We start from the raw sequence: 57,671 nt of genomic DNA on the forward strand, positions 1-57,671 counted from the left end.
GCAAGGTAAAGTTGCTGGCGTTAAAATGGTGAAAACACAACTCGGTGAGCCGGATGAAAATGGTCGTCGCCGTGCTGAAGAAGTAGCAGGCTCTGAGCATATTATTGAAGCAACCAAGGTGCTCATGGCATTTGGTTTTAAACCTCATAAAATGGATTGGTTAGAACCGTATGGTGTTGAAATCAATCATTGGGGCGGTATCAATGCACCAGAAAAAGGCGAGTTTACTCACCAAACAACTAATCCTAAAATCTTTGCTGGTGGCGATATTGTCCGCGGCTCAGACTTAGTGGTAACGGCTATTTTCGAAGGCCGAAATGCCGCTGAAGGGATTATGGACTATTTAGGCGTTTAATTACGAAGTTGCCGATTCATTTGTTTAAAAGCAAGCTGCCTAGCTTGCTTTTTTTTGCCTACTTTTTAGCTGTTTTGAAAATTTAATCAAGATTCAGAAAAATAATGAAAAAATAGCGCTTATTACCTACAATCTACGAATGAATTTTACTGCAGAATCGATAAAATTCATTATTTCGTATTAACTCCATATTTGCTCCACATTGTTGCGTTTTAATGTTCATTAGAGGCAGAAGCCCATCTGAATATTTGATGCTAACAACATGGATAAAAAGAAAATGTTTTGCGAACACACAAATACCGAGCAGTTAAATTTTTTTCAGCCAAGTTCAAAATCTGAAAATGATTTACTCGATGAGGTCATGAACAGTGAAGACCTGCACGATATTCTGACCATGGTTTTATTAGATGAAACCTTATCAGATGCGCTTAAAGCGATGGTGAAGCAACAATTAAAAACAATAAAAAAAATATAAAACGGAAATAAAAATGCCCCAGATATTAGTCGTCGAAGACGACTTAGATATTGCAGAGCAAGTACTGTTGTTCTTCAATGCATCTGGCTTTACCACTCACCACATCACTGATGGCAGTGCTGTGGTTTCGTGGGTTAAAGCAAATAAACCAGATGCGATAATTTTAGATGTAATGTTACCTAATTTAGATGGCGTGGAGTGCATGAAGCAGATCCGCGCTTTTTCTATGGTGCCAATTATCATGGTAACCGCAAAAGTTGAAGAGGCAGATAGATTAAAAGGGCTAGAACATGGCGCTGATGACTATGTCTGTAAACCTTTTAGCGGTGCAGAGCTGGTGATGCGCGTAAAAGCTATTTTAAGACGCTGTGCACCAGCGCCGGTTGTAAGCGATGCGATGAATTCACCTGCTGCGATTTGCTTAAACGAAGACGCCCTCGAAGTTGAAATAAAAGGTGTGTCTTTGGGTTTAACTAAAGTGGAATTTGACGTATTTAAGCTTTTGTACAAAGCCCCTAAGCGTGTTTTTTCTAGGCAGCAGATACTTGATCATATCCAACCTAATAATTTTGATATTACCGACCGCGTAATCGACAGCCATATCAAAAATATTCGCAAAAAACTGAAGAATTTACAGTTCTCTCCTAAGATAGTCGCTTCCGTTTATGGAGCAGGCTATCGCTATGATGAACGTCAAATCAATTGATTTGGCGTTCATCGCTTTTCTATTAGTTACACACTGTACGTTCACCTTTTCGAATCGAATGGGTGAACACATACACAGATAACTCTCTTGCTTGAATATCTTGCCAAATGCGTTTGCTTGGAACTGGGCATAGAGCGTAATGTAAATATTGGCTTAGTGCTTCACCTTCAAGGGCAATCGCAGAGGGTGTTTGTACGTATACTTGAATAGCATCAGTTGAGTACTTAATTTGATTTAAACGCCATTGACCTAATAAAAATTGCTTTGCAAAGAACTGAGAAATACGTTGCTTAGCAGCTTCAGAGAGGGGTGGGTACTCTATTGGTTTTTCGTAGCTTGCATAATAAAGCCCTGCACTTATCAATAAGCTGGCAAACGCCACGTAAATAGGAAGTGGGGACTTCTTGGTTGTTTTAATTTGGCTTTGGCGGTGTTTACGCTCAACAGATTTAGCCCATTGAGCATGCTTTAATGACTCTGACATGGTTCCATTCCACAGTAGTTTATAGTGCTATTTAAGCAATAAAATGTGGTGGAAAAATGGAGAGGTTTATTTTCTGCTTAAAGGGAGCAAGATTCTGATACATAACCCCCCTGACTTTCCTGGTAATGCGTTGATATTCCCAGACATCAATTCAACAAAGCTCTGACAAATTGACAGCCCTAAACCTGAGCCTCCTGATGCGCGGCTTCGAGATTCTTCGACACGATATAAACGGTCAAAGAGTTTGCCAATATGTGCTTTGCCGACACCAGGAGAGGTATCATCGACTTGAATAAACAGCTCTTGCTTGTTTGCTCTTACTTTAAGGCGAACATGGCCTGGGCTGTCTGTATAAAGGCATGCATTAGTAAAAATATTGTTGAGAATTTGGTCGAGTTTTTGTTTATCTACCGTGATTGCAACATCATCTGCAATAACAATGTCAGCAAAAAATGTGAGCTGATGACTGCAAACATAACGACGCATGTCTTGCTCGTATTCAGCAAAAATCTGCGCGGCATTATATTGTTGAAGATTCAATGTCAGGGTTTTATTTTCAGCTTGAGACAACTGGTACACATCTGAAATTAAGTTATTTAGTTGCGCTATTTTGCCATTAATCTTGCTGTAGGCGAGATCGCGGTTTTCTTGAATATCAAGCTCAAGCGCTTCTATATGCAGCTTTAAAACGCTCAGTGGGGTGCGTAATTCATGGGAAATATCAGCAAGCATCTTGTCTTTTTCAATCAAGTTGTATTGATAAAGCTTTGCTTTAAATAATGCTTTTCGATGTTTAAAGTAATAGAGCACTAAGGCAAGGGTGCTAAACAACAAAACAATACCGGCAGTTAGCAACCAAATTTGTTTTTCTAGTCGTTGGTTATTCATTTGTGCCGTAGCGAGTTTATTTTTTTGAATCTCATCATCAATGCGTTGCTGTTGCTCAATAGCTGTTAGTTGCTTTTTGTTTTTTTCGACAGCTTGATTTAAATGCTCTTCAAACAAAGATTCGGCCAGTTTATTTTCAAGCTTTAGCTGCTCTGCTGCTAGTTTGTAATCACCGATAAGTTCGGCATAAATTGCGGTATAGCCATGCTGTTTTTGATTCAATAAGCGATTATCAATACCCACTAACAACTCTTTTGTGCGGCTTAAATAAAGACCAATGAGCTCAGGGTTTTTAAGTGCTAAATGCAGTTCAATTAAATTAAAGTAAGAATAGAGTTGGCTTAACGTTGATCCTGATTTAAGTGCCGCATTGAGACCAGACTCAGCACTGCTGAGCGCCATATGCTGGTTGTCTATCTTCAAATACAATTGCATCAATGTATGTTTAGCTGTAGCCATATTTTCATAAGCCTTTACGTCGGCTAAACGAGTATAGGCATTATTTAGTAAAGGGAGCGCTTGCTCCAAATCACCACGCTTATACACCAGCTTGGCAAGTTGTAAGCTGGTATCGGCAATATTCATTTGGTTTTTGGTTTTAATATCAAACTCGAGTGCTTTTTTATAGAAGTACTCAGATTGAGAGAGGTCATCAAGTCTTTGAGCAAGATTTGCTAGGTTATAAAAATTAGTGGCAATCAGTTCATAATTATCGCTGTTTTCTAATAAACCTTGTGCTTTTACCTGATGATGCATTGATTGTTCAAGATCATTGAGTGTGTCATATAGCGAACCTAAATTGCTATGGCTTTGTGCTTGTAGGTTCTTGTCTTCAAGCTCGTTGGCAAGCGCTAAGGCTGCCATATAATGATTTTTTGCTTCTATTGTTTTTACTTGGCGACGATAATTGATCCCCAACTCTTTTTGAATATGGTATTGGTCCTTTTTACTCAGACTAGCTAGCTTCTGTAATGGCAGTAACAGTTCTATCGCCTCGTTATAATGACCTTGTTTACGCAAAAGAGGCGCTTGTGCCATGGCAACATCAGGGCCTGATGTCGTGTTATTTTTATCCTTATATTGCTCAAGAATAGTGAGAGCTTCACTGAGCTTGCCTTGATTCTCAAGATCAGTGACTTGATTTAATAGAGAGCTTGGCAGTGAGGTTGCTACACACGAAAAAGACAGAAAATACGCAGCGATAAGTAAAGAGTATTTCATTTGCAGTTAGAATAAGCTTAATGTGCGCTTATACTAACCAGCAAATGTGTGCAAATTATGGAGCTATTACCAGCAACCAGTCAGGGGACTTTTCACTCTATTCGTGTGTTGCTTAACGAGTAAATAACTTATACCAACAAGCAATGTATGGCTGACCGCTAAAGCAATCAACCAAGACGACATACTCTGTGTTAATTGATTGACTGTTACTAGGCTAATAAGCATGAAAACTAACGATGAATTTAACACTGTTTGTAGTAACTGCTTAAAACGTAAATGCTTCCAACGACTCCAAACAATCAAAAATAATGCGCTAGTAGGGAGGGCAATTAAAAAGCATTCAAATAAAGTAACGATTATTTGCGCACCTTGATAAGGTGAATCTGTTGTTGCGCCCTGTGAATGGTTTGAGAAAAGCAAAATCAAGCCAAATACTAAAGCGGTAAACATATTTTTAATATTCATTAGTAAACTCTAACCCACTTAAACTCTCAAAGTATTAATTATCAATTTATGCATGTGCGCTAATAAGCTCTTTGGCATTCGCTCGTGCCATTTTACTGATGTTGTCACCAGCAAGTAGTCGAGCAATTTCATCAATACGGCCATCTTTAGATAGTTTACTCATTTGCGTGAATGTTTCGCCGTCTGCAATTTCTTTGGCTACAAAAAATTGTTGATGCCCAGAGCTTGCAACCTGCGGTAAGTGAGTCACACAAATAACTTGGGTCGATTTACCTAATTGGCGTAATAGCTTGCCGACTGCAGAAGCAGTAGGGCCTGATATACCCACATCAACTTCATCGAAAATAAGTGTAGGCGTTGTAACCCGCTGAGCAATAATTACCTGAATAGCTAAACTAATACGCGATAATTCACCACCAGAAGCAACTTTAGAAAGCGCTTGCATTGGTTGCCCCGGGTTGGTTGAAACTAAAAATGAGACAGTATCAAAACCCATCGCACTTGGTGCTTTATCGCTAGTTTGTTGGATATCAATCGCAAACTTGCCGTTTTCCATTGATAAGTTCGCCATGCTATCGCTAATTAACTGATTGAGTGTATCTGCGTAACTATGGCGGCTTTCACTTAACTGTTTTGCTGCTTGTTTGTAGTGTTCAAGCGCATTGCTAATTTCGCTTTCAAGTGCCACAAGGCGGTCGCTGTTATAACTAATTGATGCTAATTCTTCGGCAATAGACTGATGAAATTCAACCAGTTCTTCGGGTTTTATGTGATGTTTACGGGCAAGGTCCATAGCACCTGTTAAACGAGTCTCAACTTCGTCTAATCGTGCCGGATCTAAGTCGGTCACATCAACGTAGCTGCGAATTTCACGGCTTGCTTCTTCAACTTGAACGGCAGCTTCACTTAATAACGATGCAATGCTTGAAAGGCTTTCATCATAGCTTGCCAATTCAGCAAATTGCTGAGCACTGTGTTGTAATAACGAACACGCGCTTTGCTCATCACTTTCGTATAAATGCTGTAGCTCTCGCTGACATGATTCTAAAATAGTCTGGCTGTGGCTTAATTTGTGGTGCTCAGCTTCAATCTCTTCAAATTCACCCGGTTGTAGCGCAAATTCATCAAGCTCGGCGACTTGATACTCAAGTAATTGCTTTTGAGCTGCTTGTTGCTGCTGTTGTTGTTCAAGCTGGTTAAACTCTTTAAGTAATGCTTGGTAGGCTTTATAGCGCTCTTTAACATCCGCTATTAGCTGATTGTGGCCTGCATAGGCATCGAGCAGGTGTAACTGATGTTCAGCTTTTAATAGATGCTGGTGAGCATGTTGGCCGTGAATTGAAATTAAATACTGACCTAACTCTTTCAACTGTGCAGCGGTGACGGAGCTGCCATTAATATAACTTTTGCTACGACCATTCTTGCAAATAACACGTCGCAGTAAACATTCACCTTCAGTGCTTGAAAGTAAATGTTGCTCTAAAAAGTGTTGGGCAAGAGGGAGCTGGCTAATATCGAATTGTGCACAAATTTCTGCGCGTTCAGTACCAGGGCGAACAGCACCTGCATCAGCACGTTCGCCTAAACATAATGACAGGGCATCAATAGCAATTGATTTACCCGCACCTGTTTCACCTGTAATGGCTGTCATACCATTGTGCCACTCAGTACTTAAATTACTCACAATGGCAAAGTTTTTAATTTCTAACCCGATTAACATACTGTTTATCCATCCAGCTAATTAACTGTTAATTTATACAGTGTTTTCGGGTTTTGCAAATTAAATTTTTATGCTTTGCTTAATTCTGACAGCTGATTTTCTTGGTATGAATCATTTGGCGCCGGTGTGCTCTGGGCTGGCGGCTGATCATCTTGTAAATCTGTGGGGGGCTGATATTTAATTACTTCGATCAGAGAAGGGAGGGCTTCTTGGTAAAACGCTTTATTGTATTCAATACCATTGTAAGGTAATTCAGCCATAAAATACTGAAGTCGGTCAGCAAGTTGGTCTATTTGTTCTGGGCCTTGTGCTTTACTTGCCTCCATCATGATTGTATTAATCAATAGGTCACTAATGTATTCAAGGTATGTGAGGTTTTCTTCGTTATGGGCTTGTACAACAAAGTAATTACTAGTGATCATGCTTAGGCGCGAAATATTTTTCGGGCGAATAAGCTTCCCTTCACTAAAGTCGATTAGTTTGTCTTTGAAATCGTTATTAATTTCTTTTACTCGCTGATTAAAACGCTTTTTTTCAGCTTCAATCGCTTTGCGACGGTTGCTCTCAACCATCCAGTAACAACCTAGCAAGGTAATAAGTAATAATAGAGCAAGAAAAACGATATAGCTCATTTCGGCTTAGAATCCTTAAAATAATACAGCATTAAGTTTGAATATTTTGCGCTAATCAAGGTGCCTTGGCAATCAATTGAGATAAAAAAGCCGCTTAAAATAAGCGGCTTCCCCAGTTTAATTTTTTTCTTAATACATTGTAATAAGAGTATTCCTTCGGATGAATCAAGCGCAGGCGTTTATCTGCCTTTTTTATCACCACTTCATCGCCAGGTAACACAGCTAAAACCACATGACTGTCACAACTGACTTGCAGGCTATCGGTATTTTCAAGACTGAGCTTTAAACGTACTTCGTTGTCGGCATCAACCACAAGAGGGCGGCTTGATAATGTATGTGGGAACATAGGAACTAATGAGATCGCATTGAGCTCAGGTGTCAAAATCGGCCCGCCACCAGATAATGAATAAGCAGTTGAACCTGTTGGGGTTGAGACAATTAAACCGTCTGAACGCTGTGAAAATACAAAGTCGTTGTTAATAAAGGCCTCAAACTCAATCATGTGGGCAACTTTATCAGCATGAAGTACTGCTTCATTCACTGCCAAGTTTGCACTTTTCAGTTCGGCGTGACGATATACTTCAACTTCAAGCAAGAAGCGTTTTTCTTCGAGGAATTGACCACTTAAGACTTGTTCCAAGCTGGCTTCAAAACCTTCTGGGTTTAAATCGGTTAAAAACCCTAAATTACCACGGTTTACACCAATAACTGCCACATCAAAACGTGCCAAAACTCGTGCAGCACCAAGCATGTTACCATCACCGCCCACGACAATCGCTAAATCTGCTCGTTCACCTAAATCAACGAGTTTGACTAAGTTTTCTGCAGGAACCTCATCAAGCTGGCGGCCAGTTCGTTGTTCTACTAGCACTTCAAAACCTAATGCGCGCAAAAATGTGTGTAGACGACCAAGTGTAGCAGCCGCAGCACTGTGATTAGGTTTGCCAATTAAACCTATGGTTTTAAACGGTGAATCCATGTTATTTGCACTTAAACTTTCATATCGCTAGATTACATTAAAAATTAATGCTTTGAAAATAACTTGAAATAAACTTGCTGTGCCCAAATATCCACTGGCAAGAAGCAAGATGTATAAATTATGAAATTAAATCCGCGTGACCAACAAATTTTTTCAGCTGTAATGAGCCTTTACTGTAACGGTGAAGGACAGCCTGTTGCCTCTACCCGCATTGCCAAACAAAAAGGCATGGCGGTATGTTCGGCAACAGTACGTAACGCAATGGCACGGCTTGAAAAAGAAGGCTTACTATATTCGCCGCATACTTCTGCTGGTCGCGTGCCTACCAATGCAGGGTTTGATTATTGGCTCAGCGAATTCTTTGCATTGCCAGAAATCGCAACATATTGGCAGCCACAGCAAGCACAATTGGTCGAGCTTGCCCACGGTTTGAGCCAGCGCTATAAAGTGTGCTGTTGTGTGGGATTACCGCAAGTTAGCTCTCAACTGGTTTTTCGTGTAGAGGTACTTGATTTCGATGGCAGTAATTGGCTTATATTGTTAATCGATAGAGCAGGGCAAAGCCATAATATTTGCATCAGTAAACCGGAAGATTCATCGGATGCAGTGCGTTACCAGTTTGCTACTTGGCTTAATACTGTCTTTAGCCAACAAACCTTGATGGAAGGTTTATACCGTATGCAGGCGATGGCAAACACAGCTCCGCATAACTGCCATGATTCACTAACGCAATGGACACGGCAATTAAGTCAAAAGCTTGGTTCCGATAACAGCATCGTGGTAGGTGAAAATTACCTATATCGTCAAGTTGATTGCCAAACCAGTTTGAATATAGGTGTATCGTTTTTAAATTTTGTAGAAGATAAACTCGCTTTCAAAAATGGTTTATCGGTTTTAAATACCGAGCAGTTACCATTTACTGATTGCAATGAGTTAATGGTGATCAGCGTTCCCTACTTTAATAACCATGAATATCAAAGTCGATTTTGTATAATTTGTCCAAAATCAGCGCAAATCGAAGCAATCATCCAAGAATTTGAGTTAATCGGGTCATCCGCCTCTTGAATCTTTTAATTCAATCCCCATAATTACCGCAGTTGTAAAGAATTGGAGCATGTAAGCTATGTCTGAGCAGACAAAATCACCAGAGCAAGAAGTTGAACTAAACGAAGAATTTGAACAAATGCAAGCTGAAGTAGAAGCAGCAGAAAAAGCAGCTGAGCAAGTGGAAGGCGATGAAATAAGCCCAGAAGCTGAAATCGCATTACTATACAGCGAACTAGAAGCAGCTAAACAAACGATTAACGATCAAAAAGACAGTGTTGTTCGTGCTGCTGCAGATGTTGAGAACATGCGTCGTCGTGCCGCTCAAGATGTAGAAAAAGCACATAAGTTTGCACTTGAAAAGTTTGCTAACGAATTACTTCCAGTTATTGATAACCTAGAGCGTGCAATTGAGTTTTCTGATAAAGAAAATGAGCAGCTTAAGCCTGTGCTTGAAGGTATCGAAATGACTGTGAAAAGCTTTAATGATGCAGTAGCGAAGTTTGGTGTTGAAATTGTTAACCCACAAGGTGAGCAATTTAACCCTGAATTCCATCAAGCAATGTCAATTCAACCAAGCAATGATGTAGCGCCGAATACTGTTCTTGCAGTAATGCAGAAAGGTTATACATTAAACGGTCGTTTATTACGTCCTGCAATGGTTATGGTATCAAAAGAAGCTGAATAAGCTTTAAAGTGATATAAAAAAATGCCTGTTATTCACAGGCATTTTTTTTGTCTAGTTTTCGATGCCAAAGCTGCACCAGTAAGATAAGTATCAGTGCGCTGAACATCATCGCAGAAAATGGAATGGCACTTTGCGGGTGAACAAAAGCAAGGATAGGCCCAACCAAAGCACCGCTGCCGAATCTCAAGGTACCAATCACGGCTGTAGCAGTACCTGACTTTTCCTCAAATTGCATCAGTATCAACGAGTCTGCATTACTCGCTACAATACCTAAACTCATCATCAGCGGGGCGATAGCGGCTACGATAAAATACAGCGATAAATGCATCACACTGAACAACAGTAAGGCAGCGCCAGAAACAAAACCAATAGCAAGGCCAATAAACAAAAGTTTACGAGACCCTAAACGAGGCACCAAGCGCGTATTCATAAAGTTACCAAACATCAACGCTAATACATTAAAAGCGAATAACACACCGAACAATTGCTCATCTACTTTAAAAAAATCGAGATATACATAAGGTACCGATGTTAAAAAACAGAAGAATGCAAACGAGGCAAACATCGAGCTGGCAATATCAGCAAGGGCGCTGCGACGTGAAAATACGGTTTTATAACTATTAAAAAACAGTGCTAAACCACGTTGCTGGCTATTGAAAATAGGGATATCGATTAAATGAATTTGCACTAACGCCAATATGGCAAAGCTATAGGCAGCTAATGCAATAAAAATAACCTGCCATGTTGAAATACCCATGATCAATGAGCCAAGGGTCGGTGCAATTAGCGGGGCAACCATCATAATCATCGAGACATAAGACATGCCTTTGGCGGTGTTTTCTCGATAAATGTGGCGAATAATACCCGGCACTACGACGGTTGCAGCAGCGCCAGTGAATGCTTGCACGGCCCTTAAAGACCAAAATAATTCGATGTTAGTACAGAACGCCAGTGCTAACGAACTAATCCCAAACAATGCTAAGCCCACTTTAGCGAGTAATCGCCTACCAAGCTCATCAGCAATGGGGCCAAAAAACAGCATACCAAGGGCATAACCTGCTAAATAAATGCTAAGCGAGATTTGCACATTTGGCATGGTTGTTTGCAAGTCGTTGGCAATCACCAACATCGCGGGTAAATATAAATCAATTGCCAAAGGCGTAATCGCGACAATACTTGCCAGCAAAGGCAATAAAATGCGTTTATTTAAAGTCTCAGGGGAAGGCATTGTTTACTCATTCATCAAATAGTAGGTCACTATTGTAGCAGTGTGAATCACTGTGGTGAACTTAGTTTGCCTGCTAAGTAAAAGAATTAACCAAATGATAACAACTGAGTGGGTGATTGTTCATTTTCATATAAAATTAAGCAATGCTTTGCTATATTAGCCTCAATTGCACTAAGTATTTGAAGGACTAGTATGAAAAAGTTAATGATGGCTGTGTTAGCAACCGCAGTTTTAGCGGGTTGTAAAACCTCTCCAACAGGGCGCACACAAATCGCACTCTATTCAGACTCACAAATGAGCCAAATGGGTCAAGCAAGTTTTGCTGAAATGAAAAAAACACAACCTGTTAATACTGATCCAGGTGTCAATGCTTATGTGAAGTGTATTGCTGATGATGTTATTGCCGTTTTACCTAACGAGTTTGCAAAGCAATCTTGGGAAGTCGTCGTGTTTGAAGAAGATTCAGCAAACGCATTTGCATTACCAGGTGGCTATATTGGCGTTCATACAGGTTTATTAAAAGTTGCTGTAAATCAAGACCAATTGGCAACAGTACTAGGTCATGAAGTAGCACACGTTATTGCAGAGCATTCTAATGAGCGTGTATCACAAAACGCACTTTTACAAACAGGCTTGCAAGTTGGTGGTGCAGCACTAGATATGGGGAATGTGCAATACCGCGGTGAGATCATGCAAGCTTTAGGTTTGGGGGCACAGTATGGTGTTGTCTTACCGTTTAGTCGCTCACATGAATCAGAAGCAGATATTGTTGGCTTAGATTTAATGGCAAAAGCAGGGTTTAACCCAGAGCAATCTGTATCGCTTTGGCAAAATATGAGTGCTGCGGGCAGTAGCGGTACTCCAGAATTTATGTCGACTCACCCTGCACCGGGTAACCGCATTAAAGAGCTTCAAAAGCACATGTCGGATGCATTAAAAGCCCAACAAGCCGCTAAAGCAAAAGGCAAAACCCCACAGTGTAAACTGTAATTAAATCTTCCCAGAGCTGCTTATGCAGCTCTTTTTGTTTCATTTTTCGTCGATTCCTATTATCATCAAATAACTATCTGATTTAATAATAAAAACAATTAAATGGAATTAATATGAAGTATTCTATCCCTACTTTTTTGCTATGTACTTTAGTGTCTTTAACCGCCTGTAAAAGCACCAAACAGCAGCAAGCACAAACAATTGCCTTAAAGCCTACACCTCCTATAGCGTTAAATGCAGTGCATTTTGCCCTTGGAGTTGAAGCAGACAAAGTTCAACGTGATTGTGTCATGCTTGATAAGTTAGCTAATTCGATTACTGATTCAGCAAAAAATTATTTAGTAACATTAGTTGAACAACAAGAAAAATCCAAAGCAGAGTATGTCGTTGAAGCGAAATATATTGAAATTAACTCGCATAGATGGGTTTTTCCATCGGTGAGACCAAGCTCATCAGCAACTTTACATGTGCAACTTAAAAAAGGTGATGAGATTATAGCTAAAACAACGAAGGAAATTGGTTCAGGAGTTGCTTTTGGTGCCTGCGACCGTTTAGAGAAAATAGCTGTTGCAGGTGGTCGCTATGTGTCTAAATGGACTTCTAATCAATTTAATTAAAACAAAGCCTGTATTCTAGCTGACTATACAGGCTTTAATTTTTATAACTCGTAACTCGTAACTCGTTAGAACGTCCACTCAACGTGAAGCTGTGGTACTGACTCAGTTGTGTCTGTACCTAGTTTGTTGTGCCAATATTGCCACTCAATGCCAAGTAGCAGGGTATTTTCTTTCATGCTCATTGCATGACCTAAGTCCCAAGTAACGATTGGCTGCGCTAAAATCCATGCGTTAACATCTTCGCCAAACTCATTTTCACGTTCAGCAATGTATTCAACATGGCCTGTTACGTTGAACTTTTGAGAACCAATAGTGAATGGGTAGCCCCAAGCAACATCAATCATCCAGCTGTTTGTTTCAGTAGGTGCACCACCACGTGCTACCCCTTCACTGTCATCGATGTAAGCAGTAAATAAAGTTGATAAAAAGCTAAAGCCAGGTGCTTGCCAGCTAAGTTTTACACCTGGTAAATACTTAAGAACTTTTGAATCACCCGCAGCATTAAAACCTGCAGTTACACCTACATCAGCAATTGCCCCGTATGAGAAATCACTGCCAGAGATTTTTGATAAGCTAAATGTTGAATACCACTCACCGTAAAAGTCTTTATCTTGATAGCCATCTTGACGGTCGTCATTGCTGTAATCAATAAAAAAGAAGTTGTCGCCATAGTCATAACCAGACGCATGCTGTAGTGATACAACTGTGGTATTTGACTTAGTTAATGAAAACGGATTTTTGTGTTCACCGTTATTAACGTGTAATTGCGTAGAGCTCCAATTAGCGGCATAGCTCGAAGTACTTACTGCACAAAGCGCAGCAACAGAAAGGATCTTTTTCAAGTTCATATCTCAATATTGATGGTGTAAAGGGGGATATAAAGACAGGATTATAGCAGATACGCCCATATTTGGGCGTATCGAGAGAAAAAATTATTTAACTTATGCTTTATTTCGGCGTAAGCAAATTACTGCAACGGCAGTAAAGGCAAGAATAAAGCAGTAATAAGAAGAGGTAGAAACTTCCCACGGACTAATTTTGAACGTTGCGCCCAGTAGAAGTGCTTGTGCGCCATACGGCAATGAGCCTTGCGTAACACAAGCAAAAATATCCAGTAAGCTTGCTGAACGCTTTCCTGTAATTTCACCATCATCCGCTAGTTTTTTAGCAATCGGGCCTGCAACTATAATAGACACAGTATTATTAGCGATACATAAGTTACTGGTCATAACCAGTGCTGCAATCCCTAATTGATCCGCAACTTTACGGTGCCATTTTGCAATGATTTTTGTAATTGCTTGAATTTTGTTAGCAATATAATCAAGACCACCATTAATTCGGATAAACTCTGAAAGACCGCCAATAAACATCGATAGCAAGAATATTTCCTGCATATCCGTAAAGCCTTTATAAACATCTTTTACAAAGCTTGCACCTTCATAGCTGCCAGTAAAGCCCATGAGTGCAGCAAAGATAATACCGCTAAACAGTACTACGAATACATTAAAGCCCATTACCGCGAGCACTAAGATAAATGCATAAGGTAATACTAATAAAATATCAAAGTCTTGCGTTTCAACAGCTTCTGCAGCAGGCGTTAAGAAGAATAACAAGCCGATAGTTAATGCCGCAGCGGGTAAGGCAATTTTTAAGTTCTCACGGAATTTATCTTTCATTTCACAGCCTTGCGTGCGAGTTGCCGCAATTGTTGTGTCAGAGATGATTGATAAATTATCACCAAACATGGCACCGGATACAATTGTGCCTGCCATTAGAGATGGATCAATGCCTGTTTTTTGGGCGACGGCATAAGCAATCGGGCCAATCGCACCTATAGTACCCATTGAAGTGCCCATCGCAGTCGACACAACAGCAGCAATTAAAAATAATCCAGGTAGTAACAGAGCAGGTGGAATAAGTGATAAACCGGCATTAACAACGGCATCAACACCACCGGTTGCACCAGCAACCGCAGAAAATGCACCGGCAAGCAGATAAATCAAACACATAGTGATGATGTTGCTATGGCCAGCACCTTTAATAAAGGTTTCAACACTGTGGTTGATGGTATTTTTATTTAAGATAAATGCCAACATAATGGCTGGCAAAATTGCCACAGGAGCAGGCAATTGATAGAAGGCGTAATCGACACCTTGAGACTGTAAGTATAAGCCAGCGCCTAAAAATAAGCCGACAAACACCAAAAGCGGCAGCAAAGAAAGTTTTGCTTTTGTTTTATTAAATGATGGCTGCATCATATTCCTCGTTAGATAACCAATAACACAGCCAAACACTTCTTTTAGCTGTATTTAGTCGCTGTCTTAAACAATGAAAGACAACAACAGCGCCCGCAAGCCAAAGACCAAATCGGCGCAAAGGAAGAAGTTTAAATGTATAGATGGCTAAATGCAAAGACTATCTGTTATTATTGTTGTTCTATTAATAAATCTAAAATTAGCTCTGTATTTTTTATAAGCTAACCTGACTATTACATGAGTTTTCGATAAAATCCAGCCAGCTAAGAAGAATAGATAAGGTAACTATATGAACCGCATAGGTGTATTTGGCGCAAACGGCCGCATGGGACTTGCACTTTTAGAAGCAGTCTCAAAAAAAGATGACGCAACATTAACGGGCGCGTACGTACGCGAAAACTCACCACTTTTAGATATAGCGGTTAATCAATTAAACAGCGCTGCTTCAGCAGATGTATCATTTAGCAAAGAAACAGACGTAAAAGATGCAGATGTATTGATAGATTTCACCTTACCTCAAGGCATGCGCAACCACTTAAAAACAGCGGTCGAAAAAAATATCGCGATGGTAATTGGTACTACGGGCCTTAACCAAGATGATCTTGATACCCTTAATGAAGCTGCGAAACACATTCCGATTGTTTTTGCCCGCAACTATAGCGTAGGTGTGAATTTACTGCTTAACTTAGTGCAGACTGCGGCTGTGAAGTTTGGCGATGACATGGATATCGAAATATTTGAAGCTCATCATCGTCATAAAATCGATGCGCCATCGGGAACTGCATTGGCAATTGGTGAAGCAATTGCTGAGGCAAAAGGCTGGCAGCATGATGAAGTCGCGCGTTTTGATAGAAGCAAAGACGAACACGCAAAATCGCAAAATGAAATCGGTTATTCGGTCATGAGAGGCGGAGATATTGTAGGTGAACACACCGCATATTTCGCACTTCTGGCGAAAGGCTAGAATTAACTCATAAAGCAAGTTCAAGAATGACCTTCGCGTTAGGAGCTGTAAGAGCTGCAGGCTGGTTGAAAAACAAACCAGCTGGACTTTATGACATGCAAGATGTGCTTGACTTGAAGTAGTTTAGTCTCTTTTTTGGCAGTTTCAGTGAATTTTTCGTTAATAACGCTTATTTTTACTATTTTATTAATTAAGATTAGATCTGAAAGCTAAATTACTGTAGAATAGCGCCAATTTGCCAAAAATTCATAAATGCGTGTTTCCAATCGCTTTAAACGGGCAGTAGAGCAAATGACTTTACTCCCGTTTTTTACTGTTAGGAGGTTAACTTGACTAAATCCGCTCTGTTAGTCCTAGAAGACGGCACAGTGTTTCGCGGTACTGCAATCGGCGCTGACGGCATGTCAGTCGGTGAAGTAGTATTCAATACGTCTATGACTGGTTATCAAGAAATTTTGACTGACCCTTCATACGCGGAACAAATCGTAACTTTGACGTACCCACATATCGGTAATACGGGTACTAACAGCGAAGACGAAGAAGCGGGTCAAATCTGGGCTAAAGGCCTAGTGATCCGTGATTTGCCACTGCTAGCAAGTAATTTCCGTAACGAGCAATCGTTAAGTGATTACTTAAAAGAACGCAATATCTTAGGTATTGCAGACATCGACACTCGTAAATTAACACGTATCTTACGTGATAAAGGCGCTCAAAATGGTTGTATCATTGCAGGCGACGAGTTAGATGAGAATAAAGCGCTTGAAGCTGCGCAAGCCTTCCCAGGCTTAAAAGGCATGGATTTAGCAAAAGTTGTCTCAACCAAGGAAAATTTTGAGTGGCGTGATTCAAGCTGGACATTAGGTTCAGGTTTTAAAACGCTAGAAGCAGCAGACGAGAAGTTCCACGTTGTTGCTTATGACTTCGGTGTTAAACGTAATATCTTACGTATGTTAGTTGACCGCGGTTGTAAATTAACCGTTGTTCCTGCACAAACATCTGCAGAAGACGTATTGGCATTAAACCCAGACGGTATCTTCTTATCAAATGGCCCTGGCGACCCTGAGCCGTGTACCTACGCGATTGAAGCAATTAAAACTTTCCTAGAAACAGACACACCAATCTTTGGTATTTGTTTAGGTCACCAATTACTAGCGCTTGCCTCAGGTGCTAAAACGGTGAAAATGAAGTTTGGTCACCACGGTGGTAACCACCCAGTTAAAGATCTTGACCGCAATGTTGTAATGATCACAGCGCAAAACCACGGTTTCGCAGCTGACGAAGCAACATTACCAGCGAATTTACGTGCAACTCACGTATCATTATTCGATGGCACGCTACAAGGTATTCACCGCACAGATAAGCCTGCATTTAGCTTCCAAGGTCACCCAGAAGCAAGCCCAGGTCCACATGATGCGGCGCCATTATTTGACCACTTCATCGATTTGATGCAAGCACGTTCTAACTAATTTAACCGGAGTAACAATGCCAAAACGTACCGACATAAAAAGCATTCTTATCTTAGGCGCAGGCCCGATCGTTATCGGTCAAGCTTGTGAATTTGACTACTCTGGTGCACAAGCGTGTAAAGCACTACGAGAAGAAGGCTTTCGAGTAATTCTTGTAAACTCGAACCCTGCAACTATCATGACTGACCCTGAAATGGCGGATGCGACGTACATCGAGCCAATTCACTGGGAAGTGGTAGAGAAAATCATTGAAAAAGAAAAGCCTGATGCAGTACTGCCTACTATGGGTGGTCAAACAGCATTAAACTGTGCACTTGATTTAGATAAGCACGGCGTACTGGCTAAACATGGTGTTGAACTTATCGGTGCAACTGCTGATGCAATCGATAAAGCTGAAAACCGTGAGCGTTTTGACTTAGCAATGAAAAACATTGGCCTTGAGTGTCCGCGTGCAGAAATCGCTCACTCAATGGAAGAAGCGCACGATGTACTTAGCCGCATCGGTTTCCCATGTATCATTCGTCCATCATTCACGATGGGTGGTACCGGTGGTGGTGTTGCATACAACCAAGAAGAATTTGATGAAATTTGTGAGCGTGGTCTAGATTTATCACCAACAAATGAACTTCTAATCGACGAATCATTAATCGGTTGGAAAGAATACGAAATGGAAGTTGTGCGTGACAAAAACGACAACTGTATCATCGTATGTTCTATCGAAAACTTTGACCCTATGGGTGTTCATACTGGTGACTCAATCACGGTTGCTCCAGCGCAAACATTGACGGATAAAGAATACCAAATCATGCGTAATGCATCGATGGCGGTACTTCGTGAAATCGGTGTTGAAACAGGTGGTTCAAACGTACAATTTGGTGTGAACCCAGTAGATGGCCGTATGGTTATCATCGAGATGAATCCTCGTGTATCGCGTTCATCTGCTCTAGCATCAAAAGCAACGGGTTTCCCAATTGCGAAAATCGCTGCAAAACTAGCTGTAGGTTACACCCTTGATGAGCTACAAAACGACATCACTGGCGGTAAAACACCAGCGTCTTTCGAGCCGTCAATTGACTACGTTGTTACTAAGATCCCACGTTTTAACTTCGAAAAATTCGCAGGTTCAAACGACCGTCTTACAACACAGATGAAGTCTGTGGGTGAGGTTATGGCGATTGGTCGTAACCAACAAGAGTCACTACATAAAGCATTACGTGGTCTTGAAGTAGGCGCAACGGGCTTTAACCCAATTGTTGCTCTTGATGATCCGAAAGCAAAAGAAAAAATCATCCGTGAATTACGTGAGCCAGGTGCAGAGCGTATTTGGTACGTTGCTGATGCAATGCGTCACGGTATGAGCGTAGAGGACGTTTTCGAACTCACTAAGATTGACCCTTGGTACCTAGTGCAAATCGAAGACATCTTAAAAGACGAAGCAACAATCAGCGAAGTAGGTATGGCTGGTTTAAATGCTGAGTTCTTACGCAAGCTTAAGCGTAAAGGTTTCGCTGATGCGCGTATCGCTGAAATTGCCGGTGTTTCTGAAGCAGAAATTCGTAAAAAGCGTCACCAGTTAGATATCGTACCTGTATACAAGCGCGTTGATACGTGTGCTGCAGAGTTTAGTTCAGATACAGCTTACATGTACTCAACTTATGATGAAGAGTGTGAAGCGAATCCATCTGACAAAGATAAAATCATGGTAATCGGTGGCGGCCCTAACCGTATCGGTCAAGGTATCGAATTCGATTACTGCTGTGTTCACGCAGCATTAGCTTTACGTGAAGACGGCTACGAAACAATCATGGTTAACTGTAACCCTGAAACTGTTTCGACTGACTACGACACATCAGATCGCTTATTCTTCGAGCCAATCACGCTAGAAGACGTATTAGAAATCGTACGTGTTGAAAAGCCTAAAGGTGTTATCGTTCAGTACGGTGGTCAAACGCCACTTAAACTTGCACGTGCACTAGAAGCGAATGGCGTGCCAGTCATTGGTACTTCTCCAGATGCAATCGACCGTGCTGAAGACCGTGAGCGTTTCCAACAACTTGTTGAGCGTTTGAACCTTCTGCAACCAGAAAATGCAACAGTGACTTCTTTAGAAGAAGCGGTTGTTAAGTCTGCTGAAATTGGTTTCCCTCTGGTTGTACGTCCTTCGTACGTACTAGGTGGTCGTGCGATGGAAATCGTATACGATGAAGACGACTTACGTCGTTACATGACTGAAGCGGTATCTGCATCAAATGAAGCGCCAGTACTACTTGATCACTTCTTAGATAACGCAATCGAAGTTGACGTTGACGCTATCTGTGACGGTGAGCAAGTAATCATCGGTGGTATCATGGAGCACATCGAGCAAGCAGGTGTTCACTCAGGTGACTCAGCATGTTCTTTACCAGCTCATTCATTAACAGCTGAAGTACAAGACGTAATGCGTAAGCAAGTGACAGATATGGCACTAGAGCTTGGCGTAATTGGTCTGATGAATACACAGTTTGCTGTGAAAGACGGTCAAGTTTACTTAATCGAAGTAAACCCACGTGCTGCACGTACAGTACCGTTTGTTTCTAAAGCAACAGGTATCGCACTTGCTAAAGTAGCGGCACGTTGTATGGCGGGTCAATCACTGGCAAGCCAAGGTATTACAAAAGAAGTAATTCCTCCTTACTACAGCGTTAAAGAAGTCGTACTTCCTTTTGCTAAGTTCCAAGGTGTTGACCCAATCCGTGGCCCAGAAATGCGCTCAACGGGTGAGGTAATGGGTGTTGGTGAAACTTTCGCCGAAGCATTCGCCAAAGCACAATTAGGTGCAAGCAACACTTTACCACGCGGTGGTCGCGCGTTACTATCGGTACGCAACAGTGACAAACCACGTATTGTTGAACTGGCTAAAACCATGACTGAATTAGGTTTTGAGCTAGATGCAACAGGTGGCACTGCAAAAGCACTTGAAGAAGCTGGCATTGCAGTACGTCGCGTAAACAAAGTATTCGAAGGTCGTCCTCATATTCTTGATAGAATTAAAAATGGTGAATACAGCTACATTGTAAACACTACTGAAGGTCGCCAAGCGATTGAAGATTCGAAGGTGTTACGTCGTGGTGCATTACAGCACAAGACTAACTATACAACGACGCTGAACGCGGCATTTGCTAACTGTACTGCTAACCAAGCAGACGACCGTAGCAAGGTGACGTCAGTTCAGGAACTACATCAGCGAATTAACTAAGGAAATGTGCCAGGGGCGAGCAATTCGCCCTTTGGATTAAGTGAGAATAATATGCAATCAATTCCGATGACGGTTCGTGGTGCAGCATTACTGCGCGAAGAACTTAACGAATTAAAAACAGTTACACGTCCAAAAATTATCGCTGATATCGCTGAAGCGCGTGAACACGGTGATTTGAAAGAAAACGCTGAATACCATGCTGCTCGTGAGCAACAAGGTTTCTGTGAAGGTCGTATTCAAGAAATTGAAGCGAAACTTTCAAATGTACAAATCATCGATGTGACGAAAATGCCAAAAACTGGCAAAGTTATTTTTGGTACAACAGTAACTATCGTTAACGTTGAAACCGACGCTGAGGTAACTTACCAAATCGTGGGTGATGATGAAGCAGATATCAAAAACAACCTGATCTCTGTTAACTCGCCAATCGCACGTGGCTTAATTGGTAAAGAGGTAGATGATGCCGTTACCATTAAAACACCAAACGGTGAAGTCGAGTACGAAATCATTGAAGTTGAGTATATTTAATAGCTTAACCAAGCATTAATAAAAACCGCAGTTTTATACTGCGGTTTTTTTATGCCTGTTTACAGAGGGAAGTTTATTCGCTAGGTTGGTCGCTTAGCAATCATAATGAAGGAGTAATAATGGCTAAAATTCAATATCCTAAGCCGCTTGCCAAAGGCGATAGTATAGCTATTTGTGCTTTTTCATCGGGTGTTGATAAAGCGTTTCATAGACGCTTAGACACAGTGCTTAGTGGCTTAACTGCTAAAGGTTTTACCGTTATTGAAGGTGCCTGCTTACGACAAGAGCATAATAGCGCTAAGCAACGAGCAGAAGAACTAATGCAGTATTTAACTGATGATTCAATTGCGGCAATTATGCCTCCTTGGGGAGGGGATCTCACCATGGAGATTTTACCTCTTCTTGATTTTAATGCGATAAGTAAAGCAAGACCTAAATGGTTAGTTGGTTTTTCAGATATCAGCACGTTTGCATGTGCATTAACCACTCGTTGTGGCTGGGCAACCTTGCATGCTGCTAATTTAATGCAAATTCACCCAAATGATCCTGATGCTTATTTAGCGGATATTTTCAACGCCATGGCACTTGAAGAAAAACAGCAGCTGCATCAAGTCGCTTCGCCTTTTTATCAGCAAAAGCCTATTGATTATAAAGCCGAGCCTGATGCTCAGTTTGATTTTACCGCACAGAGTCAGTGGCGCTGTATCAATTATAAAGATACACGCCAAATTGAAGTATCTGGACGATTAATTGGTGGCTGTTTAGATACGCTAGGCTTGTTGTTACCCTCAAATTACTATGCGTTACATGAGTTTAAAAAGCAGTATGCACCAGAGGGGTTAATTTTATACCTCGAAAATGCAGAGCTTAGTCCGATGGCCCTTGCACGTTGTTTGTTATCATTAAAGTTGAATGATGTTTTTACAGATGTGAATGCAGTGGTGTTCGGCCGCAGCCCTGCAATAAACAACGATTGCTACTTTGATGAATATCAAGCAATCGAACTTGCATTTAAAGGCAATTTGTTCCCGGTTATCGTTGATGCTGACATTGGTCATGTTGCCCCTAATTTAGCACTAATAAATGGAGCTGTTGCCACAATAACGGCGGATTTGTCTGATGGATTGGCGAGTAATGTGGTTGTGAAAACCGATTTAAAATAACAATTATGCAGGCAAAGCCTGCATAATTTCTAAGCGCTTAAACCACAGTAATTACCGCGTCTTTGTCTAAACGCGATTTTGGTAATGCAGCATTATAATCTTGCTCAGGCTCGTGATAACCAATAGCAAGCGCTACTTCACAAACATAACCATCTAACTCATCAGCGAATAGCTCACCGAGTAAGTCTTTATCGACACCTTCCATCGGTGTTGAATCTAAACCTAAACGAGCTACCGTGTGCATAGTATTGCCTAAGGCAATGTAGGTTTGAGCTTTAGTCCAAGCGGCGTTAACACCTTGCTCGTCAGTATTTAAATCAACGAAGGCGAATGCGCCAAATGCTTGCTCTTTGTTTTCTGCCTTAGTGCGGCCATTCTTAATATCCGCATCAATTACTTTTTCATAATCAGCACGTTGATAGCTTGGGTTATAAGCAAATAAAATAGTGTGCGAAGCCGCTTTTGCATGTACTTGGTTAAATTGAAATTTATTTGCAAAACTATCATGTAAACGTTGCTTCGCTTGCTCTGACTCAATGACCACAAACTTCCATGGTTGAGAATTAATAGACGATGGCGACAAGCGTAATGCTTCTAAAATTACAGCTAAGTCTGCTTGGCTAATGTGCTTTGAAGCGTCGTAACGTTTACTTGTGTAACGGCGTTGTAAGTCAGAAATGATTGGGTGTGTCATGGTTTGCTCCCGCATGTATAACAATTAGGTGCAGTTTACGCCTTGCATACTTTACGATAAAGCGCATAATCGAATAAACATTATCAAAAAATTTTAGTTAATATGCTGGTTGAAGATCTCAAATTAATCCTCAAGGTGGCTGAATTTCGCAGTATTACAACCGCGGCAGCAAAATTAGACATGCGAGCCGCTACCGCCAGTGCGGCAATTAAACGTGTTGAAGCAGCGCTGGGTGCAGAGTTATTTGTTCGAACTACTCGTCATTTACGTTTATCTGCGGCAGGGGAACGCTTTTTACCTCAGTGTCAGCAAGCGGTGCTCATGCTTGAGCAAGCGACACTCGCCTTAAAAGGTGAGCATGATGAAATTGAAGGAGAACTAAGAGTCGCATTATCTTCAGACTTAGGCCGCAATATTATTATTCCTTGGTTAGATGAGTTACTTGATGAGTATCCAAAACTGAGTATGCGCCCGCATATTAGCGATAGTAATGTCGACTTTTACCGAGACTCCGTTGATTTTGCGCTTAGGTATGGCTCGCCATCCGACTCAAATTTATATGGCTTTAAAATTTGTAATGTTCCGCGGCTGTTATGTGCAACTCCAGAGTATATTGCCGAACATGGCGCGCCGACACATCCCGATGAATTAAATCAGCATCAAGGCCTATTTTATCAACTGCAAGATATCATCAATAATGTCTGGGAATTTACCGATGGAGCCCAGCGCTTTAAGGTGAAAATGCAAGGCCGTCGAGCATCGAATGATGGTGATTTGGTAAGGCGTTGGTGTGTGGCTGGAAAAGGCCTAGCAGTTAAATCTTGCATTGATATCAGTGATGATTTGCTAAGTGGGCGAGTCGTGCCAGTAATGCAAAATTACCCTCACTTATGTGCAGAGCTTTGGTTAATTTGCCCAAGTCGACAATCCATTACACCTGCGGTTCGTTTAGTGCGTGATATATGCCGAGCAAAAACCAAGGTAATTCTCAATCAATTGATTGAAAAAGGCATTTTAGATAAGCGGGTACTCGATAACTAATTATTTTAGGTATAGAATAGCGAGGCTTATTCATATTTATGGCTAAGCAACATTCTCAGGGCGGGGTGAAATTCCCCACCGGCGGTATACTTTAAATTTAAGTGAGCCCGCGAGCGCTTTAACGTTGGTTAAAGGTCAGCAGATCTGGTGAGAGGCCAGAGCCGACGGTGATAGTCCGGATGAAAGAGAATATAGTTAATCTATAAAACAGTAATTGGCTGCCTGCGGGTGGTCTTTTTTGCTGTGCCTTTCAATGTCCTGAATCTTTTCATATTTAATTTAATAGGTATTAAAAATGATGATTCAGTCTTCTTTACTTAGCCAATTTGGCGAACCACTTGAACGCGTTGAACGTGCTATTGCTGCCTTGCAGCAAGGTGAAGGCGTACTTGTAGTAGATGACGAAAACCGTGAAAACGAAGGTGATTTTGTGTATTCAGCACAGCACCTGACAACAGAGCAAATGGCCATGATGATCCGTGAAGGCAGCGGTATTGTGTGTCTTTGCATGGGCGATGAGCGTGTTAAACAGCTTGATTTACCACAAATGGTTGAGCATAACACCAGTCAGAACAAAACAGCGTATACAGTGACCATTGAAGCTAAAACGGGCGTGACAACCGGCGTTTCAGCAGCTGATCGTGTAACCACCATTAAAGCGGCAACAGCTGACAATGCAAAGCCTGAAGATTTATCTCGCCCAGGACATGTGTTTGGACTGCGAGCACAAACGGGTGGGGTATTAGTGCGCCGTGGCCATACTGAGGCATCGGTTGATTTAATGCAGTTAGCGGGTTTAACACCGTTTGGTGTTATTTGCGAATTAACGAATCCAGACGGTTCAATGGCTCGCTTGCCTCAAGTAAGCAAGTTTGCCAATGAGCACAACATGCCTGTTGTATCGATTGAAGATTTAGTTGCCTACCTCCAAGCAACGCAAAAACAGGCTTGTTAAAAGCGTTAATAAAAAGTTTTAAGTTTTGAGCTATAAGCCGTAAGTAAAATGAGGCTACCTTGGTAGCTTCATTTATACATTAACCGGTGCAAAACCTCATTACGCCAGGCTTGATTGAAAAGGCTTACCACCTAGCGGTAAATCCTCGGTTATCTATGTGAACAAAACCACCGTGGTGGGAGGCGGGTTTATAGCGGCCAATACCGCCATTATAGCGGCTCTGTTTTTGGAATTTTTCAAACACTTTATAAAGCACGTCAACATCAGCAATCGTTAGTTTGCCATCACCGTTTAAATCGTCCATTCGGCCATCACCATCTTCGTCTATATATAAGTCAAAGGCATCGCCATATTGATGTCGGCTGTGTTTGCCATTACCAATTGATCGATTGTAGTGGGGTGTTCTATAGCCGCTAATAAAAGCAAACTTGCTAACTTTAATCCCTTCATTTTGTACAAACGTGAGCAGATCTTCGAGCATCAACAAGCCATCGTTGTTGACATAAAGATACTTTGGAAAGCCACTTACTTGTTTACATATCACATTTTTAATTTGCACATGAGGAGTCAGTTGGCGAGTTAAGTCTTCCTGTGTTACTTCAATAAATCCATTTGGCGCACTGTACTGTGGGTAGTTTTTATAAGGTGCAGGGTAGAGGCCGATTTGGTAATTATTCAATTGCTTATTGTTGGCATTGAATGGTGTTTTCACTATAACGAGTAAGTGTTTGCGGGTAATATTGTTACTCAGTACTAGGTTATAAAACCCTGCATTTTCTGGGGCATAAACGGCAAGACTATTTGGCCCTAATCGCTCTGTCTCAACATCTGATACTGCAGCAGCTGTAAAATCAGCCGTGTTATCAAGTGTTAGCACTTGTTTCGCATCAAGTACAAGGCTGTGCAGCGAGTCAGTTAATTCAATGGCAGCAACAGAGTATGTAGTTAACACTAAGCACACACTTAAAATAATACGGCTGAAATACATAGTGACCTCTAAATTGTATTGTTTGCTAATGGCGTGGTGAGTGCTTTTAATAACGCGCCATCGCGATTATAAACGTCGGTATAAAATTGTAGGCCCTCGTCGTTACCCGCAACGGTCCAATACATTAAAAGTACGTCTAGCGGTTTTGATAAGCTGACTTTTTTAGTCTCTTTTGCTGCAATGGCGTCATCAATTTCACTACGGCTCCAATTATCTGACGTTTCTAAGATTTTCTCAGCCAAGGTGAATGGGTCATCAACTCTTACACAGCCGTGGCTAAATGCACGTTGGTCTTGCTGAAATAAACTTTTTGCAGGGGTATCGTGCAAATAGATTGAGTATTTATTAGGGAACATGAATTTTATTTGTCCCAGTGAATTATTCTCTGAAGGTTGTTGTACAAACCAATACGGAAAATTTTTACGGCTGGCATTCGCCCAATCAATACTCTCGCTATCCACGGGATTACGGCGACTATCAACCACAACAAAGTCTTTCTCGTTTAAGTAGTTTGGATTTTCTTTCATTTTTTTGATGATGCCACCTGAAATGCTCCGAGGTACTGTCCAGGTTGGGTTCATCACGATATAGCTCATTTGCCCTTTAAATATTGGCGTTTTGGTGTAGTTTCTGCCTACAACTACATTGGTTTGCCATTTTAATTTATTGTCTTCAAATAAATACAGCAGGTAACCTGCGATATTAACCACTAAGAAGCGCTCTGTTAGGGTATTATCAACCCAACGAATGCGCTCTAGGTTCACTAAAATATCATTGACGTATTCGCTGTAATCTTTGTTGAGTAGTTTTAACGTTGCATTACCAATCACACCATCATCAGCAACTTGATGCGCATTTTGAAAGCGTTTAACTGCTGCCACCAGCTCATCATCATAATCCGTGACGTCACTTTCACTGCCTTCAAAATAGTTTAATCGCTTTAACTTTTGCCTTAAGAGCGGCACAGCTGGGTCTGATTGACCCGGTTTTAAAACATTGTTTTGCAATACGATGGCTGGTAATTCACCTGTGGCATCAAGCTCTCGGTAAAACACGAGGGCGTCTTTTAGGCGTTGATAATGTGGTAAAACAGGCTTGAGGTTTTCAAGTCCCTTATCAAGGCTTTTTGATTTTACATGTTTAAGTAATGAGGCGGCCGCGGCATCAGGGCTGACATCAAATTGTTCATAGTTCCATGTGGCTGCAAGTTGTTTTGGGTTAACTTTTCCGCGTATAAGGTGTTTTGCATAGGTCATGACAGCATCTGTCATCAGTACATCAAACTGGGCTTCGACGGCATCGGCTCCACGTTTATCTATCTCGCTGGCTAGTGCCATTAAAGTATCAAAGTGATAATCATTAGGGGAGAGGCCTTCAAGTTCTGCTTGGGCAATTAAGTTGAGCGCTTGTTTAGCATATTTGCTGTCATCCCATACCCGTTCAAAGCCGTTTGCTTTGTAAGTGGCAATAGTCATGTCAGGGGAGTGGATTTGTTGTTTTTCAATACTGTGCGATTCACCAATCAGAATAGGCTCAAGCTGTTGTTGTAAGTATTGATTTTCGGCCAGCACAGGCATGCAAATGGATAAACAACTTACCAAAGCTGTGTAGCGAAGAATTTTCATAGCTATGTCCTTATAACGTATTTAGTAATTTCTTGAATTGTTTCTTTTTTGCTCATTTAAGCTTAGCAAAACAATACGATTTATAGGAACATATTTTTAAATAAAAAACGCTTGGCAAATGAGTTTGCCAAGCGCTCAGTTGGGATTTTAAAGGGAGTTTAATGACTGGTTGTTTGTAATTTTGCTTCTGGCTCTGCTTTTTTACCTCTCAGCTTGCCAATTAAGTGTTTAAAGTCTTCTAACGCGACGTACTGACAAGGGATTAAAATAAGCGTAATGACCGTTGCAAATAACACCCCGAATGCCAGTGATACAGCCATTGGGATAACAATTTTTGCTTGTAAGCTTGTTTCCATAATAATTGGTAGTACACCAATAAAGGTCGTTATTGAGGTCAGTAAAATAGCTCTAAAACGACGACCACCGGCTTGCATTACAGCATCTTTAATTGCAACACCTTCTGCGCGGGCCTTATTAACAAAGTCGACCATTACTAGCGAGTCATTTACTACAACACCTGCAACCGCGATAATACCAAATACTGACAGGCTGCTCATTGTCATACCTAAAATCATATGACCGAACATTGCACCAATTACACCAAATGGAATAACCGACATAATAATAAACGGCTGTGAGTATGAACGAAGTGGAATCGCTAACAGTGCAAAGATGATCAGCATTGATAGAGCAAAGTCACGCACTTGTTCTGCCACACTGTCCATTTCTTCTTGAATACGACCCGCTACATTACTTTCTACGCCTGGGTAGCTTTTCAGTAGGCTAGGTAAATATTCATCACGAATTTCTTTTGCGATGGCAAATGGTTCAGCTTGGTCTGTGTTAACGGCTGCCCACACATTTACCGTACGTTTAGCATTTTCACGACGAATACGGTTTACACCATCAACAATATTTACTTTAGCTACTTCAGCCAGCGGCACTTCAACTCCTGTTGGCGTAATGATACGTGCATCTGTGATGTCACTTACCGCGTTGCGCGATTCACGAGGGTAGCGGATCATTACTTTAATTTCTTCACCGTCACGTAAAATACGTTGTGCTTCTAGGCCGTAGTAACTAAAGCTAACTTGTGATGCCACATCCGAGAGGGTTAAACCTAAGCTGTAAGCAAGCGGTTTAAGTTCAAGTTGTACTTCATCGGTTGCTGATTGGAGTGAGTCATTAACATCACCCACACCTTCCATGCTATTTAATTTCTCTTTTAATAGCGCAGCCACTTCTTTAAGTTTGTTGATGTCTTTACCTTCAAGGCGGAAGCTTACATCACCGTCATCGCGACCCCCATTCATGATACTGTCTTCAATATTCAGCGTTTTCACACCGGGTAATGGTGGCATTTGTTCGCGCCACATTGCACTTAACTGGAATGTATCAATAGGACGTAAATCGGGTTCAACTAAAATTGCCATGATACGTGCGCTGGTTCTGCCGCGCAGACTAACTGATAAATCGCGGATCATCGGTTTACCATATTGCTCTTCAAGTTGTTTATCGACATCTAGAATCAGTTTTTCAATTGTTTGCGCTGTTTCAAGAGTCGCTTGCTCAGATGATGATAAATTCATTTCAATTGAGATACGTGGGAAATCATGTGGAATTTTAGGGTTCGCAACAAACTTCACTAAACCACCTGCGAACATACCGCCACTGACAATCAATACACAAATAAAACCAACAATAACGGTGTAACGATAGTGGATACAGTGACCAATAAATGGAGTGTAATAATTATCGACAAAGTTTTTAAGTCCTTTATCCATTCCTAAGCGTAAGCGATGTAAAGGGTTTTTAGGATTCGCTGGTTTATTTTTCATTGCCGCCAAGTGAGCAGGCAAGATTAGTTTTGATTCAATTAATGAGAACACTAAACATAAGATGATCACTCCGCCTATGGCTTTCGAAAACGCAGAGCCTGGGCCTGATGCCAGTGTTTGCGGTAAGAATGCGGCAATCGTGGTTAACACACCAAAGGTTGCAGGAATAGCAACACGTTTTACGCCGCGTACTACGTTATCAAGGCTATGACCGTGCTTTTCAATTTCAGAACTGGCTGACTCACCCACTACGATAGCGTCATCAACGACTATCCCGAGTACCAGAATAAATGCGAATAACGAGGCTAAGTTGATAGTGACATCTAAAAAGCCCATTGGCATCATTAAAAATGCACCTAGGAATGACACTGGTAAACCCATCATCACCCAAAATGCTAAGCGCAGTGGTAAGAATAGCGCCAGTACCACCATGACTAAAATACCACCCCATACCATGTTGTCGATCATCATGTTTAGACGACCTTCAAGGTAGTAAGTTAAATCAACAATCGGAGACAGTTTTACGCCAGCCGGAAGCTGTGGTGCTTTTTCTGCTAGGTAGTTTTTTAATACTCCTGCAACTTTCGTGATGTCTTGATCTTTTGATGCATTAACTTCAAATGTTAGTGAGTTTTTACCATTGTACTTAGAATATTGCAGGCCTTCTTCAAAGCCATCATGCACAGTGGCCACATCGCCTAAGAACACTTGTGCGCCATCAGGTAAGTGTAATAAAGGTAGATTTTCGAACTCTTTACCACGATACGCTTGGTTTTCAACACGCATCGAAATGTAGCCATTTTCAGAGCGAATTTGACCTGCTGACATATTTGCAGAGAAGCTGCGAACGGCTGTAGCAATATCACGGAAAGTTAAACCATACTCGCGAAGTTTATCTGGGCTAATTTCGATGCCAATTTCATAATTTAAACCACTATGAAATTCAACCAAGTTGATTTGAGGTAAGGCTTGTAATTCATCTTTTATGTCGTTACCAAGCTCTTTTAGTTGGTAATTTGTCATATCGCCATAAAGGGCTAAGATCATTACCTCTTGCTCGTACTTATCACGACGTACAATAGGGCGTTCCATCTCAGCTGGGAAGGTATTGATTGAATCAACCTGCATCTTGATTTCATCGAGTACTTCTTGAGGGTCGTACTTTTCTTCGATTTCGATCCAAGCTTGTGAAAAACCACGGTTTGAATAGGTAATTAAGCGTTTAATGCCTTCGAGCCCCTCTAAAGACTCTTCGACCTTGATGGTGATCCCTTCTTCAACCTCTTGCGGCGCTGCACCCGGATAAACAGCTTGAATGCTGATCCAGTTGCTCTCAAATTGCGGGAACATTTGTTTACGGATAGACATTGCCGTTAACAAACCGCCCACTAAGATAAAAATCATAAGCAAATTTGCAGCAACCGGGTTGCGTGCAAACCAGGCAATAAGCCCTTTTTCTCTGTGCGTGGTCATGGCTTATTCCTCTTTTAACGCTAACTGCGTTGTTGGCGCATTAAGCTTTGCATTATCAAGCTTGACTGCCATGCCTTCAGTTGGGTATTCAAGTGCAGAGGTAATCAGTTGCTCACCATTTGCAAGGCCATTGTCGGCGATCACCATGCCATTTTGTTCACGCACTATATTGAGTGTTTTAAACGAGAGTGTTTCACCGTCTTGTAACACGGCGACTTTGCTGTCTTTTACTAAGTGATGTGGTACCACAATCGCGTTGTCCAGCGCACGACCTTGAATGGTTGCATTTATGTATGAACCGAAACGTAGTGGTTGTTTTTGCTCATAAGGTGTTGCCACTTGTGCTACCAAATAATTCATGCGGCTGCGTTGGTCAACAACCCCTTCGCTACGTACAATAGTCGCTTGCCACGTAGTTTGTTTACCCGCAAATTCAGCGTTAATTGATACGCTGGCGCCAATACCTTGGTTATTTAGGTATTGCAGATCTTTATCTGCTACAGGTAAACGAATTTCAGCCAGTGACGTTGAGCTTAGGCTACCAAAGCTGTTACCTGGGTTTACCACACTGCCTAAACTAATTAAGCGCTCGTCGATAATCGCATCATAAGGCGCTTTAATGTAAGTGCGCTCAAGGTTACGTTTAGCGCGTTTTACACTGGCTTGTGCAGCGCGGTAACTTGCAAGTTTTTCAGCAAGTTGTGGTTTACGTAAATAAAGCTCAGATGGAATAACTTGGTTTGAGTCACCTTTGATGCGATCCCATTCGGCTTGTGCAACTGACACCTGAGCACGTTCAATCTCAAGTGCTGAGCTTGCTTGCGCTAGTCCCGCTTCTGCTTCAATGAGTGCAGCTTCGTAATCATTTGGATCAATTCGTGCTAGAATGTCGCCTTGCTTAACAAATCCACCTTGTACAAATTGTTCTGATAACGACACAACCTGACCGCTCACTTGCGCAACAAGCTCAGTTTGGTTTTTAGGTTTAACGATACCGTATGATTTTACATCGAGGGTAATGGCGTCAAAGCTTAACGGTTTAATTGATACAAGCGGTCGCAGATCTTGTTCTGCTTTTTCGACTGGCGGTTGCTTCATTGAGGCAAATGCGAATGCCATTCCAAGTCCGCCGACTAATACGGCGATAGGGAGAATGATTTGTTTTTTACTAGCCACGGGATAGTCCCTCACGGTTGACGGTAATTAAAAATAAATTTGTTAGGCTAAGCATACGCAATAAAGTGTTTACAAGGCGTTTGAAGATGTAACAAACCATTACACATATTACAAAGACGCTACAAAGGTTCTATAAGAGGTACTCAATGACAGATAAAATGGCATGTAGATTAGGCTGTGGCGCCTGTTGTATTGCACCCAGTATTAGCTCACCGATACCAGGAATGCCAAACGGGAAAGCGGCGGGAGAGCGCTGTATTCAACTCGACGATAATAACCTATGTAAATTATTTGGTGATGAATCAAGGCCTAAGGTGTGTAGCGACTTTTCTGCCACTATTGATGTGTGTGGCACCACTAACGAACAAGCACTGTATTTAATTACTGAACTTGAACAGATGACTTAAAAAAGATTAAACCTTTAACACTTTTTAACGGTTGCTGGGATCAGTTGTGTTTGATAGCTAAAGTTTCACCAGAGCATTTAAAAATTGTTTCGACTAAGGTGTTTTAAAAATCACAGAAATGGACGCGACACAATAATGCCAGTCAATTGACTGGCATTGTTGTTTTTGCTTACCACGTGTAGGTAGCGCTAAGAGTATATTGCTCGCCGCGGCCTGGGGTACCCGGTACTTCTTCGAAAGATTCATCCCAAATGTTGTCAGCTGCAAAGGTTACAAATACATTATCAAGCTGAGCTGGGGTGAATTTTAGGGTTAACTGCGTGAAGAAGGCTTCATCATCAGAGCTACGTAAGCGGTTACTATGTTGCTTACGCCATTCGTTATCAATACGCAACTCAAGCACATCCATTGGCTGCCATACTGCACCCAGTGTTACACGGTGATCAGGGTAGTTAAGCGCATAAAAGCTCGCATCAATATCTGCCGTGCCATAGTCTTCTGACTTTTCTAAATAGGTGTAGCTGGCAATCAACTCAGCGCTTTCAAACGATTTATTTGCTAAAAACTCAACGCCTAAGGTGTCTATATCAACTGAGTTTGCAAAACGTGCTGAGGTTGCATCAAAGCGATATGTCCAATCCGTAAGGTTTTTATCTTTACGGTAGAAAATAGCTGAATCTAAACGCCATGAAGACTGTTCAATCAGTAAACCTAATTCAAGGTTATCGGTGGTTTCGCGCTCAAGGCTGTAGTTACTTCTGAATAATCCGCCCGTTTCGCTGCCGCCAATAGCGGTATAACCGGGAACTTGTGTTGCCTCGGCGTATGACGCATACCAAGTATGTTCACTGCCATTTTGATTAGCTACTTTAAGGCTGGCATCGGCAATAAATGAGGTATCTGAGCTATCACGGTTGGTATCATCAAATGCAGCACCAACACGTAAAGTAAGCTCTTTGTTTGCTGTAAGGGCTGATTTGTACTCAGGCAAGATACTTAGCTTAGTGTAATTACGTGATGTAAAATTGTTTTCAAGAGATGTTGATTCAATTTCATCAGCAATAAATTGCCCAGCATAATTAATTGCATAGCGGTCATTTAAACGGTGACGTCCAGAGAGTGCTAATGACTTAACTGTGGTTTCGTGAAACGCTTCAAAAATAGCTGGGTTTTCACGAGACAAAACATAATGGTCGTTATGTTTACGATAATAGCCAGTCACTTCAAAGGTATTGCTCTCACCATACATTTGTTTGTGATTGAGCATGAAAAGCTTGGTTTCAAGGTCTTCGGTTTCATTAAAATTAAATGGCGTGTATAGATTTGGCCAACCAAAAAACTTCTCTTGGCGCCCGAACATTAAATCAGTTTGCGAGGTAGTGCTTGCAATTTGAACGCGTGCTGAGGCACGTTCAAAGTCGTGGTCGCCATTATCAATTGAGCCATCGCTTTTTGAGTGAGAGTATTCACCCTCAAAGCCTAATCGCCAATCTGGTTTATTATCCAGCTTTTGGCTATGGGCAGCATGAATGCTTTGTAAATTAAAGCCATTCGTACCTGTGCCAAGTGATACGCTGCCAGTGCTTGTGATAGGGCGCCAGCCAAATGAAACCGTGCCAACCGAGCTATTCATACCATAAAGGGCATTATCAGCCCCTGTAAGCACTGAAGGCCCTGTTAGCATCTGTGGGGCAATAGGAATTTCAGCAAAATAGTGACCAGATTGAGGGTCAAATAATGTACTGCTACCAACACGAAAGCCAGTATTTTCGAAAATACCCCCACGAATGGTGACATCAGCTTGCGCTTCAGCCATATTGCGTGATTGCAAATCGACACGTGGGTCATATTCTAAGTTTGATACCGGCGCATCAAAAGTACCAACCGGTTCTTTATTTGCGGTTGCTGAAACTTCAACGGTGATTTGTTCAATATTGTTGGTGTCTTCTGCTAGCACTGTGCAAGTGACGAATAATGCGGGAAGTGTAAGCTGTACTGCGCGTACCATCTAAAACTCTCTTGATTTTGTTTAATCTGGGGTAGTGGGCTAGTTAGGCGCACTGAAAATTGCGGGTATTGTATCTGAATCACTGAGTTATACCACTCCAACCAGATTTCAGCAGGCAATAAAAAACCGCGCTAAGGCGCGGTCTTTTAACTAAAACGGTGTTTAGTTTTGATTAATAGATTGCGGTGGGAAGTTACTTAGAATGTTAGCAACCGTTTCTTTGATAACTTCAGTGCGCTTTTCAGGTGATTGATTTTTTTGCAAACGACCTTCTTTAGCACCACGCCAAACTAATTGGTTAGAAGCACGGTCAACTACGTCTAGAATTAACGTACCCACTTCATATTCGCGAGTGGTGGTTTGCGTGTTATAACCCATACCCCAGTAATTCCAGCGTGCACCGTAACCTACGTTAAAGGTATCAACATCAATTTTTGTATCAACTGAGGCATGATAGTTAATCAGTACATCTGCTTGTGCTAAATCAACTAGCTTCATACCGCTTTTTTCAAGTTCAGCATTAACAGCTTCACGAACGCGTTTTTCCATTAAAGGACTAATTTGGTAGTTCGCTACGTTTTTAGTCAAGCTGGCATTAGGTACCCAAGAGAAGGTTTTATAATTACTAAAATCTGCTGATTTGTCGTAATCCCAATCAGGCGTTTTAGCGCAAGCCGCTAAAAATAATACAGCCGTCGCGATTAATAAGTTCTTCATATTGTTTGCTCCTTGGCAAAAATTCCACTACTTGATTGATAACATAACACAAAAAACACTCAACCGAATGATTATTTAAAGACTATGGCACATTTACAAAAAAGTACTGTAATAGTTTGTAATTAAGCAGTGTGTTCCACTTCTATCCAATCTTTTTCATCGACCCAGTTTTGTGCACCATCTTTAACAGTACGAATAGGGACGATGTAATCACAGCTAACTTGTGGTTTAACTGAGGCAAAAATCGGCACAAAGCCAAAGCTTAGCGCTGTTTCGATAATTGCTTTTTGGTTTTGTGGGTCGATATCGGCTGCTTCATCGATATAAATCGGAATACGATACAAGTTTTGTTCTTGGTCGCTTAATAAGTAACGAATAAACAGCATGCCACAAAGTAGCTTAATGGTGATACGTGTACCGTTAGAGCCGGCTGAATCGATTTTTTCGAAGTGTTCAGTTTCGCCAGCACGGTTTACTACTTCAAAACGAATATCAAATAAATCGGTCAGAGTTAAACCGGCTTTTTCTGATGCAAGCTTAATTAAATGATCTTTCGCTTCGTTTACCGCAGACTCGCTATAAGGCTCTTGGCTTAATAGGTCTAGGGTATCGCCTTGCTCAAACTGATTTGAGGTACTGATAATTGTATCAATGCTATCAACCAACATCTTGCGCGGTATAACATTAATTTTGAATGCTTGAAGGTTAGAGATCCTATGCTGACTAATTCCTTTATTAAAGCTATTCATTTCGCGGCGCAGGCGGTCTAAGTCTTCGCGCAAGCCTTTAATAGTAGCGGCTACTTCGGTTAACGCAACGCGGCCTTGACGTTCAACGGCATCGCGCTCGTTTTCTATGTTATGAAACGCGCTAATAAGCTTTTCGTATTTAGTAAACTCATCGTTTTCGTTATCAAATTTAGTAATACCCGCATTGTAAATATGCAGGTAGGTGTTACGTACGTTGATATCAAAGTTACGTAGCTCTTGGCAGTCTTTATTAAAGTGATGAATGAGGTCACTTAAGTTATCAAAATCAATACTGATTTCAATCATATATGGAGTGACTTTGCCTGAGTAAAAATCAAGCGTGTGATCGATACGTTCAGATTTAACTTGGCGTAAACGGTCAGCTTGGCGGGCAAGCAAATCTTTTTTCGACTTGATAATTGAGCGACGGTCGCTGATTGAGCCGCTGTTCTTTTGAATGTCTTGCAGGTAGTCGTCAACTTGTTCGCGCTCTGCATTTAATTGCTCTTTTAGCAGAGTTTGTGCATCGACAGATTGCTGCATCACTTCAAATTGTTCAAAGCGTTTTAACGCTTCTTCTGAGGCCATTAGCTCATCATATAAGGCATCTTTTTCTTTTTGCTTTTCGGCGACATTAGCAGCAACTTCGCGCTGTTGTTTAAACTCTTTTAGTGAGTTTTCTAGGGCAGCGAGTTGCGCGGTTAATTGCTCTTTATTTTCGCCCGTTTGCATTTGCACTGGGCTTAGCTTTTTAAGTTTAATCGTCGCGCCAGGAAGAGTAAGTACACCGCCTTTCACATTTGCCGATAACTGCTCTAAGAACTCACCAAAGGCATCTTCGTCTGTGATCTCAACATCACCATTGCTGGTGGTGGCAAACGATAAGATATCAGGGTTTAGAATACGCGAAATCTCTTCAACTTCTTTTAAAGATAAATCTTCACGCATACGGGTGAATAAATTGAACTCAAGGTTCTTCAGCTGTAATTTTAAGCTCTTAATTTGCTTTTGTGTTTCGCTAATACGGTAATCAAGCGTGTGTAAGCTTTGCCCTTGGGCACTGCTTAATGAATGCGATAGCGATTCATAATCTTGTTTAAGCTGCGTAAGGCTTACTTTTAGGGTGGCTTTATTAACCAATTCAAACTCAGATTTAAGCGCTCGATAGTCTAAAAACCATTGTTCAATTTGAGTTTGTTTACGTTCAATATCACGGGATTGCTGAATATACAGCTGCTGCTTTTGTTCGAACTCGTGCTTTTCGTGTTCGATATCCTCAAGGGCAATATTTAGCTCAGAGAGTTGCTCTTGTTGATAGGTTTCAAAGTCAATCAGTGCTTGGTCAATTTTTGGCGCATAGGCAGCGAGCTTACCTTTTAAAACTGTTTGGTTTTCAAGCATAGATTCAAGAGCTGCGATTGGCTCTTGCATTGACTCAAGGGCTTTTAATTCACGTTTAGCGCGATTCACTTTATCAAATGAACGTCGCCATACCTCATAAAAATCAACTCGTGAGTTTGACATATGGCGCTCAAATACGCGTAACATAAAGCGTTTAACATCGCTGGCACCTAACTTATGCAAGTTAAGGATACGGCGGAAAATTTCTTTGTAAATCGCGGAGTCTTGCACGTTATTGAGGGGGATCATCTTTAAGTTGATATCGCCATCAAATGGGGTTGCGCCGCCAGTGAGTAGGGCGTTTAGTTCTTGCGCTTTTAATTCAATTGGATTGAAACCTTGCTCTTTTAAGTGATTAAAAAGCTTAGTGAATTTTACAATGGTTTTGCCTTGAGTGTAGTGATCAAGGTTTAACTTACCTTGGTAGCAAAAAAACTGATGCGCGTAACCAGCAATTTTACCAAGGCCAGCAACACCAATCACCACAGGGCCATTCGGTAGGTCAGCTTCGAGTAAAATATAGGATTGGTCTGACGAAAAGTAGAATTTTCGGGTTTCGTCTAAATCGTGGCCATCCCATTCTGTTAAACGTAAATCATTGATCAGTGGAAATTGTAAGGCATTAATTACCGAGCTTTTACCGGTATTATTAGGTGCACAGATTGAACTACTTTTATCCAGCGGGATCACGCATTTTGCATAGCCAGCAGTATTTAAAAGCGCAAGTTTGCTGAGTCCGTATAGGCTTTGGCTTTGCATTATTCGTCATCTCCTAGGTAGGTTTCTTCGTTTACTTCCATTAATGCATCGATATAACGATAAATAGGTGCTTGCAGCATAAAGCCGTTTTCTACTTCGCGAGCTAGACCTAAACGCACCATACGTAGGTAAACGTCTTTGCGTAAATCTGAGCCTGAGAAGATTTCTAATTGATCAAACAGGTGCTTGTTGATTTGCACTAAGGTTTGCATTAGTTCAAGGTCGTTTACTTCGTCAAACAAGGCACGCATTGGATCTTTACCGGTATTGGCATAGTGCTCAATCAAGATGTAGATAGTCAGTGCGATGGCACGCGAAATTTTACCCATATTTGGGGTGCTTTCGTCGCTTCCAAAATAGTAAAAGCCACGGCTATCATGTTGTAGGTCATGGCCTAGGGCGTTAAATAACGCGCGATAAGCATCAATGTGTTGATCAAGCTCTTGCCACATCAGCGTGTTTTGTTCGCTAATGTGGTAGCCTGATGTGAGCTTTTTATTAATAGCTTGCAGATGCGTTAAATCATCTAAATTAATATCTGTCATGGTTATTGCTCTGTTGCTTTTTTATCGTCAGCAATCGATGAGTTAAATGGGTAAAGAGAGAAGTGTTGCTGGGCAATTTTTATTTTTACTTTCTCTTGGCTTTGGCTGATTTCAAGGTCGCCATCGCTAATCAATTTTTGATACAAGAACAGCATTTCGTCAGCCTCTAGATCTGGGTAGCTTTCATCTAAGAAACTAAGCAGCGGCTGAGCTTTTTTGCTGGCTTTTTTAAAGCGTTTTCTAAATTGTGTTTTAACATCGTTGTAATCAGGAATATGCGGGCTTTGATAGGCGGGCACATCATCATGTTCAGGAAGCTGATATTCATCGTGCTCAAAGTCAACTAAGCCTGCCATATAGGCCACGATATGACGTTGCTGACCAAGTGAAAAACGTTGCGCGTCTGAAACAAAGTTAGGCTGTACTGCACTTAACATGTTATCGACGCCATTTTTACGCACTAAACCAAGCACTTTAGCCGCTTGGCGAGTAATTAGGTTGTTGCGGCGTAACTCTTCACGTAGCGGCATCAGCATATCGGCGCTTTTACGTAAACTTTCACGACCAACTAAATGCATTTCTAAAATACGGGTACGTAATTGTTCAAGCATGCGCTTGTCTTGATATGACTTCCCTAGGCGATCAATTTGCTCTATTTGCGCGCTAATTTGCGCTTCGATGGTATTAAAGCAAGCGTGGAAGTCACCACGAATATCCACCATTTCAAGCATAGGTTCAATGTATTCATCAAACGCTTCAATCACTGCTTGATAGCGTTTTTGCAGTGATTGTACCGCGTTGTCAGCTTTCGCATGCTCAACAATATTTAAAATCGCGTTTTCATTGTGGGCAAACAATTTCATTATTTTGCGTACCCGATCATCCATAATACGGCTGAAGCGACGAAGCTCATCGTAATCTTCAATTTCACCCGCTTTAGCAAGGCGATTACCAAGGCGAGCTAAATCATCAACAAGCACACTAATTTCTTGGGCAAGACCTAGGTGTTCTTCTTGTAGTAAGAAAGTCGCAAAATCGGCGATTGCACGGTTTATTTCTAACTGCGATGATTTTGCCAGTGGAATGATAATATCTTGATTCAATAAACGATTTGTTTCTTTATAAATGCGTTCATTTGACCACGAAGGTTGTTTTTGTTTTATCGCATTTTGTACGTCTTTCAAGCTGAAATCAGCCATCTTAAAACGTTTAAATAGCAGTTCTAACACCCCCCAATGTTCAGTAAGGGTATTTAATAACTTTTTAGCTGGGATCATAAGGCTCCAGTAAATTCAGACTTTGGTGTTAGCGATTAGTAGTAAATTATGTAATTGAGAATAGTTTTATGCTTTCTATGCTGCTAGAATCCGCGCCGAAACACTCGACTTACAATTTTTACATTTTTATAAAGGTTGTTCAAACACCATGGTAACCCCACTTATCCTAACCCTGATAGCGGTGGCATTTTTGCTTATCGTTATAGAGGATATTATCCATGTAAACAAGGCCAAAACGACGCTTTTTTTTGGCACTTTATGCTGGATTATCTTATTTATCTCTCCAATTCATGGGCAAAGCCCAGAAACCATACAACACCAATTGGATCACAACATTTTAGAGATCGCGACTTTGTGGCTGTTTTTAATGGCTGCAATGACCTTTGTAGCGTATTTAAACTCTAAAGGCTTTATCCAGAATATTGTTCATAAAATTATGCCAAATCAAATCAGTGAACGAAAGCTGATGTTTCTGATTGGTGGCTTTGCATTTTTATTCTCATCAATATCAGACAACATAACCGCGACTTTAATCTCGCTTGCGGTGGTGATGTCGCTGAAATTAGATCCTAAAAAATTAATAAAATATGCAACCTTAATTGTATTTAGTGTTAACTCGGGTGGGGTATCGCTGATCACCGGTGATGTTACAACCTTGATGATTTTCTTAGATGAAAAAGTGACGATAGGGCACCTGTTATTGTTGATTGTCCCTGCGCTTTCAAGTGTGGCACTGTTAGCAGCGATGCTATCGGTGGGTATGTCGGGTAATGTAGTATTTGAAAAACAAACCGCGCGTCGAATTGAAAAAACAGATATAACCATTGCGGTTATCTTCTTCTCTACCATCATAGCCACGTTAACTTTAAGCGTACTTTACAGTGTACCACCGCTATTAACCTTTTTATTTGGTTTATCACTGATGTTTTTGGTTGCACAATTTTTAATGCGCAAAAAAGACGTCAACAAAAAAATCATCGATTACATACGTGAAATTGAATACGACACTTTATTGTTCTTCGTCGGTGTATTATTACTCGTAGGTGCATTAAAAGAAGTCGGTATGCTTGCTAAATTTACTCACCTTTATGAATTGATGGCACCTGAATACGCCAACTATTTAATGGGGCTTTTATCTGCGGCAGTAGATAACGTACCTTTAACTGCAGCACTATTAAAAGCAGACATTGTAATGAGTCCACAGCAATGGCTGTCGTTTACTTACGCAACTGGGGTAGGTGGTTCAATGCTTATTATCGGCTCTGCGGCAGGTATTATCGCCATGAGTAAAGTAAAAGCACTGACCTTTATGAGCTATCTGAGAATGTCGGTTTATTTATTAATTGCCTACACCGTAGGTTATTACGGTTCGCACTTAGCGGGCAGTTTAATTTCATAAAACAACTTGACAGCTAGACGTCTAAACGTTAACTTTCGAAGCCTGCTTTTAACAGCAGGCTTTGTTATTTTAACCAGGTGTTAACTTAACATTCAGAAGAGGTGCGATACTTAGGTAATTAATGTGAGGTGACGAACGCCGATGACCATTAATGAGGGAAGTACTCGCCGAGAAAATTAATCGGACGTCACGGTTATTTTTCGGTTTATGGGGCTGAATCCTCAAAACTGTCACCAAACTAGGTGGAGAGCTTCTGGCATGGACTACTCTTTATTTTCAAAGCACCCCCTTGCCGAGTTCTTCTTGAATTACTGTGGATAGTTTTCCACAAAAGGAGACGACATGAATACCCAATTAGCCGCCAACACAAAATCAGATTACGTTGTTGCAAAATTTGGTGGCACCAGTGTAGCTAACTTTGATGCTATGAGCCGCTGTGCAGAAATCGTTTGTGCTGATAATCAAGTACGTATTGTTGCAGTGAGTGCCAGTGCTGGCGTGACCAATCATTTAGTTGCATTGTGTAAACGTGATTTGAGCGCGGCTGAGCGTGATGAACATATTACTGGTGTGGTAGCCATTCAAGAAGCAATCTTGGCAGAGCTGTCGCTTGATGCTGATTTAGCACATGGCTTTAATGAAACGCTTAAGGCTTTCCAAAATCTAGCGTCAGAAGGCGCAAAGTCAGTAGCTGAGCAAGATGAGCTACTGAGCTTTGGTGAGCGTTTATCATCGTATTTGTTTACTCAAGTGTTACGTGGCCAAGGTCTTGATGCGGTGCGTTTTGATGTTCGCAAAGTGCTGAAAACAGATAACCAATTTGCTAAAGCTACCCCAAATGTTGCAGCAACCGCTGCGGCAGCTAAAGAGCATTTAGTACCGCTACTTGATGACCATGTTGTGGTAACCCAAGGCTTTATTGGTAGCAATGAACACAATCAAACGACCACTTTAGGCCGTGGTGGTTCAGATTACAGTGCTGCATTACTCGCTGAAGCAATTAACGCAAAAAGCGTGCATATTTGGACCGATGTAGTCGGTATTTTCAGTACTGATCCGCGTTTATGCGCTAAAGCAAGCCCAATTGCACGCTTAAGCTTTGATGAAGCGGCAGAAATGGCAACGTTTGGTGCAAAAGTACTGCATCCTGCTACTATTTTACCGGCAAGCCGTAGTCACATTAGTGTGTTTGTTGGTTCAAGCCGTGAGCCGCAATTAGGTGGTACATGGATTGAAAAAGAAAAGTCTCAGCAACCAGGTATTCGTGCGGTAACACAGCGTAAAAACCAAATTCTATTAACGGTTAAAAGCCCAGAAATGCTACTTGCGAGCGGTTTCTTAGCCCGTGTATTCACTATTTTAAGCGAATTTAATATTTCGGTTGATTTAGTTACTACTTCAGAGATCAGTGTTGCAATTACTTTGGATAACGCACCGAATGCATCACGTCCAGAGCTTGATCAAGCCTGTTTAGATAAGCTTTCTGAGTTTTGTCATGTATCGGTTGAAAATAACTTAACGCTGGTGGCATTAATTGGTTCGGAAATTCAATTACGTCAGCAAGAAATGAACTTAATGCAGGTATTAAGCGATTTTAATATTCGTTTAATTTGCCACGGTGCAAGTAAACATAACCTGTGCTTCTTAGTTGAACAAAGCGAGTCAGATTATGTAGTTCAGGCTATCCACAGCCGACTATTAGAAAGCCAAGTCGCGGCGTAAGTCATTAAAGTTAATAAAAGAGCACTGCCAGTCAGTGCTTTTTTGTGCCACAACACTTATATCAAAGCCTTCAATAGAGTTACTACTCGCGCTGAAATCATGTTTGCTCAATTCATCGAATACATTTGGAGCAAGTAGTTTCGCAATAGGCTGAGCGCTTGCTTTGGCAAGCGCTTCTTTTAATGTCCAAATTCTAAAAAAGCACTGTGCTTGTTTATCGGATGCGTCAAAACGGCTAATTAAGTCAACTTCATCGTGATGATAAAAATGCTTGGCGAGTTTGATAAAAGGGCGAGGCTTACTGCTTTGTTCAATATCAAAACCAAATAGCTGCTGTTTGGGGTTAAGAGCTGCACCGATTAAGCCATTTGAATGTGATAAACAGGTCCACACAGGTTCTCTAACCGGGGTATGTAATTTTAGCTTGCTGTCTTTGTCATCAAACTGGCTCGATATTTCATTGAGCGCTATATCGTCATTAGGGTAAGCATGTTGATACAAATACTTTAACGTTAGGCGAGTCGCTAAGTACTCTTGCTTTGCACTAGGCACTTTGCGTTTTTTAAGCACACTTAACTCAAACTCACTAAGTAATTTATCAAGGGGTAAACTTGCAACATCAATACGTGTTGCATTCATAAGCATGATTTTTTTGGCCGTTGTTTGGCACTGCTGTTCAATGATAAGGGTGTTCGAAAAGTAGTGACTGCTCATGGTATAACGCTTACACGGGGCTTGAATTTAGTTTTGTTTATTTTTACAGCAAATGCACTTTTATAGGCACGAACAAACGCAAATAGTTTACGCAGTTGACTGTAATTATGGTTTAATGAGGAAAAATAATAACAGATTTGTAGATGTATGGCACAAGTTCGTGACGGCTTTCAAAGCCGATTAGGTTTCGTTTTAGCAGCTTCTGGCGCGGCGGTAGGTTTAGGTAATATTTGGGGCTTTCCAACACAAGCGGCAAACCATGGCGGCGGTGCATTTTTACTTGTTTATTTCATTGTTATTTTCTTATTAGCGCTTCCAGCTCTTTATACTGAGCTGTACTTAGGCCACCAAGCGCAAGCTAATCCGGTAAAAGCATTATCTAGTGCATGGCAAGACACAGCACCTAAAGTGGGCGCTGCAGCTGGCTATATTGGCCTCTTTGGTGCGATTGTGATGCTGAGCTTTTATTCGATAGTTGCAGGGTGGATGCTCGCTTATGCGCTCGAGCCAGTCGCAAGCTTCTTTGGTTTTACTGAGTTAAGTAACTTTTTGCACAGTGACTCCATGGCGCGCAATTTTGTGTTTACGCCACTGATGCTTATTCTTACTGCGAGTATTATTTTAAAAGGTGTTAAATCAGGTATCGAAACTTGGTCACGCCGCTTGATGCCATTATTGCTAGTGTTATTAGTGGCGTTAATTGCTTATATCGCGACCCTAGATGGTGCGATGGATGGTTTTGCAGCTTACTTAGTGCCAGATTTTAGTCAAATTCTTGATGCCAACTTAATTATTGCGGCAATGGGACAAGCGTTCTTTTCATTGTCGTTAGGTGTTGGTTGTATGATGGTTTACGGCTCATATTTAAAACCAGATGCCAACCTGCCGAAACTAACTGGAACCGTGGCACTGCTTGATACCGGTGTAGCCTTTTTAGCGGGTTTATTGATTATTCCGGCTATTTTTGTTGCTCAACATAACGGTGTAGAGGTATTTAGCGGCGGTAAATTGGTCGGTGAAGGGCAGTTAATTTTTGCGATTTTACCTGAACTGTTTAGCACGATGGGTCAAGTGGGTTTACTCGTTGGCTTATTATTCTTTGTACTAATGTCGATTGCCTCAGTGACATCAACTATTTCATCGACTGAAATTCCAGTGGCATTTTTGGTTGAGAATCACAGTGTAGAGCGCAAAAAAGCGACCTTATTTGTAACCCTAATCGTGTTTATTGCCTCATCACTGATTATCTTAAACTTTGACTGGTTATTTGGTTTAGTCATTATGGTACTTACACAGTACCAATTACCTTTAATGGGACTGTTTTATTTCATTACTGTTGGCTGGTTATGGCAGCGTGGTAATAAATTGCATCAAGTATCGAGCGGCCCTCATTATTGGTTTGCCCAGTACATTCGCTTTGTCTGTCCGTTATTAATGACGGCGGTATTCGTGAACGTGGCGTTGTTGAAATAGAAACTCGAGTTGCTAGTTACAAGTTTCTAGTTTCAAGGTGAAAGAAAAAAGTAAAAGGTGTGGGGTTTAAACCTCACGCCTTTTTTAATTTAAGGTGCGCTTGCTTTAAAGAACTTCGTTAGTTAATGGTAAGCCTTGGCTTATTTCATTAGCACTTTGCAATGTAGTGCAGGCTATTTCGCTAAGAGCTTCTTGGGTGAAGAAGCCTTGGTGGCCTGTCACTAACACATTTGGAAAACTGATAAGGCGTGAAAAAATATCGTCTTGCATGATTTCTTCACGGTGATCTTTAAAGAATAACTCTGACTCTTGCTCGTATACATCTAGGCCTAGGTGTCCAAGCTTTTTAGACTTAAGTGCTTGAATACATGCTTGGGTATCGAGAAGTGCACCGCGAGAGGTGTTAATCAGCATGACACCGTCTTTCATCTTCTTAAATGCGTTAGCATCAATTAAATGATGGGTGTGCTCGTTGAGCGGGCAGTGCAATGAAATGACATCACTTTGGGTAAGCAATGTGTCTAAATCGCATAGGGTGTAAGGGCCTTCACCAGCCATAGGGTCGCACACGAGCACCTTAGCACCAAAGCCATTTAAGATATTAACCAGTGCTAAACCGATTTTGCCACATCCGATAATCCCAATAGTTTTTTTAAACAGATTAAAACCGAGTAAACCGTTTAAATCAAAGTTGCCTTCACGTACTCGGTTAAAGGCTTTATGGGTTTTTCGGTTGAGCGTTAGCATGAGTGCAATACAATGCTCTGCTACTGCTTCTGGGCTATATGCAGGGACGCGGCAAACCTTGATGTTATGCTCTTTGGCAGCATCAAGGTCAACATTATTAAAGCCTGCACAGCGTAATAAGATTGCTTTTATACCGACAGCCGCCATATCAGCAATGACGTGTTTGTCGACCGTATCGTTTACAAACACGCACACGGCATCAAAACCTTGGCAAAGGGGTGTGGTATTGCTGTTCAAGGATTGCTCAAAATAACTGAGCGAAACAGACTCAGCGTATTCAGTTAGATTCCTTTCAAAAAACGGTTGCTCATACTTTTGCGCACTGAATAAGGCCAGTTTCATCATTTAAATTACTCTCTATCACCATTTTGAGGGTTTCGGGCTTGGTGCGCGGGGCATATCGCGCAACAAGTTGACCCTCTGAGTTTATAAGAAATTTGGTGAAATTCCATTTAATTGCGCGGTTTTGCGCAATTCCACGGGTATGGCACTTTAAATAATTAAATAAAGGGTGAGCGTCAGGCCCGTTGACTAACACCTTGTTAAAAATAGGAAAGCTGACATCAAAGTGTTGCTGATAAAAGGCTTTAAGTTCATTGCCTTCAAGTGGCTCATTATGGCCAAATTGATTACAGGCAAAACCGAGTACGGTAAATCCTTGCTGTTTATATTCTTGATAGAGTTTTTCAAGGCTTGCCATTTGCACTGAAAAATTACATTTGCTGGCAATATTGACAATAAGCGCTGTTTTTCCTTGTAGCGATTCAAGGCTGAAGTTTTCACCAGATGCAAGCTGGGCATTGAAACGATATATACTATCCATGTTTTACCTGTGTGTTTTTAAACGGTTTAAATGAACTTTTTTTCATTCGCTTTTTAGTTATTCGGTTGAGATAATGAAATTGTTACTAATTTATCACTCAAATAGGTCAGTTTTATGTCAATGAAAGTCGCCTTCATCGGATTAGGTGTAATGGGTTACCCAATGGCGGGTCACCTTGCCAACGCAGGTCACAGCGTGACAGTTTACAACCGCACAACGGCTAAAGCGCAAAAGTGGGTTTCTGAGTATCAAGGTGAATACGCTGAAACACCAAGTGAAGCAGCAAAAGGGGCTGATATCGTTTTCATGTGCGTAGGCAATGATGATGATTTACGTTCAGTTGTTTATGGTGAAAATGGTGTGCTGGCAAGCATGCATGAGGGCAGCTATTTAGTTGACCACACTACAACATCAGCTGAAGTGGCACGTGAAGTAGGTGCTCAAGCGAAACTACAAGGTATCGCATTTTTAGATGCGCCGGTTTCTGGCGGTCAAGCTGGGGCAGAAAATGGGGTATTAACCGTGATGGTTGGTGGCGACGAAGCTGATTTTAATGTTGTTCAACCTGTCATGGCTGCTTTTAGTCGTTTTAGCCAATTATTAGGTGAAGTAGGCTCTGGTCAACTTTGTAAAATGGTAAATCAAATTTGTATTGCAGGTGTGGTACAAGGCTTGGCTGAGGGTTTACACTTTGCTAAACAAGCTGGCCTTGATGGTGAAAAAGTAATTGAAACCATCTCTAAAGGTGCAGCAGGCTCATGGCAGATGGAAAACCGCTACAAAACAATGTGGGCTGGCGAATACGAATTTGGTTTTGCTGTTGATTGGATGCGTAAAGATTTAGGCATCGCTTTGGATGAGGCAAAGGCCAACGGCGCAACTTTGCCGATGACGGCAACGGTTGATCAATATTACGCCGATGTACAAGCGTTAGGCGGCGGCCGCTACGACACCTCTAGTTTATTAGCGCGCATCGAAGCGTTACATAAAAAGTAATATCCATAAAAAACGCGACAATGATTGTCGCGTTTTTTATTACATGCTTTGTGCGTAATTGTACAACGCTTTTAATATATGCAGATTTTTCTCGTTATCATCATTTTCATGCGCTAGATTTTCTAAGGTGATCATGAAATCTTGGCCACTGATCGACGGGCTATCTTCACCGTGCATTAACTTATTTTGGCAATACTGGCGCCATTTTGCTAATTCATCTTGGCTTAGTGTGTGTGGCCAGTTTCGAGCGCGGTATCTAAATAGCAAGGTAGCAAACTTTTTATCATCAAAATCTAGCTGCATTGATGCTAATTGCTCAGGGCTTGCATCTCGAATAATAGCAAATTTTGCTTTATCTGAGTGGCTGGTAAAACCATCATAAAGTTGATAATCAGGGTTAGTGGTTTCGCCATAATCACGCTGCTCGTTAAACACTTCGGTGACTTTGTCGCGAAGTTCTGTGTTGGCTTTTAAAATAGCGAGATTTTGTAAGCACTTTTCGCGGTCAATACCTAAACGGGCTGCGTTCTCTGGTAACAAGGTTTTTGCTGGTGCAAGAATAGGACACTTATTTAAATGCACGAGTTTTAAGCCTACCGGTGCTTCGTCTTCGCCAAGGTCACTATGTTTTGTGTAAAGACGCGTGCGTAGCTCTTCAACAGACAAATCTAATAGCACTTGCGGATCTTCAGTTAAATTAAAGCAAATAATGGCGTTTTTATTGACTGGGTGAAAGCTCATTGGTGCAATCCAGCTGGTGCAGCCTTGGCTTGCCGGAATTCGTGATGAAGTGTGTACCAGTGGTGTCATGTTAAATACATCACTAAATCAGCTAGTGCTTTTTTAGAGCGTAAGCTAAAGAAGAACTGATACAACTTAGGTTGTTTTTCTTTTATTAATTTTGCCAACGCTATGGTTGCTGTTACATCACTTAATGCATCATGAGCGGCAGCGTGCTCGATGCCATTGGCAACGGTTAAGTGCTCGAGTTTAAAGCTCGGCGTACCATCTTCTTTAAGCGGCCATTCAATACCTTCTGGGCGTAGTGCATAACAGGCACGCACTAAATCAATAATATCCCAGCGGCTATTATTGTTTTTGTATTCACGCTCGTATGGGTCATAAAAGTTACGATATAAGCTGTAACGTGTGACTTCATCATCAAAACGGATGCTGTTATAGCCCGCAACACAGGTGTTAGGTTGGCTAAATTCAGCATGGATCTTTGCCATAAACTCAGCTTCAACTAAGCCTTTTTGCATCGCAACTTGCGGGGTAATACCCGTTATTAAACACGCTTCAGGGTGGGGCAAGTAATCGGCTGCAGGCTTGCAATACTCAATTAACGGCTCACCAATAATATTCAAATCGAGATCGGTACGAATACCTGCAAATTGACTCGGGCGGTCCTTTTGCGGGCTTGCGCCAAATGTTTCGTAGTCGTGCCAATAAATAGTTGCTTGTTCATTATAGTTCATAAATAACCAGTGTTGTTAATTTCCGCCTAGTAAATACAGTGACTTATATTTTTATTTGTGTTTTTTTGTTTAGTTTCGTAAAGTCTTAAACTTCTTTGTTTAACAAGTTTGGTGTACACTTTTGTGTATATACTAAGTGGTTGTGTACATATATGTCTTTGACAGATTCAAAGTTGAAAAGTTTACTAAATAAAACTAATGATAAAATTACTGTACTTGCTGATCGTGACTCCATGAGTGTAAGAATATCACCTAAGGGAAAGATTGTCTTTCAGTACAGATATAGACACAAAGGAAAACAGAAGCGTTACGATATTGGCACTTATCCTGCCTTATCACTAGCTGAAGCAAGAAAGGTTGTGCCTACTCTTCGAGATATTGCCGCTGATGGATATGATATTAAAGAGTACTATGCAAAAGATAAAATAGATAATTGCAAGCCTACTTTAGATCAATGTATTGAACTCTTCATGGAAAAGTATGTTTCTAGGCTCAGAGCGAGTACTCAGAGTGTTTATCACTATAGTTTCGGTAAACATGCTAAGGGAAAGTTTAAAACGCCTGTAGAGGATATCACGAAGCCTCAATGGTATGCTTTCTTTGATGAAGTAGAAAAGAATTCAACAGGGTATGTAGCTCAAACAATGATTAAGCAATTAAAAACCTGTCTACGGTTCTGCTCTGATCGAGGTTTTATTAATCAGCATACTCTAAATGATTTAGCTACAAAGTCAGTTGGCTATAATTCGCAGGTTAAAGACCGCACCCCTAGTATATCTGAAATACAGCAAATACTTTCTGAACTTGAAAGATCACAATGTTTAGTATCAACTAAAAACACTGTGAAATTTATTATTTATACAGGCGCTAGATGTGGTGAGGTTAGAGAAATGGAATTAGCTGATATTGACTTTAAAAATAACCTTTGGACACTTCCGGCAGAGAAAAGCAAAACTAAAATAAAAATAGTAAGGCCTTTAGCGCCTCAGGCTATTAAAGTATTGAAAGAGCAAGTTGGTTTATTTGGTGAATTCTCCAAATATGTTTTTCCTTCAGCTACATATCAAAATGCCATTAGTTCACAAACGATAAATAAGTTTTGCAGAGCCGTGAGGGCTAGAATGAACTTACAATCATGGACTGTGCACGATTTCAGACGTTCTATATCAACTATTTTAGTTGATGAAGGTGTTCAGCCATATATTACTGAGAAGCTCTTAGGGCACAGTTTAGGCGGCGTATTTTCGATTTATAATAAGAGTAACTTCTTAAATGAGCAACTAGCTGCCTATTGTAAGTGGGAGAGCCTAATCTGCAATAACCAAGATTGCAAACATAAATAACAAGCATCTGAATTTACTTATATGATTAGTTAAATTAGTGGAGTACCTTTTCATTAGGTAGTCCACTAATTTTTAGTGCTATCCTTTTTTTAAGGAAGTTATCAGCAATTAACTTTTATGATCAATTAAGCTTTTTAGTTCCTTCGATTTGCTTGAAATAAGACTATCAAATATTTCGTTTTTAACTTCTTTAGTAATAGTTGGAAACCAAAATTTATAATCAGGCTTATGACCAATTTCTGTGTTGCCATGAAGTAATGTACATAATCCACATTTTTCAATACTTTCCATTATATTCAAGAATAGGCGACGATTAATGTTAAACTCTGTAACCTTCCCAAATAGTATTGGACGTTTTGGATAGGCGAGCATGAAGGTAAATAATCGAATTAAGAAAGGCTTTTTATACTTATAGCATTCATAGTTTTCTTTAACAGAATAAAAATGCTTGTTCAGTAAAGCGATAGCAAAATCGCGAAATTTGGATTCTTGCTCATTAGGCTTAAACCAAGGACTTATGAACTTATTAACCGTAGCTGCAATTATATATTGGCCATTTTCGTTTTGTGGATATTCTTCATATCCGAAAAGCTCTTTATTGTTTCCACTCATGCTTCAGTACCCCCAAATTCAGAGATTTGAGAGTGCATATTTTTGTTTTCCCAATTTTGTAGAACTTCAAGTGACCAGCGAGGACTAAAGTTCTTAGGTGTTACAGGATGTGGAAAACCACCGTTCTTTCTAAGCTTAAAAAAAGTAGTGCGGCTAAAGCTATAACGTTTAAGAATTTTATTTATAGATAGGTATGTTTCAGACATGATCCCTCCTTAATTTTAATTAATAATTAAGTGAGAGATAGAACCATAGGACACCTACAACACAAGAAATCCTATAATAATTTCTATTTTTCTTTATGTCAACTTCCTGTGAATTTTCTTTCAAAGTGGCGCTTTAATTGAAAGCTCAACAAAACAATGGATTGGGCTGGTGTATATGGTAATATATTTGATAAGTTTTTATAAAAGGATTTTAAATTATGTACTTAAAACTACTTACCTTAACAATTTTAGTGTTACTCCTTAATGGCTGTGGTTCTGATAAAAAAAATGTCAAAAACTCAAATACAGCAAAAGCCCACCCTACTAAACATGAAGTCGTGGATACGGTTAAAAACAAAAAAATCACTATCGTAATGAAAGTTGTTATTAATGATAAGCAGATAAGAGATATTAAAAGTTATCGAGGCTTGGGAGAAGCAATCTGTGATACTCATGGTAAAGATGCTAGATTGTGCCAAATTGTGTTTACTAGTGATGAAGCTAAGGATAATTTTTACACACCCAATCCTCAGTATAGCGATGATTTATATGATAATGTTGCAGCAACTTTTTTTAAAAATGGCAAAAAATCTGGTTACACTTACTCATGTTTTTTCGTTAAGGGTTCGGATGCAAGCAACTGTTCTACGAGTGTTGGAAATAACTTAGTCAGAATTGCTGGAGAAGTAAAACCGTTTGATTATAGTTCTGTAAATGAGACTATGTATGGTGGCCGTTCAGTATATACAAATAATCGCTTTGAAATTAAACACCATAGCGCTTTATTTGATAAAATGACAGATGAAGAAATTTCTCCAAATATGTACTCTATGTCCATAGGCTATGAAATAAAAGCAAGCTGCGTAGTAGGCTTGCCACCAGTGATTAAGTTTTCTAATAAGCTTGCCGACAGAGGATTGAAAGGTGAATCTGATAGCAAGGATATACCTGATTACCTTGACTTTGTGACATATCGTTTAGATAAAGCTCCTCCAGCAAAAATTAAGCAAAGTATAAATAGTTATATTGTTACTCAAAAATCTCTTGAATTATATGAAGTTATTCTATCTCCAATTGAATCAAGTGAATTCATTAGTAAGATTAAGAATGGTAATCAGTTGATTATTGGTAAAGACGCTCAAAAAAAGGTTGAACTCAGTGGGATTACTGAAACTTGGTCTAAACTGAAAACCTTATGCAAAGTGCCTTAAGTCCGAGCTTTTTTTTATACGCGACTAAACTTTCTGGGGGTAGTTATTGTGCCATACATAGTGTGGCATGTTTCCCTTAACCTGTGATAATGCTAATTTATGAATTTTGAATATTGAGAATAGTTGCCCTACTCACATTGTATTGCTTTGATAATTCCATTTTACTTACACCCCTTTTAAGTTTTACCTTAATTTTTTGTTTATCTTCAGGTGTTAGTTTAGGCTTTCTACCGCCAAAATTACCACTTGCAATTTTACCTTCAGTGGTACGACTTACAATAAAATTTCGTTCCATCTCTGCAAACATAGCTAGTAATTGTACCATAGCTTTGCTCATTGGGTCGCTGTGACTGGTATCTATATTTTGATCAATAGCAATTAAGTTAACACCTTTTGCGCTGAGAAGCTCAATAGTACTAAGGACTTGGCTAAGTGAGCGGCCAAACCTATCTATCTTAGTAACGACTACAGTATCGCCTGTCCTAACATAATCTATCAGTTCATTTAAGGCTTGTTTATTAGCTTCAGCTTTTGCTGAGTGCTTACTGTTGAATATTTTTTCACATCCGTAGTGAGCTAACTTATTTAGTTGATCAGTTAAGTCTTGGCTGACGGTTGATACTCTTGCAAAACCAATTAGTGACATATGATATACCTAGTGTTGAAAACTTATGAGATACTAACGGTGTGATTTTGGGGTGTCAACAACTCATGATTTATAGTTTCTGACATGTTAAGTTTTTAGTACTTAATTTCTGACAGTGCGTTGTCCACTAGCTAAGACAAATACAAAATTTCAATTACCTCTAAATGTAAAATTATTGAGATTGACTATGACTAGCGTTGCTTTATTGACAGTGGCAATATTGATCTCAAAGATTGAGTTATACTAGGTATAGAGCAGAAGTCGATTTTATTAATGTGAATTGTAACTAATTTAAACTTTATAAAAAAAATTTAAAAATCCCAAATTTTGATTTTAACTTTGTATTATTACAAACCTAGCCAGTGTTCTATAAATTTTGAAAAATAAAAATTTGCATTGGGATAATGGGGGGAGAGTGGGTCATAATACAAGGTACACCCCATTAGAAAAATAACTCTTTTAGTCAATTCTACTAGTAATGTATTTATAGTGGAATTTGAATGTTATTTGTATGACATGTCACATTTGAATTTTTTTTTGTTCCTATCTAGACGTTTTCTAATAGTATTTTCCTTTTCTCCTGTCTTTTTACTTATATCAGCTACACTGTAGCCTTCTTTGCTCATGGGAAGTGCTATATCATGAAACCAATCTTCACTTTTTATTTTTTGCTTTGCTTCTAAAGATCTTATCCTTCCAGCTAAATCCTTATTTTGTTTTTTTAAGTGATCGACCTCTTCAAGTTTTAAGGCAATTTGAATATTTCTAGATATTCTAGCCAATCCTGTTGACACTGATTCCTCGTGATAGGCTTTTATCCACCACTTTGATAAGAGCTTATGCTTTTTAAGTAATACAAGCGTAGGATGTGCGAGTTGAGATTCAAGGATATCTTTAAAAAATATTGATTTACGTTTATATGCTTTTTCAACGTGGTGTTGTGAAAGAGAATATTCCTCTCTTACTTTACGGTAGGCTTCCTTTGTAGTGTATTTGTTTAGAACGGTGTTTATCAATGAGTACATTTCGTCATATGTAAAGTAAGAAGTATCATCTGGCTCCTTATTCTCATTGAAAAGAGGTTTGTACTCAGCTTCTATTATTGCAATAGCTTTTGCTATGTCTTGCTCCTTCCTAGCATATAAGGATTTATTTGATAACTTTTTTTTCTTTACTTCCAACATACTTCCTTCAACTTCCGCTTAAACATAACTGTGTACACATATGTGTGCATAAAAATAAAATGTGCTATGAGAACCATTGTTTAATGTAGGGGCTCGTAGTCGTGCCAATAAATTGTTGGTTGCTGTTGTTCTGGATATGCCATGCATTAAACCTTGCTAAGCGTAGGGCCGCTTTGACTTATTTTTTGAATTAACAGAATTATGGCATAGAGCCTTGCTAGTTTATAGATCTAAACGGTTTGATGCTGTTCAGCGTACGTTTTGCATACGTGGATAGTATAAAAAATGGCCTAACGGTTTAATTTTATGCTTATATAGGGGCTAGTCGTTAGTTTTTACCCAATTTGTATTTTAGTGGCTCGGTATTTGCTAACGAAAACTATCTTTAACAATGAAGGAACAAAAAAATGACTTTATCAGCTTTATTACTATCTACTTTAGCATTCGACGCAGCACCAGTTTCAAGCTTTGATACAACAAAACTTCAAGGTACTGGTGGGATTGTTATTATTCGCGAAAAGAAAAAAGAAGAACAACAACTTAACGGTACAGGCGGAATTGTAATTGTAAGAGAGAAAAAGAAAGAAAATTAAAAATCAAAGGCCAATTTGGCTGGTTTTTTTCTTAATTACATCTTACCCTTATAGCTTCGTGTAAGGGTAAGAAATGTTTGAATCTATTCAAAATTTATATAGAGAGTTAATGGTTGCTACAGAAAATCATCAAGTGATTTCAATGCAAGCAATTATTGCAGCTATGTATGTTTTAGCTTTTGCTATATCGTTGTTCCGAGCTATCGGAAATAGAGAACTATTTAGTGATTTTTTATCAATTGCGACAGTTGTCACAAAATATGCATTAACATCATTATTGATGGAATATGTATTAATCTTTATTGCCGAAAATCAAAGTATTGGAAATACGCAAAATATTTATCTTGTAGCTTGTCTGATAAACTTAGTCAGTATTTACATTCTTTATCTATTACATACAAAATTCAGCTATAAATTTGGCTTGCTATTCTTTTGTGTTATTAAGCTAACAGTTGGCCTTTCTATAGCTCACTTTATTCTTTGGTTTAAGTTTGTTGTGTTAGACATACAAACTGAACACGCCTACATACACTACATGTATAGCTTTATTGTACTCTACATTAGTATTGTGCTTGCTGTTGTGATGTTGTTTCCTGGTCTTTTGAAAACCAAATTAAAACTATTACTTAGTCCAAGCTGGCCGTTCGGAACAAAAACTTAACATTAATTATTAGATGAATTTCAGTCTCATACTAGCATTTATAATGCTTTTTCCTGATGTATTGCGGACCAAGTTTGGGTGTATAGTAACATTTAGTTTACCGAGGGATCGTAATGCTTGAACTAATTTACATAGCCATTGCCGTTTTAGCCATCTTGCTGATTGCAAGTACGTGGTTGATTGCGCGAAAAAATATCTTTGAAGATCAAATCAGGTCTAAGTCTGTTGAGGTGGTTTGGTGCACGTTACAAGCCGAACATGAAACAGATATCAGCAAAGCAATTAAACTATTTAATAAAGCTGAACAATTGAAGGGCGAAATTGCAACCTTAATGGGCAATTCACCACACGCCGCACATTTTAAATTAGCAGAACCTGCCGGGCTTGATAGCGATAAAATAAAGGAGTTATCGCTTGGGGAGCTGCAGCGATACTACGATAAGCAAAACAACATATCTGACATTTACGAGAAAATGTACAAAGGTAAGAATTAGTAGAAAGCCAGGTTATTTAACCTGGCTTTGTATTTTGAGCTCTTTTGCTATTTGTTTTAGCTGAATATCTGCAAGTTGACTAAGTGCTTCTTGTGTTTGATTCTCACCTTTAATTAACCCCGCCATTGATAGCTTTTTTATACTCTTAATAATACCGTTACTGACTGCTTGTAATACGGGACCATCAAGTACAGCTGTGGTTTGGTTACTACCATTAAGTAGTGAATCAAAACTAACCTCAGAAGCTTTAGCTAGTTTATCAATTAACTCATAAGGCACAGTTGCAAGCTCAATACTTTGCTCACAAAAGCCAAGTTGTAATGATAAATGTTGCTCTAATTCTAAATTATTTTGCACCTGACAAAGCGTACATAAGCGCATAAAAATATCACTTACATGCTGTTGCTCGGTGCTGAGCGTTTGATTGAACATAGCATGTCCTTGCACTGCTTTTTTATTTATATTAAACGACTTTTTAAAAAATCTCATGCATAAAGTGATAGTTAGCGAATTTTTTAACTCATATACAATGCTATTTGATGATACAAGCCAATTCCTAGTAATACATTGAAAGGAAAGGTTATGCCTAAAGAACATAACATGGCTAAGCCTATGTCAGCATCAGGAATAGCTGCTTTTATAGCGGCTGGAGCTGCAATATAAGAGGCACTTGCAACTAGGCTTGCTAATATCACTACCGATCCCAGCTCGAGTTGCAGGGCAGTACCAACACAGACGCCGATAGCACCTAATAGATTTGGAGTTATAACAGCGAATAACGCTAAACGCCAATGATGCCATGGAATAGGGCGCAGTGTTTGTGCGGCCATTAAACCCATTTCTAGTAAGAATAATGCTAATACAACTTTAAAGCTGCTGGTAAGAAGGCTAGTTACTTGGCTACCTTGCTGCGTGCCGTACATCATGCCAATAATCACACCACCCACAAGCAAGATCACACTTTTGTTAGTCAGTGTTTCATGCCACAGCGCTTTGAGTGATAGGTTTTGCCCAGAGCTATTTCCTAGACGGCGGTATAGTAACAAACCCACGATGATGGCAGGTAATTCAAGCATTACTAAATAAAGCGTGACTTCAGCACCTACATTAAGTGAATTCGATTCGGCATACGCTAAAGCAACAGCAAATGTGCCTGCGCTAACAGAGCCATAATGCGCGGCTATACTTGCGCTATTTGCGACAGAGAGGTTAAGCAGCTTGTTTAAAACCGGATACAGCATTAATGGTATCAAGCCGCCAAGCAGTAACACAGCGCCCATTTCGGGTAGAAGTTGCCAATGCAAATTGCCATGCAGCACCATGCCGCCTTTTAAGCCAATGGTGAGCATTAGCAATAGGCTAAGGGTTTCATAGGTTGCTTGCGGAATTTTAAGATCAGAGCGAAGTAATCCGGCTGTGAGCCCTAAAACAAAAAACATTACAACAATATCAGGCACTTTGTTCTCCTCTTGGTTAAAAGCGCCGCTATTCTAGATAAAAATTAACATAGTAAATAATTAAATAAATGGTAGTATCTTATAGGTTATTATCTATGGGTTGGTGTTAATGGACTTAAGGCATATTTCTTTTCGCTTACTTGAAGTGTTTATGTG

The 57,671-nt window shown here is 40.4% G+C and carries 52 protein-coding genes, 2 pseudogenes and 2 riboswitches (2 of these 56 cut by a window edge); of the genes and pseudogenes, 25 read left to right on the plus strand and 29 right to left on the minus strand.

Translation table 11 applies throughout. The annotated features are described in order from the left end of the window. The 3 genes from C2M33_RS06000 to C2M33_RS06010 form a co-directional block, all read left to right on the plus strand. Positions 1 to 355, plus strand: partial view of an FAD-dependent oxidoreductase gene (locus C2M33_RS06000; RefSeq protein WP_063705857.1) — the 3' end only. Its footprint begins 1,061 nt before the window's first position; only the last 355 of its 1,416 coding nucleotides appear in the window; the start codon falls outside the window, past its left edge; the stop codon is at positions 353 to 355. 262 nt (positions 356 to 617) lie between these two features. Next, a complete protein-coding gene (locus tag C2M33_RS06005) occupies positions 618 to 830 on the plus strand; it encodes a hypothetical protein (RefSeq protein ID WP_229677558.1) in 213 nt (70 codons plus the stop codon). A 13-nt stretch (positions 831 to 843) separates the two neighbouring features. Then, complete coding sequence (locus C2M33_RS06010) at positions 844 to 1,536, plus strand: response regulator (protein WP_063705855.1); 693 nt, start codon at positions 844 to 846, stop codon at positions 1,534 to 1,536. Between the two features lie 22 nt (positions 1,537 to 1,558). Here the strand turns inward: C2M33_RS06010 and C2M33_RS06015 are convergent, their stop codons facing one another. The 6 genes from C2M33_RS06015 to nadK form a co-directional block, all read right to left on the minus strand. After that, entirely contained in the window at positions 1,559 to 2,020 is a 462-nt protein-coding gene (locus C2M33_RS06015) for a hypothetical protein (RefSeq protein ID WP_105173980.1), read from the minus strand. A 66-nt stretch (positions 2,021 to 2,086) separates the two neighbouring features. Further along, positions 2,087 to 4,129, minus strand: a complete 2,043-nt coding sequence (locus tag C2M33_RS06020) for an ATP-binding protein (protein ID WP_105173981.1) — start codon at positions 4,127 to 4,129, stop codon at positions 2,087 to 2,089. 66 nt (positions 4,130 to 4,195) lie between these two features. Then, complete coding sequence (locus tag C2M33_RS06025; protein WP_105173982.1) at positions 4,196 to 4,594, minus strand: hypothetical protein; 399 nt, start codon at positions 4,592 to 4,594, stop codon at positions 4,196 to 4,198. A gap of 46 nt (positions 4,595 to 4,640) precedes the next feature. Beyond that, positions 4,641 to 6,314: a DNA repair protein RecN gene (gene recN / locus C2M33_RS06030; protein ID WP_105173983.1), complete on the minus strand. Its 1,674-nt coding sequence runs from the start codon at positions 6,312 to 6,314 to the stop codon at positions 4,641 to 4,643. Between the two features lie 68 nt (positions 6,315 to 6,382). Beyond that, the gene (locus tag C2M33_RS06035) at positions 6,383 to 6,946 is read right to left on the minus strand and encodes a hypothetical protein (RefSeq protein ID WP_063705843.1); all 564 of its coding nucleotides are present in this window, start codon (positions 6,944 to 6,946) and stop codon (positions 6,383 to 6,385) included. 94 nt (positions 6,947 to 7,040) lie between these two features. After that, positions 7,041 to 7,925: an NAD(+) kinase gene (nadK, locus tag C2M33_RS06040; RefSeq protein WP_063705841.1), complete on the minus strand. Its 885-nt coding sequence runs from the start codon at positions 7,923 to 7,925 to the stop codon at positions 7,041 to 7,043. A 120-nt stretch (positions 7,926 to 8,045) separates the two neighbouring features. On the opposite strand from nadK, the gene C2M33_RS06045 reads away from it, so the two are divergent. Both C2M33_RS06045 and grpE read left to right on the plus strand, forming a co-directional pair. Continuing rightward, the gene (locus C2M33_RS06045) at positions 8,046 to 8,990 is read left to right on the plus strand and encodes an HrcA family transcriptional regulator (RefSeq protein WP_105173984.1); all 945 of its coding nucleotides are present in this window, start codon (positions 8,046 to 8,048) and stop codon (positions 8,988 to 8,990) included. Between the two features lie 58 nt (positions 8,991 to 9,048). Next, positions 9,049 to 9,657 carry a nucleotide exchange factor GrpE gene (gene grpE, locus C2M33_RS06050; RefSeq protein WP_105173985.1) on the plus strand — a complete coding sequence of 203 codons (609 nt, stop codon included), beginning with the start codon at positions 9,049 to 9,051 and terminating at the stop codon, positions 9,655 to 9,657. A gap of 28 nt (positions 9,658 to 9,685) precedes the next feature. Here the strand turns inward: grpE and C2M33_RS06055 are convergent, their stop codons facing one another. After that, complete coding sequence (locus C2M33_RS06055; RefSeq protein ID WP_105173986.1) at positions 9,686 to 10,885, minus strand: Bcr/CflA family efflux MFS transporter; 1,200 nt, start codon at positions 10,883 to 10,885, stop codon at positions 9,686 to 9,688. Positions 10,886 to 11,077: 192 nt separating this feature from the next. On the opposite strand from C2M33_RS06055, the gene C2M33_RS06060 reads away from it, so the two are divergent. Then, entirely contained in the window at positions 11,078 to 11,875 is a 798-nt protein-coding gene (locus C2M33_RS06060) for a M48 family metallopeptidase (protein WP_105173987.1), read from the plus strand. A 113-nt stretch (positions 11,876 to 11,988) separates the two neighbouring features. Beyond that, positions 11,989 to 12,492, plus strand: a complete 504-nt coding sequence (locus C2M33_RS06065) for a hypothetical protein (protein ID WP_105173988.1) — start codon at positions 11,989 to 11,991, stop codon at positions 12,490 to 12,492. Between the two features lie 65 nt (positions 12,493 to 12,557). Here C2M33_RS06065 and C2M33_RS06070 read toward each other — a convergent pair whose 3' ends face one another. Continuing rightward, positions 12,558 to 13,340, minus strand: a complete 783-nt coding sequence (locus tag C2M33_RS06070) for an outer membrane protein OmpK (RefSeq protein ID WP_105173989.1) — start codon at positions 13,338 to 13,340, stop codon at positions 12,558 to 12,560. A 93-nt stretch (positions 13,341 to 13,433) separates the two neighbouring features. After that, the gene (locus C2M33_RS06075; RefSeq protein WP_054561704.1) at positions 13,434 to 14,747 is read right to left on the minus strand and encodes a Na+/H+ antiporter NhaC family protein; all 1,314 of its coding nucleotides are present in this window, start codon (positions 14,745 to 14,747) and stop codon (positions 13,434 to 13,436) included. Positions 14,748 to 15,036: 289 nt separating this feature from the next. On the opposite strand from C2M33_RS06075, the pseudogene dapB reads away from it, so the two are divergent. The 5 genes and pseudogenes from dapB to C2M33_RS06100 all read left to right on the plus strand — a co-directional run bounded on the left by dapB (position 15,037) and on the right by C2M33_RS06100 (position 22,103). Further along, positions 15,037 to 15,833 (plus strand): annotated as a pseudogene (dapB, locus tag C2M33_RS06080) (4-hydroxy-tetrahydrodipicolinate reductase). Positions 15,834 to 16,040: 207 nt separating this feature from the next. Beyond that, positions 16,041 to 17,177 carry a glutamine-hydrolyzing carbamoyl-phosphate synthase small subunit gene (gene carA, locus C2M33_RS06085; RefSeq protein ID WP_063705821.1) on the plus strand — a complete coding sequence of 379 codons (1,137 nt, stop codon included), beginning with the start codon at positions 16,041 to 16,043 and terminating at the stop codon, positions 17,175 to 17,177. Positions 17,178 to 17,193: 16 nt separating this feature from the next. Continuing rightward, positions 17,194 to 20,412 (plus strand): carbamoyl-phosphate synthase large subunit, encoded by a 3,219-nt coding sequence (gene carB, locus C2M33_RS06090; RefSeq protein ID WP_063705819.1) that lies wholly within the window; start codon positions 17,194 to 17,196, stop codon positions 20,410 to 20,412. 51 nt (positions 20,413 to 20,463) lie between these two features. After that, positions 20,464 to 20,940, plus strand: a complete 477-nt coding sequence (gene greA / locus C2M33_RS06095; RefSeq protein ID WP_063705817.1) for a transcription elongation factor GreA — start codon at positions 20,464 to 20,466, stop codon at positions 20,938 to 20,940. A 119-nt stretch (positions 20,941 to 21,059) separates the two neighbouring features. Further along, positions 21,060 to 22,103 (plus strand): S66 family peptidase, encoded by a 1,044-nt coding sequence (locus tag C2M33_RS06100; protein WP_105173990.1) that lies wholly within the window; start codon positions 21,060 to 21,062, stop codon positions 22,101 to 22,103. 37 nt (positions 22,104 to 22,140) lie between these two features. Here the strand turns inward: C2M33_RS06100 and C2M33_RS06105 are convergent, their stop codons facing one another. Continuing rightward, positions 22,141 to 22,797: a nitroreductase family protein gene (locus C2M33_RS06105; protein ID WP_105173991.1), complete on the minus strand. Its 657-nt coding sequence runs from the start codon at positions 22,795 to 22,797 to the stop codon at positions 22,141 to 22,143. A gap of 102 nt (positions 22,798 to 22,899) precedes the next feature. On the opposite strand from C2M33_RS06105, the gene C2M33_RS06110 reads away from it, so the two are divergent. Beyond that, positions 22,900 to 23,838: a LysR family transcriptional regulator gene (locus C2M33_RS06110; protein ID WP_063705813.1), complete on the plus strand. Its 939-nt coding sequence runs from the start codon at positions 22,900 to 22,902 to the stop codon at positions 23,836 to 23,838. Between the two features lie 47 nt (positions 23,839 to 23,885). Then, positions 23,886 to 24,033: riboswitch (FMN riboswitch) on the plus strand. Positions 24,034 to 24,139: 106 nt separating this feature from the next. Continuing rightward, positions 24,140 to 24,793 carry a 3,4-dihydroxy-2-butanone-4-phosphate synthase gene (gene ribB / locus C2M33_RS06115; protein WP_105174345.1) on the plus strand — a complete coding sequence of 218 codons (654 nt, stop codon included), beginning with the start codon at positions 24,140 to 24,142 and terminating at the stop codon, positions 24,791 to 24,793. Between the two features lie 124 nt (positions 24,794 to 24,917). Here ribB and C2M33_RS06120 read toward each other — a convergent pair whose 3' ends face one another. The 4 genes from C2M33_RS06120 to C2M33_RS06135 all read right to left on the minus strand — a co-directional run bounded on the left by C2M33_RS06120 (position 24,918) and on the right by C2M33_RS06135 (position 31,893). Next, the gene (locus C2M33_RS06120) at positions 24,918 to 25,781 is read right to left on the minus strand and encodes a D-Ala-D-Ala carboxypeptidase family metallohydrolase (RefSeq protein ID WP_063705806.1); all 864 of its coding nucleotides are present in this window, start codon (positions 25,779 to 25,781) and stop codon (positions 24,918 to 24,920) included. 8 nt (positions 25,782 to 25,789) lie between these two features. Beyond that, on the minus strand, positions 25,790 to 27,406 hold the full coding sequence (locus C2M33_RS06125) for a L,D-transpeptidase family protein (RefSeq protein WP_105173992.1): 1,617 nt from the start codon (positions 27,404 to 27,406) through the stop codon (positions 25,790 to 25,792). Positions 27,407 to 27,564: 158 nt separating this feature from the next. After that, positions 27,565 to 30,717: an efflux RND transporter permease subunit gene (locus C2M33_RS06130; RefSeq protein ID WP_105173993.1), complete on the minus strand. Its 3,153-nt coding sequence runs from the start codon at positions 30,715 to 30,717 to the stop codon at positions 27,565 to 27,567. Between the two features lie 3 nt (positions 30,718 to 30,720). Further along, positions 30,721 to 31,893, minus strand: a complete 1,173-nt coding sequence (locus C2M33_RS06135) for an efflux RND transporter periplasmic adaptor subunit (protein ID WP_105173994.1) — start codon at positions 31,891 to 31,893, stop codon at positions 30,721 to 30,723. Positions 31,894 to 32,051: 158 nt separating this feature from the next. Here C2M33_RS06135 and C2M33_RS06140 point away from each other — a divergent pair, with 158 nt between their 5' ends. Then, positions 32,052 to 32,300, plus strand: coding sequence for a YkgJ family cysteine cluster protein (locus tag C2M33_RS06140; RefSeq protein WP_054562006.1), 249 nt, complete (start codon positions 32,052 to 32,054; stop codon positions 32,298 to 32,300). A 169-nt stretch (positions 32,301 to 32,469) separates the two neighbouring features. On the opposite strand, the gene C2M33_RS06145 is transcribed toward C2M33_RS06140, so the two are convergent. From C2M33_RS06145 to C2M33_RS06165, 5 genes are all read right to left on the minus strand, one after another. Further along, the gene (locus C2M33_RS06145; protein ID WP_105173995.1) at positions 32,470 to 34,308 is read right to left on the minus strand and encodes a TonB-dependent receptor; all 1,839 of its coding nucleotides are present in this window, start codon (positions 34,306 to 34,308) and stop codon (positions 32,470 to 32,472) included. 162 nt (positions 34,309 to 34,470) lie between these two features. Further along, positions 34,471 to 35,025 (minus strand): DUF4136 domain-containing protein, encoded by a 555-nt coding sequence (locus tag C2M33_RS06150; protein ID WP_063705792.1) that lies wholly within the window; start codon positions 35,023 to 35,025, stop codon positions 34,471 to 34,473. Positions 35,026 to 35,147: 122 nt separating this feature from the next. Next, positions 35,148 to 37,934, minus strand: a complete 2,787-nt coding sequence (locus C2M33_RS06155) for an ATPase (protein WP_105173996.1) — start codon at positions 37,932 to 37,934, stop codon at positions 35,148 to 35,150. Then, positions 37,934 to 38,479 (minus strand): condensin complex protein MksE, encoded by a 546-nt coding sequence (locus C2M33_RS06160; protein WP_105173997.1) that lies wholly within the window; start codon positions 38,477 to 38,479, stop codon positions 37,934 to 37,936. Before C2M33_RS06160 ends, C2M33_RS06155 begins: the two co-directional genes overlap by 1 nt. A 2-nt stretch (positions 38,480 to 38,481) precedes the next feature. Next, a complete protein-coding gene (locus C2M33_RS06165; protein WP_105173998.1) occupies positions 38,482 to 39,756 on the minus strand; it encodes a hypothetical protein in 1,275 nt (424 codons plus the stop codon). A 148-nt stretch (positions 39,757 to 39,904) separates the two neighbouring features. Here C2M33_RS06165 and nhaD point away from each other — a divergent pair, with 148 nt between their 5' ends. Further along, on the plus strand, positions 39,905 to 41,155 hold the full coding sequence (gene nhaD, locus C2M33_RS06170) for a sodium:proton antiporter NhaD (protein ID WP_105173999.1): 1,251 nt from the start codon (positions 39,905 to 39,907) through the stop codon (positions 41,153 to 41,155). A gap of 88 nt (positions 41,156 to 41,243) precedes the next feature. Continuing rightward, a riboswitch (Lysine riboswitch) is annotated at positions 41,244 to 41,416 on the plus strand. An 81-nt stretch (positions 41,417 to 41,497) separates the two neighbouring features. Beyond that, positions 41,498 to 42,877, plus strand: a complete 1,380-nt coding sequence (gene lysC, locus C2M33_RS06175; RefSeq protein WP_105174000.1) for a lysine-sensitive aspartokinase 3 — start codon at positions 41,498 to 41,500, stop codon at positions 42,875 to 42,877. Here the strand turns inward: lysC and C2M33_RS06180 are convergent. Further along, complete coding sequence (locus C2M33_RS06180) at positions 42,854 to 43,591, minus strand: 4'-phosphopantetheinyl transferase family protein (RefSeq protein WP_105174001.1); 738 nt, start codon at positions 43,589 to 43,591, stop codon at positions 42,854 to 42,856. The genes lysC and C2M33_RS06180 overlap by 24 nt on opposite strands. Positions 43,592 to 43,738: 147 nt before the next feature. Here C2M33_RS06180 and C2M33_RS06185 point away from each other — a divergent pair, with 147 nt between their 5' ends. After that, positions 43,739 to 45,064, plus strand: a complete 1,326-nt coding sequence (locus tag C2M33_RS06185; protein ID WP_105174002.1) for a sodium-dependent transporter — start codon at positions 43,739 to 43,741, stop codon at positions 45,062 to 45,064. 105 nt (positions 45,065 to 45,169) lie between these two features. Here the strand turns inward: C2M33_RS06185 and C2M33_RS06190 are convergent, their stop codons facing one another. Together C2M33_RS06190 and C2M33_RS06195 are read right to left on the minus strand one after the other, a co-directional pair. Further along, positions 45,170 to 46,153: a 2-hydroxyacid dehydrogenase gene (locus tag C2M33_RS06190; RefSeq protein ID WP_105174003.1), complete on the minus strand. Its 984-nt coding sequence runs from the start codon at positions 46,151 to 46,153 to the stop codon at positions 45,170 to 45,172. Then, positions 46,119 to 46,634 (minus strand): glutathione peroxidase, encoded by a 516-nt coding sequence (locus C2M33_RS06195; RefSeq protein WP_063705772.1) that lies wholly within the window; start codon positions 46,632 to 46,634, stop codon positions 46,119 to 46,121. The genes C2M33_RS06190 and C2M33_RS06195 overlap by 35 nt, the downstream gene beginning before the upstream one ends. A 114-nt stretch (positions 46,635 to 46,748) precedes the next feature. On the opposite strand from C2M33_RS06195, the gene C2M33_RS06200 reads away from it, so the two are divergent. Next, complete coding sequence (locus tag C2M33_RS06200; RefSeq protein WP_105174004.1) at positions 46,749 to 47,630, plus strand: NAD(P)-dependent oxidoreductase; 882 nt, start codon at positions 46,749 to 46,751, stop codon at positions 47,628 to 47,630. Positions 47,631 to 47,669: 39 nt separating this feature from the next. On the opposite strand, the pseudogene sbcB reads toward C2M33_RS06200, so the two are convergent. Then, a pseudogene (gene sbcB, locus C2M33_RS06205) lies at positions 47,670 to 49,108 on the minus strand (exodeoxyribonuclease I). A gap of 152 nt (positions 49,109 to 49,260) precedes the next feature. Between sbcB and C2M33_RS06210 the strand changes: the two are divergent. Then, positions 49,261 to 50,451 carry a tyrosine-type recombinase/integrase gene (locus tag C2M33_RS06210; protein ID WP_105174005.1) on the plus strand — a complete coding sequence of 397 codons (1,191 nt, stop codon included), beginning with the start codon at positions 49,261 to 49,263 and terminating at the stop codon, positions 50,449 to 50,451. A gap of 108 nt (positions 50,452 to 50,559) precedes the next feature. On the opposite strand, the gene C2M33_RS06215 is transcribed toward C2M33_RS06210, so the two are convergent. Then, positions 50,560 to 51,063, minus strand: a complete 504-nt coding sequence (locus C2M33_RS06215; RefSeq protein ID WP_105174006.1) for a hypothetical protein — start codon at positions 51,061 to 51,063, stop codon at positions 50,560 to 50,562. Next, complete coding sequence (locus tag C2M33_RS06220) at positions 51,060 to 51,269, minus strand: helix-turn-helix transcriptional regulator (RefSeq protein WP_105174007.1); 210 nt, start codon at positions 51,267 to 51,269, stop codon at positions 51,060 to 51,062. Before C2M33_RS06220 ends, C2M33_RS06215 begins: the two co-directional genes overlap by 4 nt. A 218-nt stretch (positions 51,270 to 51,487) precedes the next feature. Here C2M33_RS06220 and C2M33_RS06225 point away from each other — a divergent pair, with 218 nt between their 5' ends. Further along, positions 51,488 to 52,480 carry a hypothetical protein gene (locus C2M33_RS06225; protein ID WP_105174008.1) on the plus strand — a complete coding sequence of 331 codons (993 nt, stop codon included), beginning with the start codon at positions 51,488 to 51,490 and terminating at the stop codon, positions 52,478 to 52,480. Between the two features lie 97 nt (positions 52,481 to 52,577). On the opposite strand, the gene C2M33_RS06230 is transcribed toward C2M33_RS06225, so the two are convergent. Continuing rightward, on the minus strand, positions 52,578 to 53,126 hold the full coding sequence (locus tag C2M33_RS06230) for a recombinase family protein (protein WP_105174009.1): 549 nt from the start codon (positions 53,124 to 53,126) through the stop codon (positions 52,578 to 52,580). A 503-nt stretch (positions 53,127 to 53,629) separates the two neighbouring features. Beyond that, a complete protein-coding gene (locus tag C2M33_RS06235) occupies positions 53,630 to 54,307 on the minus strand; it encodes a hypothetical protein (RefSeq protein ID WP_158685565.1) in 678 nt (225 codons plus the stop codon). 410 nt (positions 54,308 to 54,717) lie between these two features. On the opposite strand from C2M33_RS06235, the gene C2M33_RS06240 reads away from it, so the two are divergent. The 3 genes from C2M33_RS06240 (at position 54,718) to C2M33_RS06250 (ending at position 56,058) form a co-directional block, all read left to right on the plus strand. Next, positions 54,718 to 54,903 (plus strand): hypothetical protein, encoded by a 186-nt coding sequence (locus C2M33_RS06240; protein ID WP_105174011.1) that lies wholly within the window; start codon positions 54,718 to 54,720, stop codon positions 54,901 to 54,903. A gap of 73 nt (positions 54,904 to 54,976) precedes the next feature. Continuing rightward, on the plus strand, positions 54,977 to 55,564 hold the full coding sequence (locus tag C2M33_RS06245) for a hypothetical protein (protein ID WP_105174012.1): 588 nt from the start codon (positions 54,977 to 54,979) through the stop codon (positions 55,562 to 55,564). Between the two features lie 113 nt (positions 55,565 to 55,677). Continuing rightward, a complete protein-coding gene (locus C2M33_RS06250) occupies positions 55,678 to 56,058 on the plus strand; it encodes a hypothetical protein (RefSeq protein ID WP_063705764.1) in 381 nt (126 codons plus the stop codon). Positions 56,059 to 56,070: 12 nt separating this feature from the next. On the opposite strand, the gene C2M33_RS06255 is transcribed toward C2M33_RS06250, so the two are convergent. Beyond that, positions 56,071 to 56,490, minus strand: coding sequence for a hypothetical protein (locus C2M33_RS06255; RefSeq protein WP_105174013.1), 420 nt, complete (start codon positions 56,488 to 56,490; stop codon positions 56,071 to 56,073). Positions 56,491 to 56,573: 83 nt separating this feature from the next. Beyond that, positions 56,574 to 57,515: a sodium-dependent bicarbonate transport family permease gene (locus C2M33_RS06260; protein ID WP_105174014.1), complete on the minus strand. Its 942-nt coding sequence runs from the start codon at positions 57,513 to 57,515 to the stop codon at positions 56,574 to 56,576. Positions 57,516 to 57,624: 109 nt separating this feature from the next. Between C2M33_RS06260 and C2M33_RS06265 the strand changes: the two genes are divergently transcribed. Beyond that, positions 57,625 to 57,671 carry the start of a LysR family transcriptional regulator gene (locus C2M33_RS06265; protein WP_063705758.1) on the plus strand. It continues 904 nt past the right edge of the window, so the window shows 47 of its 951 coding nt (coding positions 1-47); its start codon is at positions 57,625 to 57,627; the stop codon falls past the right edge of the window.

Source organism: Pseudoalteromonas sp. T1lg122 (assembly GCF_002964825.1).
Lineage (GTDB): Bacteria > Pseudomonadota > Gammaproteobacteria > Enterobacterales > Alteromonadaceae > Pseudoalteromonas > Pseudoalteromonas gelatinilytica.

Bases quoted from the DNA above. Each gene is read 5' to 3' on its own strand.
- C2M33_RS06005 (WP_229677558.1), top strand. From the start codon at position 618: ATGGATAAAAAGAAAATGTTTTGCGAACACACAAATACCGAGCAGTTA.
- C2M33_RS06010 (WP_063705855.1), top strand. From the start codon at position 844: ATGCCCCAGATATTAGTCGTCGAAGACGACTTAGATATTGCAGAGCAA.
- C2M33_RS06015 (WP_105173980.1), bottom strand. From the start codon at position 2,020: ATGTCAGAGTCATTAAAGCATGCTCAATGGGCTAAATCTGTTGAGCGT.
- C2M33_RS06020 (WP_105173981.1), bottom strand. From the start codon at position 4,129: ATGAAATACTCTTTACTTATCGCTGCGTATTTTCTGTCTTTTTCGTGT.
- C2M33_RS06025 (WP_105173982.1), bottom strand. From the start codon at position 4,594: ATGAATATTAAAAATATGTTTACCGCTTTAGTATTTGGCTTGATTTTG.
- recN (WP_105173983.1), bottom strand. From the start codon at position 6,314: ATGTTAATCGGGTTAGAAATTAAAAACTTTGCCATTGTGAGTAATTTA.
- C2M33_RS06035 (WP_063705843.1), bottom strand. From the start codon at position 6,946: ATGAGCTATATCGTTTTTCTTGCTCTATTATTACTTATTACCTTGCTA.
- nadK (WP_063705841.1), bottom strand. From the start codon at position 7,925: ATGGATTCACCGTTTAAAACCATAGGTTTAATTGGCAAACCTAATCAC.
- C2M33_RS06045 (WP_105173984.1), top strand. From the start codon at position 8,046: ATGAAATTAAATCCGCGTGACCAACAAATTTTTTCAGCTGTAATGAGC.
- grpE (WP_105173985.1), top strand. From the start codon at position 9,049: ATGTCTGAGCAGACAAAATCACCAGAGCAAGAAGTTGAACTAAACGAA.
- C2M33_RS06055 (WP_105173986.1), bottom strand. From the start codon at position 10,885: ATGCCTTCCCCTGAGACTTTAAATAAACGCATTTTATTGCCTTTGCTG.
- C2M33_RS06060 (WP_105173987.1), top strand. From the start codon at position 11,078: ATGAAAAAGTTAATGATGGCTGTGTTAGCAACCGCAGTTTTAGCGGGT.
- C2M33_RS06065 (WP_105173988.1), top strand. From the start codon at position 11,989: ATGAAGTATTCTATCCCTACTTTTTTGCTATGTACTTTAGTGTCTTTA.
- C2M33_RS06070 (WP_105173989.1), bottom strand. From the start codon at position 13,340: ATGAACTTGAAAAAGATCCTTTCTGTTGCTGCGCTTTGTGCAGTAAGT.
- C2M33_RS06075 (WP_054561704.1), bottom strand. From the start codon at position 14,747: ATGCAGCCATCATTTAATAAAACAAAAGCAAAACTTTCTTTGCTGCCG.
- carB (WP_063705819.1), top strand. From the start codon at position 17,194: ATGCCAAAACGTACCGACATAAAAAGCATTCTTATCTTAGGCGCAGGC.
- greA (WP_063705817.1), top strand. From the start codon at position 20,464: ATGCAATCAATTCCGATGACGGTTCGTGGTGCAGCATTACTGCGCGAA.
- C2M33_RS06100 (WP_105173990.1), top strand. From the start codon at position 21,060: ATGGCTAAAATTCAATATCCTAAGCCGCTTGCCAAAGGCGATAGTATA.
- C2M33_RS06105 (WP_105173991.1), bottom strand. From the start codon at position 22,797: ATGACACACCCAATCATTTCTGACTTACAACGCCGTTACACAAGTAAA.
- C2M33_RS06110 (WP_063705813.1), top strand. From the start codon at position 22,900: ATGCTGGTTGAAGATCTCAAATTAATCCTCAAGGTGGCTGAATTTCGC.
- C2M33_RS06120 (WP_063705806.1), bottom strand. From the start codon at position 25,781: ATGTATTTCAGCCGTATTATTTTAAGTGTGTGCTTAGTGTTAACTACA.
- C2M33_RS06125 (WP_105173992.1), bottom strand. From the start codon at position 27,406: ATGAAAATTCTTCGCTACACAGCTTTGGTAAGTTGTTTATCCATTTGC.
- C2M33_RS06130 (WP_105173993.1), bottom strand. From the start codon at position 30,717: ATGACCACGCACAGAGAAAAAGGGCTTATTGCCTGGTTTGCACGCAAC.
- C2M33_RS06140 (WP_054562006.1), top strand. From the start codon at position 32,052: ATGGCATGTAGATTAGGCTGTGGCGCCTGTTGTATTGCACCCAGTATT.
- C2M33_RS06145 (WP_105173995.1), bottom strand. From the start codon at position 34,308: ATGGTACGCGCAGTACAGCTTACACTTCCCGCATTATTCGTCACTTGC.
- C2M33_RS06150 (WP_063705792.1), bottom strand. From the start codon at position 35,025: ATGAAGAACTTATTAATCGCGACGGCTGTATTATTTTTAGCGGCTTGC.
- C2M33_RS06155 (WP_105173996.1), bottom strand. From the start codon at position 37,934: ATGCAAAGCCAAAGCCTATACGGACTCAGCAAACTTGCGCTTTTAAAT.
- C2M33_RS06160 (WP_105173997.1), bottom strand. From the start codon at position 38,479: ATGACAGATATTAATTTAGATGATTTAACGCATCTGCAAGCTATTAAT.
- C2M33_RS06165 (WP_105173998.1), bottom strand. From the start codon at position 39,756: ATGATCCCAGCTAAAAAGTTATTAAATACCCTTACTGAACATTGGGGG.
- nhaD (WP_105173999.1), top strand. From the start codon at position 39,905: ATGGTAACCCCACTTATCCTAACCCTGATAGCGGTGGCATTTTTGCTT.
- lysC (WP_105174000.1), top strand. From the start codon at position 41,498: ATGAATACCCAATTAGCCGCCAACACAAAATCAGATTACGTTGTTGCA.
- C2M33_RS06180 (WP_105174001.1), bottom strand. From the start codon at position 43,591: ATGAGCAGTCACTACTTTTCGAACACCCTTATCATTGAACAGCAGTGC.
- C2M33_RS06185 (WP_105174002.1), top strand. From the start codon at position 43,739: ATGGCACAAGTTCGTGACGGCTTTCAAAGCCGATTAGGTTTCGTTTTA.
- C2M33_RS06190 (WP_105174003.1), bottom strand. From the start codon at position 46,153: ATGAAACTGGCCTTATTCAGTGCGCAAAAGTATGAGCAACCGTTTTTT.
- C2M33_RS06195 (WP_063705772.1), bottom strand. From the start codon at position 46,634: ATGGATAGTATATATCGTTTCAATGCCCAGCTTGCATCTGGTGAAAAC.
- C2M33_RS06200 (WP_105174004.1), top strand. From the start codon at position 46,749: ATGTCAATGAAAGTCGCCTTCATCGGATTAGGTGTAATGGGTTACCCA.
- C2M33_RS06210 (WP_105174005.1), top strand. From the start codon at position 49,261: ATGTCTTTGACAGATTCAAAGTTGAAAAGTTTACTAAATAAAACTAAT.
- C2M33_RS06215 (WP_105174006.1), bottom strand. From the start codon at position 51,063: ATGAGTGGAAACAATAAAGAGCTTTTCGGATATGAAGAATATCCACAA.
- C2M33_RS06220 (WP_105174007.1), bottom strand. From the start codon at position 51,269: ATGTCTGAAACATACCTATCTATAAATAAAATTCTTAAACGTTATAGC.
- C2M33_RS06225 (WP_105174008.1), top strand. From the start codon at position 51,488: ATGTACTTAAAACTACTTACCTTAACAATTTTAGTGTTACTCCTTAAT.
- C2M33_RS06230 (WP_105174009.1), bottom strand. From the start codon at position 53,126: ATGTCACTAATTGGTTTTGCAAGAGTATCAACCGTCAGCCAAGACTTA.
- C2M33_RS06240 (WP_105174011.1), top strand. From the start codon at position 54,718: ATGACTTTATCAGCTTTATTACTATCTACTTTAGCATTCGACGCAGCA.
- C2M33_RS06245 (WP_105174012.1), top strand. From the start codon at position 54,977: ATGTTTGAATCTATTCAAAATTTATATAGAGAGTTAATGGTTGCTACA.
- C2M33_RS06250 (WP_063705764.1), top strand. From the start codon at position 55,678: ATGCTTGAACTAATTTACATAGCCATTGCCGTTTTAGCCATCTTGCTG.
- C2M33_RS06255 (WP_105174013.1), bottom strand. From the start codon at position 56,490: ATGTTCAATCAAACGCTCAGCACCGAGCAACAGCATGTAAGTGATATT.